General features: G+C 64.0%; 59 protein-coding genes, 1 pseudogene and 1 riboswitch (2 of these 61 running past the window's edge). Of the genes and pseudogenes, 30 read left to right on the top strand and 30 right to left on the bottom strand.

Features of this window, described 5'->3' with window-relative positions:
* Window positions 1–4 carry the final stretch of a CGNR zinc finger domain-containing protein gene (locus B4400_RS19170; protein ID WP_078312156.1) on the top strand. 617 nt of this gene lie to the left of the window's left edge, so only the last 4 of its 621 coding nucleotides appear in the window; its start codon lies off the left edge, out of view; its stop codon occupies window positions 2–4.
* Here B4400_RS19170 and B4400_RS19175 read toward each other — a convergent pair.
* Window positions 1–660 carry a DedA family protein gene (locus B4400_RS19175; protein WP_078312157.1) on the bottom strand — a complete coding sequence of 220 codons (660 nt, stop codon included), beginning with the start codon at window positions 658–660 and terminating at the stop codon, window positions 1–3. The two genes, B4400_RS19170 and B4400_RS19175, sit on opposite strands and share 4 nt — an antisense overlap.
* Before the next feature lie 155 nt (window positions 661–815).
* Between B4400_RS19175 and B4400_RS19180 the strand changes: the two genes are divergently transcribed.
* Complete coding sequence (locus tag B4400_RS19180) at window positions 816–1,853, top strand: endonuclease/exonuclease/phosphatase family protein (RefSeq protein WP_078312158.1); 1,038 nt, start codon at window positions 816–818, stop codon at window positions 1,851–1,853.
* 3 nt (window positions 1,854–1,856) lie between these two features.
* On the opposite strand, the gene B4400_RS19185 is transcribed toward B4400_RS19180, so the two are convergent.
* From B4400_RS19185 to B4400_RS19195, 3 genes are read right to left on the bottom strand one after another with little or no spacing between them, the layout of a single operon-like run.
* Window positions 1,857–2,285 carry a hypothetical protein gene (locus B4400_RS19185; RefSeq protein WP_078312159.1) on the bottom strand — a complete coding sequence of 143 codons (429 nt, stop codon included), beginning with the start codon at window positions 2,283–2,285 and terminating at the stop codon, window positions 1,857–1,859.
* A 26-nt stretch (window positions 2,286–2,311) separates the two neighbouring features.
* On the bottom strand, window positions 2,312–2,944 hold the full coding sequence (locus B4400_RS19190) for a phosphoribosyltransferase (protein WP_078312160.1): 633 nt from the start codon (window positions 2,942–2,944) through the stop codon (window positions 2,312–2,314).
* Window positions 2,934–3,938, bottom strand: coding sequence for a LysR family transcriptional regulator (locus tag B4400_RS19195; RefSeq protein ID WP_078312161.1), 1,005 nt, complete (start codon window positions 3,936–3,938; stop codon window positions 2,934–2,936). Before B4400_RS19195 ends, B4400_RS19190 begins: the two co-directional genes overlap by 11 nt.
* A 149-nt stretch (window positions 3,939–4,087) precedes the next feature.
* Between B4400_RS19195 and B4400_RS19200 the strand changes: the two genes are divergently transcribed.
* Window positions 4,088–4,861, top strand: a complete 774-nt coding sequence (locus B4400_RS19200; protein WP_078312162.1) for an SDR family oxidoreductase — start codon at window positions 4,088–4,090, stop codon at window positions 4,859–4,861.
* On the opposite strand, the gene B4400_RS19205 is transcribed toward B4400_RS19200, so the two are convergent.
* From B4400_RS19205 to B4400_RS19225, 5 genes are all read right to left on the bottom strand, one after another.
* Window positions 4,862–5,275, bottom strand: a complete 414-nt coding sequence (locus B4400_RS19205; RefSeq protein WP_078312163.1) for a hypothetical protein — start codon at window positions 5,273–5,275, stop codon at window positions 4,862–4,864.
* A complete protein-coding gene (locus B4400_RS19210) occupies window positions 5,272–6,204 on the bottom strand; it encodes a metallophosphoesterase family protein (protein WP_078312164.1) in 933 nt (310 codons plus the stop codon). Before B4400_RS19210 ends, B4400_RS19205 begins: the two co-directional genes overlap by 4 nt.
* Complete coding sequence (locus B4400_RS19215; protein ID WP_078312165.1) at window positions 6,201–6,662, bottom strand: cupredoxin domain-containing protein; 462 nt, start codon at window positions 6,660–6,662, stop codon at window positions 6,201–6,203. Before B4400_RS19215 ends, B4400_RS19210 begins: the two co-directional genes overlap by 4 nt.
* A 77-nt stretch (window positions 6,663–6,739) precedes the next feature.
* The gene (locus B4400_RS19220; protein ID WP_078312166.1) at window positions 6,740–7,435 is read right to left on the bottom strand and encodes a Rieske (2Fe-2S) protein; all 696 of its coding nucleotides are present in this window, start codon (window positions 7,433–7,435) and stop codon (window positions 6,740–6,742) included.
* Entirely contained in the window at window positions 7,432–7,986 is a 555-nt protein-coding gene (locus tag B4400_RS19225; RefSeq protein WP_078312167.1) for an RNA polymerase sigma factor, read from the bottom strand. The genes B4400_RS19220 and B4400_RS19225 overlap by 4 nt, the downstream gene beginning before the upstream one ends.
* A gap of 125 nt (window positions 7,987–8,111) precedes the next feature.
* Here B4400_RS19225 and B4400_RS19230 point away from each other — a divergent pair, with 125 nt between their 5' ends.
* Window positions 8,112–9,311, top strand: coding sequence for a CaiB/BaiF CoA transferase family protein (locus B4400_RS19230; protein ID WP_078312168.1), 1,200 nt, complete (start codon window positions 8,112–8,114; stop codon window positions 9,309–9,311).
* A 35-nt stretch (window positions 9,312–9,346) separates the two neighbouring features.
* Complete coding sequence (locus B4400_RS19235; protein ID WP_139360041.1) at window positions 9,347–10,243, top strand: hydroxymethylglutaryl-CoA lyase; 897 nt, start codon at window positions 9,347–9,349, stop codon at window positions 10,241–10,243.
* Here B4400_RS19235 and B4400_RS19240 read toward each other — a convergent pair.
* Window positions 10,240–10,530, bottom strand: coding sequence for a YiaA/YiaB family inner membrane protein (locus B4400_RS19240; RefSeq protein WP_078312169.1), 291 nt, complete (start codon window positions 10,528–10,530; stop codon window positions 10,240–10,242). The genes B4400_RS19235 and B4400_RS19240 overlap by 4 nt on opposite strands.
* A 235-nt stretch (window positions 10,531–10,765) precedes the next feature.
* Here B4400_RS19240 and B4400_RS19245 point away from each other — a divergent pair, with 235 nt between their 5' ends.
* Complete coding sequence (locus B4400_RS19245; protein WP_078312170.1) at window positions 10,766–11,320, top strand: SRPBCC family protein; 555 nt, start codon at window positions 10,766–10,768, stop codon at window positions 11,318–11,320.
* Here the strand turns inward: B4400_RS19245 and B4400_RS19250 are convergent.
* From B4400_RS19250 to B4400_RS19270, 5 genes are all read right to left on the bottom strand, one after another.
* Window positions 11,310–11,930 carry a TetR/AcrR family transcriptional regulator gene (locus B4400_RS19250; protein ID WP_078312171.1) on the bottom strand — a complete coding sequence of 207 codons (621 nt, stop codon included), beginning with the start codon at window positions 11,928–11,930 and terminating at the stop codon, window positions 11,310–11,312. The two genes, B4400_RS19245 and B4400_RS19250, sit on opposite strands and share 11 nt — an antisense overlap.
* Before the next feature lie 68 nt (window positions 11,931–11,998).
* Window positions 11,999–12,598 carry a TetR/AcrR family transcriptional regulator gene (locus B4400_RS19255; protein WP_078312244.1) on the bottom strand — a complete coding sequence of 200 codons (600 nt, stop codon included), beginning with the start codon at window positions 12,596–12,598 and terminating at the stop codon, window positions 11,999–12,001.
* Between the two features lie 8 nt (window positions 12,599–12,606).
* Window positions 12,607–13,554, bottom strand: a complete 948-nt coding sequence (locus tag B4400_RS19260) for an oxygenase MpaB family protein (protein WP_078312245.1) — start codon at window positions 13,552–13,554, stop codon at window positions 12,607–12,609.
* Between the two features lie 52 nt (window positions 13,555–13,606).
* On the bottom strand, window positions 13,607–14,023 hold the full coding sequence (locus B4400_RS19265; protein WP_078312172.1) for a nitroreductase family deazaflavin-dependent oxidoreductase: 417 nt from the start codon (window positions 14,021–14,023) through the stop codon (window positions 13,607–13,609).
* Window positions 14,020–15,273: an NADH:flavin oxidoreductase/NADH oxidase family protein gene (locus B4400_RS19270; protein WP_078312173.1), complete on the bottom strand. Its 1,254-nt coding sequence runs from the start codon at window positions 15,271–15,273 to the stop codon at window positions 14,020–14,022. Before B4400_RS19270 ends, B4400_RS19265 begins: the two co-directional genes overlap by 4 nt.
* Window positions 15,274–15,393: 120 nt before the next feature.
* Between B4400_RS19270 and B4400_RS19275 the strand changes: the two genes are divergently transcribed.
* Entirely contained in the window at window positions 15,394–15,969 is a 576-nt protein-coding gene (locus B4400_RS19275; protein WP_078312174.1) for a TetR/AcrR family transcriptional regulator, read from the top strand.
* Window positions 15,970–16,011: 42 nt separating this feature from the next.
* On the opposite strand, the gene B4400_RS19280 is transcribed toward B4400_RS19275, so the two are convergent.
* Together B4400_RS19280 and B4400_RS19285 are read right to left on the bottom strand one after the other, a co-directional pair.
* A complete protein-coding gene (locus B4400_RS19280; protein ID WP_078312175.1) occupies window positions 16,012–17,085 on the bottom strand; it encodes an NAD(P)H-dependent amine dehydrogenase family protein in 1,074 nt (357 codons plus the stop codon).
* A 21-nt stretch (window positions 17,086–17,106) separates the two neighbouring features.
* Window positions 17,107–17,898, bottom strand: coding sequence for an SDR family oxidoreductase (locus B4400_RS19285; RefSeq protein ID WP_078312176.1), 792 nt, complete (start codon window positions 17,896–17,898; stop codon window positions 17,107–17,109).
* A 92-nt stretch (window positions 17,899–17,990) separates the two neighbouring features.
* Here B4400_RS19285 and B4400_RS19290 point away from each other — a divergent pair, with 92 nt between their 5' ends.
* Entirely contained in the window at window positions 17,991–18,851 is an 861-nt protein-coding gene (locus B4400_RS19290) for a MarR family transcriptional regulator (protein WP_078312177.1), read from the top strand.
* A 4-nt stretch (window positions 18,852–18,855) separates the two neighbouring features.
* On the opposite strand, the gene B4400_RS19295 is transcribed toward B4400_RS19290, so the two are convergent.
* Both B4400_RS19295 and B4400_RS19300 read right to left on the bottom strand, forming a co-directional pair.
* Entirely contained in the window at window positions 18,856–19,740 is an 885-nt protein-coding gene (locus B4400_RS19295; RefSeq protein ID WP_078312178.1) for an AIM24 family protein, read from the bottom strand.
* 21 nt (window positions 19,741–19,761) lie between these two features.
* A complete protein-coding gene (locus B4400_RS19300; RefSeq protein WP_078312179.1) occupies window positions 19,762–20,427 on the bottom strand; it encodes a VOC family protein in 666 nt (221 codons plus the stop codon).
* A 51-nt stretch (window positions 20,428–20,478) separates the two neighbouring features.
* Between B4400_RS19300 and B4400_RS19305 the strand changes: the two genes are divergently transcribed.
* The gene (locus tag B4400_RS19305; protein ID WP_078312246.1) at window positions 20,479–21,576 is read left to right on the top strand and encodes an LLM class flavin-dependent oxidoreductase; all 1,098 of its coding nucleotides are present in this window, start codon (window positions 20,479–20,481) and stop codon (window positions 21,574–21,576) included.
* Between the two features lie 12 nt (window positions 21,577–21,588).
* Here B4400_RS19305 and B4400_RS19310 read toward each other — a convergent pair whose 3' ends face one another.
* Complete coding sequence (locus B4400_RS19310; RefSeq protein ID WP_078312180.1) at window positions 21,589–21,921, bottom strand: hypothetical protein; 333 nt, start codon at window positions 21,919–21,921, stop codon at window positions 21,589–21,591.
* A gap of 150 nt (window positions 21,922–22,071) precedes the next feature.
* Between B4400_RS19310 and fadD8 the strand changes: the two genes are divergently transcribed.
* Entirely contained in the window at window positions 22,072–23,661 is a 1,590-nt protein-coding gene (gene fadD8 / locus B4400_RS19315; protein ID WP_078312181.1) for a fatty-acid--CoA ligase FadD8, read from the top strand.
* Here fadD8 and B4400_RS19320 read toward each other — a convergent pair.
* A complete protein-coding gene (locus B4400_RS19320; RefSeq protein WP_078312182.1) occupies window positions 23,658–24,248 on the bottom strand; it encodes a TetR/AcrR family transcriptional regulator in 591 nt (196 codons plus the stop codon). The two genes, fadD8 and B4400_RS19320, sit on opposite strands and share 4 nt — an antisense overlap.
* Complete coding sequence (locus B4400_RS19325; protein ID WP_078312183.1) at window positions 24,238–24,657, bottom strand: PaaI family thioesterase; 420 nt, start codon at window positions 24,655–24,657, stop codon at window positions 24,238–24,240. The genes B4400_RS19320 and B4400_RS19325 overlap by 11 nt, the downstream gene beginning before the upstream one ends.
* Before the next feature lie 89 nt (window positions 24,658–24,746).
* A riboswitch (cobalamin riboswitch) is annotated at window positions 24,747–24,970 on the top strand.
* 135 nt (window positions 24,971–25,105) lie between these two features.
* Between B4400_RS19325 and metE the strand changes: the two genes are divergently transcribed.
* From metE to B4400_RS19345, 4 genes and pseudogenes are all read left to right on the top strand, one after another.
* Window positions 25,106–27,376 (top strand): 5-methyltetrahydropteroyltriglutamate--homocysteine S-methyltransferase, encoded by a 2,271-nt coding sequence (gene metE, locus B4400_RS19330; protein WP_078312184.1) that lies wholly within the window; start codon window positions 25,106–25,108, stop codon window positions 27,374–27,376.
* Window positions 27,377–27,476: 100 nt separating this feature from the next.
* Window positions 27,477–28,269, top strand: a pseudogene (locus B4400_RS19335) (mycobacterial-type methylenetetrahydrofolate reductase).
* 60 nt (window positions 28,270–28,329) lie between these two features.
* Window positions 28,330–28,860, top strand: a complete 531-nt coding sequence (locus B4400_RS19340; protein WP_078312186.1) for a GNAT family N-acetyltransferase — start codon at window positions 28,330–28,332, stop codon at window positions 28,858–28,860.
* 89 nt (window positions 28,861–28,949) lie between these two features.
* Window positions 28,950–29,804 carry a DUF6578 domain-containing protein gene (locus B4400_RS19345; RefSeq protein ID WP_170915061.1) on the top strand — a complete coding sequence of 285 codons (855 nt, stop codon included), beginning with the start codon at window positions 28,950–28,952 and terminating at the stop codon, window positions 29,802–29,804.
* Here B4400_RS19345 and B4400_RS19350 read toward each other — a convergent pair.
* The 3 genes from B4400_RS19350 to prpD are packed head-to-tail and all read right to left on the bottom strand — an operon-like array spanning window position 29,799 to window position 33,354.
* Window positions 29,799–30,920, bottom strand: a complete 1,122-nt coding sequence (locus tag B4400_RS19350; RefSeq protein WP_078312188.1) for a bifunctional 2-methylcitrate synthase/citrate synthase — start codon at window positions 30,918–30,920, stop codon at window positions 29,799–29,801. The two genes, B4400_RS19345 and B4400_RS19350, sit on opposite strands and share 6 nt — an antisense overlap.
* Complete coding sequence (gene prpB, locus B4400_RS19355) at window positions 30,917–31,837, bottom strand: methylisocitrate lyase (protein WP_078312189.1); 921 nt, start codon at window positions 31,835–31,837, stop codon at window positions 30,917–30,919. Before prpB ends, B4400_RS19350 begins: the two co-directional genes overlap by 4 nt.
* A complete protein-coding gene (gene prpD, locus B4400_RS19360; protein ID WP_078312247.1) occupies window positions 31,834–33,354 on the bottom strand; it encodes a 2-methylcitrate dehydratase PrpD in 1,521 nt (506 codons plus the stop codon). The genes prpB and prpD overlap by 4 nt, the downstream gene beginning before the upstream one ends.
* Window positions 33,355–33,472: 118 nt before the next feature.
* Here prpD and B4400_RS19365 point away from each other — a divergent pair, with 118 nt between their 5' ends.
* Window positions 33,473–34,894, top strand: coding sequence for a short-chain fatty acyl-CoA regulator family protein (locus tag B4400_RS19365; protein ID WP_078312190.1), 1,422 nt, complete (start codon window positions 33,473–33,475; stop codon window positions 34,892–34,894).
* On the opposite strand, the gene B4400_RS19370 is transcribed toward B4400_RS19365, so the two are convergent.
* The 4 genes from B4400_RS19370 to B4400_RS19385 are packed head-to-tail and all read right to left on the bottom strand — an operon-like array spanning window position 34,885 to window position 37,877.
* Complete coding sequence (locus tag B4400_RS19370; RefSeq protein WP_078312191.1) at window positions 34,885–36,072, bottom strand: MFS transporter; 1,188 nt, start codon at window positions 36,070–36,072, stop codon at window positions 34,885–34,887. The two genes, B4400_RS19365 and B4400_RS19370, sit on opposite strands and share 10 nt — an antisense overlap.
* A gap of 11 nt (window positions 36,073–36,083) precedes the next feature.
* Complete coding sequence (locus B4400_RS19375; RefSeq protein ID WP_078312192.1) at window positions 36,084–36,812, bottom strand: alpha/beta fold hydrolase; 729 nt, start codon at window positions 36,810–36,812, stop codon at window positions 36,084–36,086.
* Entirely contained in the window at window positions 36,809–37,453 is a 645-nt protein-coding gene (locus tag B4400_RS19380; RefSeq protein WP_078312193.1) for a class I SAM-dependent methyltransferase, read from the bottom strand. Before B4400_RS19380 ends, B4400_RS19375 begins: the two co-directional genes overlap by 4 nt.
* A 46-nt stretch (window positions 37,454–37,499) precedes the next feature.
* Complete coding sequence (locus B4400_RS19385; RefSeq protein WP_078312194.1) at window positions 37,500–37,877, bottom strand: DUF427 domain-containing protein; 378 nt, start codon at window positions 37,875–37,877, stop codon at window positions 37,500–37,502.
* 98 nt (window positions 37,878–37,975) lie between these two features.
* Between B4400_RS19385 and B4400_RS19390 the strand changes: the two genes are divergently transcribed.
* Entirely contained in the window at window positions 37,976–39,157 is a 1,182-nt protein-coding gene (locus B4400_RS19390) for an acyl-CoA dehydrogenase family protein (RefSeq protein WP_078312195.1), read from the top strand.
* Window positions 39,158–39,245: 88 nt separating this feature from the next.
* On the opposite strand, the gene B4400_RS19395 is transcribed toward B4400_RS19390, so the two are convergent.
* The gene (locus tag B4400_RS19395) at window positions 39,246–40,502 is read right to left on the bottom strand and encodes a KasA/KasB family beta-ketoacyl-ACP synthase (protein ID WP_078312196.1); all 1,257 of its coding nucleotides are present in this window, start codon (window positions 40,500–40,502) and stop codon (window positions 39,246–39,248) included.
* 371 nt (window positions 40,503–40,873) lie between these two features.
* On the opposite strand from B4400_RS19395, the gene B4400_RS19400 reads away from it, so the two are divergent.
* The 14 genes from B4400_RS19400 to B4400_RS19465 form a co-directional block, all read left to right on the top strand.
* A complete protein-coding gene (locus B4400_RS19400) occupies window positions 40,874–41,791 on the top strand; it encodes a class I SAM-dependent methyltransferase (RefSeq protein ID WP_078312197.1) in 918 nt (305 codons plus the stop codon).
* The gene (locus tag B4400_RS19405) at window positions 41,788–42,738 is read left to right on the top strand and encodes an SAM-dependent methyltransferase (protein ID WP_078312198.1); all 951 of its coding nucleotides are present in this window, start codon (window positions 41,788–41,790) and stop codon (window positions 42,736–42,738) included. Before B4400_RS19400 ends, B4400_RS19405 begins: the two co-directional genes overlap by 4 nt.
* A gap of 156 nt (window positions 42,739–42,894) precedes the next feature.
* Window positions 42,895–44,313 (top strand): aldehyde dehydrogenase family protein, encoded by a 1,419-nt coding sequence (locus B4400_RS19410; RefSeq protein WP_078312199.1) that lies wholly within the window; start codon window positions 42,895–42,897, stop codon window positions 44,311–44,313.
* Window positions 44,314–44,378: 65 nt separating this feature from the next.
* Complete coding sequence (locus tag B4400_RS19415; protein ID WP_078312200.1) at window positions 44,379–45,245, top strand: SDR family oxidoreductase; 867 nt, start codon at window positions 44,379–44,381, stop codon at window positions 45,243–45,245.
* Window positions 45,242–46,204: an NADPH:quinone oxidoreductase family protein gene (locus B4400_RS19420; protein WP_078298153.1), complete on the top strand. Its 963-nt coding sequence runs from the start codon at window positions 45,242–45,244 to the stop codon at window positions 46,202–46,204. The genes B4400_RS19415 and B4400_RS19420 overlap by 4 nt, the downstream gene beginning before the upstream one ends.
* Window positions 46,201–46,650, top strand: coding sequence for a MaoC family dehydratase (locus tag B4400_RS19425; protein ID WP_078312201.1), 450 nt, complete (start codon window positions 46,201–46,203; stop codon window positions 46,648–46,650). Before B4400_RS19420 ends, B4400_RS19425 begins: the two co-directional genes overlap by 4 nt.
* Window positions 46,651–47,025: 375 nt before the next feature.
* Window positions 47,026–47,892 carry an MlaE family ABC transporter permease gene (locus B4400_RS19430; RefSeq protein WP_078312202.1) on the top strand — a complete coding sequence of 289 codons (867 nt, stop codon included), beginning with the start codon at window positions 47,026–47,028 and terminating at the stop codon, window positions 47,890–47,892.
* Between the two features lie 9 nt (window positions 47,893–47,901).
* Window positions 47,902–48,762, top strand: coding sequence for an MlaE family ABC transporter permease (locus tag B4400_RS19435; protein WP_078312203.1), 861 nt, complete (start codon window positions 47,902–47,904; stop codon window positions 48,760–48,762).
* Window position 48,763: 1 nt separating this feature from the next.
* Window positions 48,764–50,272, top strand: coding sequence for an MlaD family protein (locus tag B4400_RS19440; protein ID WP_078312248.1), 1,509 nt, complete (start codon window positions 48,764–48,766; stop codon window positions 50,270–50,272).
* The gene (locus B4400_RS19445; RefSeq protein ID WP_078312204.1) at window positions 50,269–51,321 is read left to right on the top strand and encodes an MCE family protein; all 1,053 of its coding nucleotides are present in this window, start codon (window positions 50,269–50,271) and stop codon (window positions 51,319–51,321) included. Before B4400_RS19440 ends, B4400_RS19445 begins: the two co-directional genes overlap by 4 nt.
* Window positions 51,318–52,343: an MCE family protein gene (locus B4400_RS19450; RefSeq protein WP_078312205.1), complete on the top strand. Its 1,026-nt coding sequence runs from the start codon at window positions 51,318–51,320 to the stop codon at window positions 52,341–52,343. The genes B4400_RS19445 and B4400_RS19450 overlap by 4 nt, the downstream gene beginning before the upstream one ends.
* Window positions 52,340–53,479 carry an MCE family protein gene (locus B4400_RS19455; RefSeq protein ID WP_078312206.1) on the top strand — a complete coding sequence of 380 codons (1,140 nt, stop codon included), beginning with the start codon at window positions 52,340–52,342 and terminating at the stop codon, window positions 53,477–53,479. Before B4400_RS19450 ends, B4400_RS19455 begins: the two co-directional genes overlap by 4 nt.
* On the top strand, window positions 53,479–54,666 hold the full coding sequence (locus tag B4400_RS19460; protein WP_078312207.1) for an MlaD family protein: 1,188 nt from the start codon (window positions 53,479–53,481) through the stop codon (window positions 54,664–54,666). Before B4400_RS19455 ends, B4400_RS19460 begins: the two co-directional genes overlap by 1 nt.
* On the top strand, window positions 54,663–55,338 hold the 5' portion of the coding sequence (locus tag B4400_RS19465) for an MlaD family protein (protein WP_078312208.1). It continues 695 nt past the right edge of the window; only the first 676 of its 1,371 coding nucleotides appear in the window; it begins with the start codon at window positions 54,663–54,665; its stop codon lies beyond the right edge, outside the window. Before B4400_RS19460 ends, B4400_RS19465 begins: the two co-directional genes overlap by 4 nt.

A 55,338-nucleotide genomic window follows, 5' to 3' on the forward strand; every position in this document is an offset into this window, starting at 1 on the left:
CTAGCCGCTATCGGTGACCGCGCGCCGCTTCTCCAGGAACACCTTGGCGGCCGTCGCGGCGGCCGGGAGGGTCGACAAGATGGCGACCACCAGGATGATGATGTCCAGGTGTTCGCCGACGAAGGCGACGTTACCCAGGAGGTAGCCGATCGTCGTGAGTCCCACACCCCACGCTGCGCTGCCGATGGCGTTGTACAGCAAGAATTTTGGATAACGCATCCCCGACATGCCAGCGATGACCGGGGTGAAGGTGCGCACCACGCCGATGAACTGAGCAACGAGCAGTGTCTTGGGTCCGTGTTTATCGAAGAACTCGCGGGAGGCGGTCAGATACCGCTGTTTGAAGAAGCGAGCATCTTCCTTCTTGAACAGCGCCGGACCCAGCCGGCGTCCGATGAAGTACCCGCATTGGCTGCCGAGCAGAGCCGCCAGTGCGGCGCATGGCGCCAGCAGTTGGATCGAGACAGGTGAATTCGGCTGGGCGGCAATCAGTCCTGCGGAGAACAACAGCGTGTCGCCGGGGAGAAACGGAAACAGCAGGCCGGTCTCGATGAAGACGATAACCATGACTCCGGCCAGTACGGCGCCGCCGAAAAACCCGCCCGCGCCCAGCCAGTACATCGGATCCATGACGTCAGCGGGCGCCAGACCCATGTCCATGGCTGGAAGTTAGCCACGGAACATTGCGGGATAGGAAACAACACGAGAACCCCACCTGGCGCGCTCACGGTGGGTGGACGTGCCGGCACGACGGACAGGTGGCAACCGGGCGAATACCCTCGACGTACGGAGGTTCGCGGAATACCGTGGCAAGTATGGCTCGCACCACCTTCAGTGTCGCGACGTTCAACATGTACAACCTGCAGGACGCGGACACGCCGCTCTACCCCACCTCCAAGCCATGGACTCCCGAGGAGTTCAAGCGCAAGAGCGAATGGGCAGCATGGCAATTGGGGATCGTCGGGGCGGACATCGTCGGAATGCAGGAAGTGTGGAGCAAGAGCGCACTGGAGTCGGTTCTTGCGGTGGATCCGCAGGGCCTGGCCGACGAATACGACGTCCTGGCCACTCCGGCGATAGGAACCTCCATCACCTGCGCCGCACTGGTTCGTAAAGGCCTATTGACCGGAAAGCCCAGGTGGATAACCGACTTCCCCAAGGCCGTGCGCCTTGAGTCCAGGGACGACCCCGCGGACCCGCAGGCACCCGTTATCGACGTCTCGATCAAGAGCTTTTCCCGGCCCGTGCTGAACTTCCAGGTTCAGCTGCGCGACGACGAACCGGCTACGGAAGTCTTTGTGGTGCATCTCAAGTCCAAGCTGCCCACGCAGATCAGCAGGGAGGCTTGGTACAAGAAGTCCTCGGCGACTTATCGGCCGCATCAACAGGCGCTGGGTGACGGGATCTCAACCATCCGCCGAACCGCCGAGGCAGTGGCTGTGCGGGTGCTACTCAACGGTGTCATGCGCGACACCGAGACTCCGGTCATCGTGCTGGGCGATATGAATGATGGGAAAGAGAGCAACACGGCGAACATCCTGACCAGCCAGCCGCGTTATCTCGTGGGAGATTCTCAGGGTGGCAGCGACTTTGGGCTCTACTCGGCGCAAACGTTGCAGGAATATCGGGACACACGCGACGTGTACTACACCCACGTACATCAAGATCTGCGGGAGTCGCTCGATCACGTGATGGTCAGCGAGCAGTTCTACGACCACAGCCGTAAGCGGGTCTGGCTCTTCGACGGGCTGCTGATCAACAACGACCATCTCAACTTCGAGAATCACCGGGAGACGGGTACCGGCGACCACGGCATCGTCAGGGTGAGCTTCAAGCACGACCCCGTCAAGTGACCGTCACGACGCGCTGAGAACTCGCCTGTCGCCGAGTGGGTTCGCGAGCGGCACGGCAAGAGAGCCCTGCACGGCGATCAGGATGCACGCCTTGCCGACGGACTCCGGTGGCGTGCCACCGTGCAACGCGATCTCGACGGCGTCATCGGTCTCACGGACGGTCGCGTGCACGCCGTGGCACTGCGGTGTGCCGCTGGTGAAGTGCACGATCACAGCGTCGCCGTCCGGGGAGCGACTCCAGGTGTCGAATGTCATTGGGCGGCTGTCGACGATGCGCGGGTCGTCCTCAAATACGACAGATGACGCGGCGGGTGGAACCTCCGTAGGGGTGGCGACCGAGGTATCGGCCGCGGCCCGCGGCGTATCGAGCCCGCGATCGCCACAACCCGCGAGGGCGAGGAGGGACAGGACTGCCATCACAACCATGCGCATGCCCCCACGGTAGGCGCCCGGTCGGGTCATCTAGTGATCGGCGGCGAGAGCAGGGCACGGACCTCGCCGTCGGAGACCTGGTGAAAGTCCTCGTAGGCGTCGCCTACCGCCTGAAATCGGGAGGGGCACGACGCGACCACGAAATCGTCCACAAGGGGACAGAACCGGTGGAATGCCGATCGGGGGGCAACGGGAACCGCCGCCACCACTCGGGCGGGCGATGTTCGCCTGATCGCTCGCAATGCGACGCGCATCGTCGCACCGGTGGCTATGCCGTCATCGACCAGAATGACGGTCCGGTCCGCGAGGTCGATGCTGCGCTGTCGCAGGTACAGCTGTTCGCGTCGGACCAACTCGCGACGCTCACGGGCGGTCACATCCCGGACTTGTTCGAGGCTGACTCCCATCGCGCGCACGATGTCCTCGTCGACGACCACCTCGCCGCCGCTGGCAATGGCTCCCATCGCGTACTCCTCATGTCCCGGAACGCCAAGCTTGCGTACGACCAGCACCTCCAGCGGGGCGCTCAGAGCTGACGCGATCTCCCGCCCCACCGGAATTCCGCCACGTGGCAGCGCGAGCACCACGATGTCCCGCATCTTGTATGGCGCAAGGATGCTCGCCAGTACGCGGCCGGCGTCCTGGCGATCACTGAACATCCGATACGGGGGTGACATGGGCGGGTTTTGGGCTCGTGCTCCGAATGCCTCCATCTTCCAACTGCGACGTCGTGCTGACAACAGCCGCGCGCTGCGCGGCTTCGAACAACCGGTTACGGATGGCCGACACCGAATGCGGGAGCCACACCGCCTGCACGGGAACCAGTGGGGGATTTACGATCTCGATCACTCGCACCTTGCCGCGGTAGACAACGCCTGGGTCGTCGGTGACGAACGCGCAATGATCGGGGTGCGCGAGCACCGCCGTGTACGGCGGGGTGCCCTGCACCGGATTGACCAGTAGTTGTGGCTCGAAACCGCTTCGGCGGCAATGTGAAACCAGCAGGTCTGTGTAGAAGGAGTGGCGGGGCGGGGACCACACCACGATGGGATAGTCCGCGATCGCGGTGATATCGATCCGATCGCCGGCGGCGAGGGGGTGAGATTGCACAACCGCGATGCGCAGCGGCTGGTAGAGCAGAGTGTCGGTGGCCAGGTCAGTGGGCATATCCACCCCGCGGCGGAGCGCCAGATCGAGCGAGCCATCGAGGAGGCCATCGCGCATGGTGCCCGGGAAGACCTGCCGGACGGTGATCGACACCGGGGGGTCCGCGATGACCGCCGGCTCGATGATCCGATAGACCTCCTCACTGGATATCGCGGGAGAGTGTCCGATAACAAAGGCCCGCTGAGGATTCGAGAAGTTACGTGTCGCGTTGGCCAGTACACGTATTCCGGCCAGGAGCGGCCGTGCGCCGGTGTACAGCTCGTGGCCGGCGTCGGTCAGTTGCAGACTGCGTTGCGCGCGTGAGAACAGCTCGACGCCAAGGTCACGCTCCAGTTGACGTATCGCCGACGACAGCGCCTGCTGGGTGATAAACAATTCCGCCGCAGCGGCGGCCAGAGTCGGCGCCTCCGCGGCCACAACGAACTGAAACAATCGCCGGGAATCCAGCAAGTTGGCCAGCGAACTACCTTCGGCTGTCGCGCTCATCTGCAATGACAACTCCTACTTGTGTTTATACAAGAATAATGTGGTTTTTCCTTGTGCTAGCTAAACCTACGATTTTGTAGGGAGATGTGGGTAACCATGAGACCCACTCGCAATGGCGGGTCCACACACGCGTAAAGGGAGATAATCGAGTGACAGATCATTCGCTAAAGGGTAAGACAGTTCTTGTCACCGGTGGAGGTAAGAATCTGGGTGGGCTGATCGCCCGGGATCTCGCCGCCAATGGCGCCGGTGCCGTCGCGATCCATTACAACAGCGCGTCGAGCAAGGATGCGGCCGATGAGACGGTGGCTGCGATCCAAGCGGGCGGGGCGAAGGCGGTGGCGTTCCAGGGTGACCTGACCACCGGAGACGCCGTAAGCAAACTATTCGCGGACACCGTCGAAGCGGTGGGGCGTCCCGACATCGCGATCAACACAGTCGGCAAGGTCATCAAAAAGCCGCTCACCGAAATCACCGAGGAGGAGTACGACTCGGCGAGCGCGGTCAACGCCAAATCCGCATTTCTGTTCCTCAAGGAGGCGGGTAAGCACGTCAACGACAACGGCAAGATCGTCACGCTGGTGACATCGCTGCTGGGCGCGTACACCCCGTTCTACGCGGCGTACGCGGGAACCAAGGCGCCCGTCGAACACTTCACCCGCGCTGCGTCGAAGGAGTTCGGGGAGCGTGGTATTTCGGTGACCGCGGTGGGCCCGGGCCCGATGGACACGCCGTTCTTCTACCCGGCGGAGGGTGAGGATGCGGTGGCGTATCACAAGACCGCCGCCGCGCTCTCGCCGTTCTCGAAGACCGGCCTGACCGATATCGAGGACATCGCTCCGTTCATCCGCTTCCTGGTCAGTGATGGCTGGTGGATTACGGGGCAGACCATCCTGATCAACGGCGGCTACACCACGAAGTAGTCACTGCTGCGATAGCGGCCTCGTCCGGGACGTCGAGGTCGCGGGAACTGGCCGCCGTACGTATTTGGCGAGTAGAACGCTCGCCAAGGCGACGGCGGCCAGTTCTGTCAGCACGCTGATCACCGCATACGGTGCCGGGTCCCAACCGCGTTCGGAAAACCCGAACAGGCCGATGGTGCGGGACAGCGCGAAGGCCACGAGCGCTCCGGCCGAACCCAGACCCGCCGCCGCGATGATCCAGTCGGGCGCGCCCACAGCGATGAGCGCAGCCAACGCGATGAAGACGCTGGCCTGCGCCAGGAACGCGGGCCCGATGGCCGGAATATATTGATAACCATGCATATACAAGAATGCATGGGCATACCCGCTGACGGCCATTGCCACGGCCAAGGTGAGGCGGTATGCGAGGTTCATGTCAGTTTGTCCTCTTTGATGGCAAGAGCCTGACTACCTTTCACGTAGCTGACCTCGCGGATGCCCAGGATGTCGTGCAGCTGACCGGCCGGCAGTGTCACCGGTTTCGGAGTCCGACCGTCGCCCGGCTTGGGTAAGGGATAGGCCGTAGTCGTACCGCTGTAGAAGGTGATGTTTCCTTCGGTCTTGGTGAACAGTTGGTGCACATGTCCGTTGAGGCATGTCACGGACGCGAACCGCTTCATGTAGCTCAGGGCTTGTGCGGAATCATCTGTACCCCAACCCCATTCGGGATACATCGCGAACAGCGGGATATGGCTGAACACGATGATCGGGGTGTCGGCGGACAAGGGGTCGAGATCCTTGCGGATGAATTCGAGTTGGTCACCGCCGAGGTGGCCGAGCTTCTTCAGATTGAGGGTGTTGACCAGCCCGATCACGTGGACACCGGCGATATCGAAGCTGTACCACCCGTCGCCACGGGTACCGCCGCCGAAGACACCGCGGTACTTCTGCCCGGCGTCGTCAACCGAATCATGCTCACCCGGAACGGTAAAGACATGTGGGGTGCTGATCCCGGACATCATCTGCTTCACCTGATCGAACTGCTCATCGGTGGCCAGGTGCGTGAGATCGCCGGTGTGGATGACAAAGTCCGGGGTATAGCCCAGATTGCTGATCTGGTTGATCGCATGGCCGAAGGAATCGGCGACGTTGGTATTGGCGGTGCCGTTGAACCCGATATGGCTGTCGCTGATCTGCGCGAATCGCAGCGTCGGGTGGGCGCCGCTGGCCGCCGTGGCCGAACCCGATACACGCGAAATAACTTCTCCACCAGCGACAGTCAGTGCGACAGCGGCGCCGAACCACGCGGTGTGCCGGATCAGCTGCCGCCGGGACATGCTCTGCGGATCCTGTTCATTGGTCATTGCACTACTACCGTCGCCTTCATGAAGGGGTGGATGCCGCACACGTATTGGTAGGTACCCGCCTTGGCGAACTGATAGGAGAAGGTGCCCTGGGAGTCCAGTCCGGGGGAGCGGAACGTGCCATCCTCGGCCACCACGTTGTGCGGTTCTTCGTCCTTGTTCGTCCAGGTGACGGTGGTGCCCGCGGGCACGGTCAACGCGGGGGGATTGAAGGCGAAGTTCTCGATGTTCACTGCAGGACCTGCCGGGGCCGGCGACGAGGGAGCGGCGCCGGTTGCCGGTATGGAGGACATACCGGGCATGCTGTGCCCGGACATGCCGAGAGTGCCGGTGGCGTCAGAAGCGATCGTGATCGACAGCGGCGCATCGGATGTGGTGCTACTTCCGCCGGAACATGCTGCCAGCGGGATCGCTAGTGCCGCGGCAACTGCGGCACAGCGCGACGAAGACAAATACATGGTGCCCCTTTCCATGGACGAGTCCGCGGCGAGTTGCGGACCACCGCACAGAGATAGGGGCGGGGGTTACAACCGGATCAGGCGGGACGATCGGGTGCGAACACCTCGATGTGACCGTCGGCCTCGCGCACTTCCAACGTGGGTAGCGGCTTGGGTGCGATGGGCAGCTGGTGCGTGATCACCCGCCCATCGGTGGTGAAAGATGTGGTGTGGCATGGGCACTGCAAGCGGTCATGCGCCCCGTCGAACCAGAGCTTGCACCCCTGATGTGTGCACACGCCCGACACCGCCTCTACCCTGCCGCCCACCCGACGCACGAATCCGTTGACGAATCCGAGGTCGAAGGGATGCACTCCGCCATCGGGGACCGCACTGCTGGCGGCGACCCGCTGCCAACTTCCGGTGTTGGGGACGATCTCGCCCGAGTCCTGCTGGGGGTCGGTCTGCGGTTTCTGGGTGATCAGGCGGTCGGCGGTGACAGCCACCGCGGCGGCGGTAGCGGCCGCCGAGGTGCCGACGAGGAGGCTCCGGCGGGTGGGTGCTTGCCATCGCGGCTGGCCGGAAGGCGCTGGGGCATCGCCCATCTGCTCGGCCAGGCGACCCTGCAGGTTCGCGAGGAACTCCTGGCTCGGAGTGTCGTCGCCGGGCTGGCTCGCGCGCAGCTCGATCGCCGTCCGGATCTGCGCCGCTTCGAAATCGTCAGGACGGAACGGCTTGGGCCGGCGGCCCCGGAGCAGGTCGTCGACGTAGCGGCGCAGCCCACGCGGATTCATGACAGGTCCTGTTCGTTGATCTGGGCGGCCAGGCGCAGTGCGCGGTGTTGGAGCACCTTGGCATTGGCGACGGTGACACCCATCGTGGCGGCGGACTCCTTGATCGAACAGCTTTGCAGGAATCGCAGTTCCAAAATCCGACGATAGTTGTCCGGTAATGCGTCCAATACAGCCTTCGCGTGCAGCGGTGCGGTGCTGATGGATTCCTCGGAGTCGGGCGGCCGGTCGGCGATGTCCTGCATGTCGGGGATCGAGGTGATCTCGCGGCCCAATGTCTCGCGCCAGTGTGCGGCGAGCACCGTGCGCGCAACCGTCCGCAGGTAGGCCCGTACCTCGGCCTTAGTCACCGTCAGGCGTAACGGCCTCAACGCAGCCAGGAATACCTCGGCTGTCAGATCCTCGGTATCTGGCCTATTGCCCACCCGTGCGTAGATGGTGCGATAGACCCAGACGGCATTGTCTTGGTACACGGACTGCCAGTCCGGGTAGTGATCGTCACCCGCCGGGACGGCCCGCAAGCCGCGCCGGGCGGTGGGATCACGTTGTGTCATCACCGTCGGTTGTCCCGTCCCCAAAACGTCCCTCGAAAGGCAGCTGGATGTCTGCCTCTGATGAGAAGTAGTGCCGGTGGTTACACGATGCCGGCGGCCAATTGGTTCGGGGTAGCGTCACTGCAATGACGGGTGCTCTCGATGGGATCCGGGTGCTGGAACTGGGCACCCTGATCGCCGGGCCTTTCGCGGGGCGGTTACTCGGTGATATGGGCGCCGAGGTGCTCAAGATCGAGCCGCCCGGTGCACCGGATCCGCTTCGGACCTGGGGCCAGGCCGAGGTCGACGGGCACCACGTGTTCTGGACGGTGCACGCTCGCAACAAGAAGGCCATCACCCTTGATCTGCGCACCGAGGCCGGGCGCGCACTGTTTCTCGATCTCGTCGAGAAGTCGGATGTGATCGTCGAGAACTTCCGGCCAGGGACTCTGGAGAAGTGGGGTCTGGGCTACGACGTCCTGGCGGAACGCAACAACGGCATCATCTTGGTCCGCGTCTCCGGTTACGGACAGACCGGTCCGGACGCGCACAAGGCCGGATACGCCTCAGTGGCCGAAGCCGCCAGCGGCCTGCGGCACCTCAACGGATTCCCCGGTGGTCCGCCGCCACGGATGGCGCTCTCGATTGGTGACACTCTCGCCGGGATGTTCGCGGCCCAGGGCGCACTGGCGGCGCTCTATCGGCGGACCGTCACCGGTCGCGGACAGATCGTCGATGCGGCGTTAACCGAGAGTTGTTTGGCCGTACAGGAATCCACCATTCCGGATTACGACGTGGGTGGGGTGGTGCGGGGTCCGTCGGGTACTCGGTTGGAGGGCATCGCGCCCTCGAACATCTACCAGAGCGCCGATGGCAGTTGGGTGGTCATCGCCGCCAACCAGGACACCGTCTTCCGCAGATTGTGTGTGGCGATGGATCAGCCGGAGCTGAGCACCGATGATCGATTCGTCAATCACGTTGCCCGTGGCCGCAATCAGGATGAGCTCGACACCATCATCGCTGGGTGGGCGGCGCGACGCCTGCCCGCCGACATCATCGATGTGCTCAGCGCGGCCGGGGTGATCGCCGGCCCCATCAACACCGTTGCCGATGTAGTGCAGGACCCACAGCTCAAGGCGCGTGAGATGCTCGTCGAGCATTTCGACGAGCGCCTCGGCCGCTCGGTGCTGGGGCCGGGAGTGGTTCCGGTGCTGTCCGAATCGCCGGGCGGCGTCCGGAATGCGGGCCCGGCCCGACCCGGGCAACACAACGAGGACGTCTTCGTGGGGCTGCTGGGGAAGAGCGCCGCAGATATCGACAAGCTGCGCGCCGAGGGGGTGCTGTGAGTTCGATGAGCCGCGTGCGCGAAGAGCAAGCGCAGATGCCCGCCCACGTCACCATCCGCGAGGTGCTGCTGCGGGATGGCCTTCAGCTTGAGGCACCGATCTCGTTGGCGGACAAGCTGAAACTTCTCGACGCGATCGCCGCGACAGGGGTGCGCGAGGTCGAGGCCACCGCATTTGTGTCCCCCTCCAAGATGCCGGCGCTGGCCGACGCCGCCGAACTGTCCGCGCAGCTGTACAACTATCCGGATATCGAATTCTCCGCACTCGTCGCCAGCCCTAACGGTGCCAAGCGCGCCCTTGCGGCGGGTCTCACCTCGCTGGAGTACGTGGTCTCTGCGTCCGACGGACACAGTCGCGCCAACGTCGGCAGCACTAGTGCCGAGGCCACCGCGCGCATCGAGGAGATCGTGGCGCTCGCGCGTGACACGGGTGCCACCGTGGAGGTCATTGTGGCCTGCTCATGGGACTGCCCCTTCGACGGCCCCACCCCCGAACAGCGGGTCCTCGATATCGTGCGCCGGGCCCGGGAATGGGGCGCGGACCGTTTCGCCCTGGCCGACACCATCGGCACCACAACGCCGCGCCGCGTTACGAATCTCGTTGCGGCCGTTCGACCCATTGTCGGCGACGCGCCGCTGGGCGCGCACTTCCACAACACCCGTGGATCCGGTTTGGCCAGCGCCTATGCCGCCGTGCAATCCGGGGTGACGCGGCTCGATTCTTCGATTGGCGGACTCGGCGGATGCCCGTTCGCGCCCGGAGCGACCGGCAATATCGCCACCGAGGATCTGGTATATCTACTGCGGGACAGCGATATTGACGTCGACGTTGATCTCGAAGCCGCGATCGAGGCGGCCCGAGTGGTGCAATCAGTAGTCGGGCACGCGGTCCCGAGCGCTCTGCTGCGCGCGGGCGACCGCTTGCTGAACTAGACCGCCGACTTCAGCGGGTTGTGTTCGGCGTAGATCTGCTCGATGCGCGCCTCATCGATCCGGTTGCGCACTTGTTGCGATTCGTGGGTGTCACGCACGACCTTCGCCAGCCCGAAGCAGCTGGTCACCAGGAAGAGCGTGCACACCGCGAGGAATGCGCGGGGCCACGGCGATATCGGTAGGTACACGATGCCGCCCAGCGTCGAAGCGAATGCGACCGCGAAGGCGATGGCGGATTGGATGTAATACGCGGTGGACGCGCGGACTGTGGGCTCCGATGTGCTCATACGACCACGGTGGCAGCCGCCGCTTCGTATGGCATGAGTAGAGCTACCCGATATGCGGGCGCAAGTTTGCGTGCAGGTCGCTGGTAGCGATACGGGGGCTGGCCCCAGGAAATGGTGCTGTGGGCTGGCCTCGGTCACTAACTTGCGCGCTTGCCCTTCTTCGGTGCTGGCAAGAGGTCTAGCTTGCTAACTGACTCTCGGGTCAGTTAGCGCCACATCGAATTCAAGGAGGACCATGTCCACTCCGGTGCTGTTGGGGATCGTCGTGGGAGTGCTGGCCCTCGGGGGCTTGCTGGGAGCGGCGGTGCTTTTCGTCCTCGCCTCCGGCGACAGCGGGCCCCGCCGCTTTGGGGTGACCATGCCGGACACGGACTTCTTCGACAAGACGGCATCGTTCGCAGTCACTGCGCAGATCAGCGTGCCGGGGCCCGTTGAACGTGTGTGGACCCAGGTCTCGGAGGGCGGCTATCTGGAGTCGATTCCTTTCGTGTCCGGGCCGGCGAGATCGGGCGACCAGATTGTGACCCGCACGCCGTTGTTCGCGATCACCGAGAAGGTGGTCCACAGCGAGGAGGGCCTCAAGCTGGTCGCGATCGGCACCGGTATTTCAGTTCCACTGGTGCTCAAGGCATTCGGCGAACGCTGGGAGCTGGCCGCTGACGGGAACAAGGTGCTGGTGCGCTGGACGGTGGCAGGCACCCCGAAGTGGGTCGGCTGGTTCCCGTTGCGCTGGACGGCGTTCGCGGTGCGCCCGTTCCTGCGGACGCTGCTGTTCCTGGCTATCCGTTAGCCGCCGCCTTCGAGAGTGGGACATCACCCAGGACGATCCCGCTGAACATCGTGGCGATCGTGTCGGCGACTTCGGTCATCGTTGTTGCGGGATCATCGGATTCGGCGATGATGCTGTTGGCCGTGACGAACATCGTCATGAGCATCCGGGCCGCCATGGGCGTGTGCACGCCGGCCTTCAGCTCGCCACGGGCGGCGAGAGTTTCCATGAGGGTGACCAGTGGCGGTAGCACGATGGTCTCGTCGATGTGGCGGTACGTCTCCTCGCCGAGGACCATAGGCGCCTGACGCATGAGTTCCCGGTAGGTCTTGTCGTTGAGTGATCGCGACAGATAGACCCATGCGGAGGTGGCCGCGACCTGCGGGCCGCTCGGGCCAGGCTTGTCCAGACGGCGGATGGCGGTGGTGACGGTGTCCGCCGTCTCGGTCAGGCACTCGGTGAGCAGTGCGGTGAACATCGCCTGCTTGTCGGAGAAGTGGTAGTAGAACGTGCCCTTGCTGACCTCGATGCTGCTGACGATGTCATCGACGGTGACGCTGTTGTAGCCCGTGGTCGTGAAATGCCGGCGTGCGGAATCCAGAAGATCGGAACGAGTCTGTTCTGCGTACATCTGCCGCCGAGTAGCCATGGAGGCAGTCTAGTCAGATCCCGACTCATGGTCAGTTTCTGAACCGGGACTCACCACACCATGCGTGCGAGATATGTCTGTGCGTAGCGTCGCACTGCGACGGTATCGGTGATATCGAGAACGCCCGCGCGATTGGTGAGCAACGAACCCACAAGGCGCACAAGAATTTCCGATACTGCCAGCACCGCCTCGTCGGGCATGGTGACGCCGCTGTGCCGAAGAGAGGTCGCCACCAGGGCACTGGCCCGCACGATGGCCTTGTCGCCCGAGGGCGTATTCAGTCCGATCACCAACTCGGGCTCGTTCTCGATGATGGTGCACGCCAACCGGTTCTCGGTGATGAGCCGCATGGCCAAGGTGAAGCACTCGACAATGGCCCCCTGCGCATCCTGGCCGTTGGCCGCGACGGCGAGGTGGCCGAAGATGAGCAGGCTCTCGGCCTCGATGAGGTGCTCGAACAACGCTTCCTTGGTGGGGAAGCGGCGGTAGAGGGTGCGTCGGCTCACCCCGGCACGTCGCGCGATGGCGTCCATGTTGGCGCGGCGCATGCCATGGCGCTCGAACTCGGTGCGCGCGGCGTCGAGCACGGCATCGGCGGGCGGGGCGTCGGTCACCCCCTGAGTATTCGCCTCTTGACGCAAGCCGCTCATCGGTGCGGTCATGCTGCCCGGTTGTGCAGCGGGCGGGGGTCGACTCCTTCACGCTTCCAGCCCTCAGAAGCCCACGGCAGATACAGGGCGCGCACCGGCAGCCTGTTGAATACCGGGTTCAGCGTGCGCATGACCTTGGCGAAGCGCTGAAAGTTGCGCTCCTTCTTGTCGTTCCACTCCAGTCGGCAGACGGCCTTCATCTGCGGAGGGAGTGTTCCGACGATGACCGTCCGGATGAAGGCGTTCAGTGGCGCTGATAGCACCCGCCACACCGGCTGGGGAATCTGCTTGGGCCCGGGTACACCCTGACGGATGTAACCCGTGGCGTACAGGATCGTCTTCGTCGGCACGAACCGGTCGAACATCCCCTCCATGTACGTGACGAACTCGTCGTACGTCTGCGGCTGATTGCGCGCGCTGACGCCGTACAGGCTGTACCAGACCTTGCTCTCCTCGAAGATTCGTACCTTCTCCGCGCGGGACAGCCTCCGGATGAAGGTGTCGGTGATGTACAGCACCTGATCGACGAAGGTCGCATGGGCCCAGTAGAAGAGCTCAGGATTGAGCGCGTGGTACCGCGAACCGTCGCTGATGGTTCCGGTGATCGGCTTGTGAAAATCGCGCACCATCCGGCCCCACTTCTGCGGGTCTGCCGAATAGATGGTCTTCATGATGGGCGGGCCGGAGCGGCGTGCGCGGCCGAAGGTGTCGGTGAAGATCACCGAGTGGTCCTCGACCGCCTTGCCCAGCTGCTCGATGCAGTTCTCGGTGCCCGCGAGTCGCTGAAAGCCCAGCACGCCGCGGATATCGCCGTAGAACTTCCACACCAGGGAGTCGGCACCCAGTCTCGGTGTTTCCACGGAGTCGTCGGCGGCGTCGTCCACGGGCATGGGAATTGCTTCGCGCAGCCCTTCGTCCAGGCTGACGGGGCGAGTGATGGCGCTCTGATCGACCATGAGCACCACGCTAGCTCAATGGCACAAAACTGCGCAAGTGTGCCAAGGGCGATTAGTCGGTGAAGTCGATACGCACCGATACGGGGGTGGTCTCCAGTGCCTTGACCACCCGCGCGCCGACGGCCCCGAACTTGCGGCCGCGCGCGACGACGTCATCATCGGGCCGGAACTGGGCGGTGCCGGTGCGCCACCTGTTTCCCTGCTTCAGGCGGACATTCGGGTTCGCGGCAATGTTGCTGCCCCAGCCCGAGCGGGTGCCGTGCTGGCTGATCACCCACGCGCCGGTCGCGTCGAACTGGACGGAGACCGGGACCCGGCGCAGCTGGCCGGTCTTGCGTCCGGTGGTCTCCAGCTCCGAGGCGAGCGCCGTGCGCAGGCCGAGCCTCGTCAGTGCCGCGACGGCTGGATTGAGCAGGTAGCGCCCCATCGCCCGCTCCCTGCGGAACTTGCGCAGTGTCTTGTCCGTCATGAACTTCTCCTTCTCCGAAAGGCGTCGACTCCATTGTTCTTGAGGAGCCGAAGTGCGGTGATCCATGGGCCGATAGTGGGGTCCGGGTCAGTCCCCGCGCCCAGGCGGTGCAGTTGCGTGTTGTGCCACTGGAGTTCCAGTGCGCTGAGGAAAGACTTCGCCCTGCCGGTTGCCGCGAGCCACGCAGGCATGGGAAGAGAGGCGTCCGGAACGGTGAGCTTGTCCTGGCGTGCGGTTAGCAGGCTGTCGGCGGCGACCGGGTTGACGGTGGTTGGGCGCCCGAGTCCCACGACATCGCAATCACCCGATCGGACGGCCTCCGACATCGCGGCTTCGGTGCGGAACCCGCCCGTCACCGCGATCGGTACATCACCGGCCGCCTCGCGGGCGGTGCGGGCGTACTCCAGGAAGTAGGCCTCGCGGGCCTGGGTCGACGCCGATGTCACCAGCGGCCTGCCCTCCATCGCTGGCGATTCGTAAGTACCGCCGCTGATTTCGATGAGGTCGACCTCTTCGGAGGCGAGTGCCGCGATGACTGCCCGCGACTCCTCCTCGGTGAAGCCTCCGCGCTGGAAGTCCGCGGAGTTGAGCTTGATGGCGACCGAGAAACCGGGACTCACGGCAGCCCGAGTACGGCGGACAACTTCGAGGACGAAGCGCATGCGACGTTCGGGGTCACCGCCCCACCGGTCGGTGCGCCGGTTGGTGCGCGGCGACAGGAACTGCGCCACGAGATAGCCGTGTGCGCCGTGGATTTGAACACCGTCGAACCCGGCGGCATCCGCGATCGTCGCCGTGGTGGCGTAGCGGTCGATGATGTTCTCGATCTCGTCGTCGGCGAGCTCGCGCGGGGCCTGCCAGCCGGGGACGTTCATCTTGATTGCCGACGGTGCCACTGGCTGGGATGCCGTGGCGAGTGGGTTGGCTTGCCTGCCGGGATGGTTGACCTGCATCCAAATCAGGCCGCCGCCGTCCTTGGTCGCCTTGGCCCACCGGGACAGTCCATCGAGATGCCTGTCGTCCTCGATGACCACGTTCCCCGGCTCGCCCAGATGACTGCGGTCGACCATCACATTGCCGGTCACGAGGAGGCCGAAGCCACCGGTTCCCCAGCGGCGGTACAGCTCGACGAGTCGGTGGTCAGGGCCCTGGGATGTGTCGCCGAGGCCCTCGCTGAGAGCCGACTTCATGAGCCGATTGCGCAGAACCTGGCCCGAGGCCAGGGGGAGGGGGTCGTGTAGGTCTGCCACGCGGCCGACGCTAGTACACCGATTGGTTTACTGCAATGTTCCGGTAATCGCCCCATGTCGGGGACGCCTCGGTAGACTGAGCGGTATAGTTAACACCCGACAAGTTTGGAGGCAGGCAGGATGTCGGCACGTGACACCTTGATCGCAAGCGTGACGGGTCTGGTGCGGCGCAGGGGCGTCGCGGGAACCGGTCTCAACGCACTGCTCGAGGACAGCGGTGTTTCACGGAGAACCATCTACCTGAACTTCCCTGGCGGCAAGCAGGAGCTGGTCGCCGAGGCAACTCGTCTTGCCGGGCAAGAGCTGACGGACATCATCAAGGCGGCCGGTGACGGGATTGACCCGGCCCGCGGGATCGAACTGTTCATCGAGCTATGGAAGGCGCAGCTCGGCGAAACCGAGATGCAGGCGGGGTGTCCGATCGTCGCTGCCGTGCTCGGACGTACCGAGGCACCTCAGGCCGCTGCGGTGGCGGCCGAGGCCTTCCGGGATTGGCATGAGCTCCTCGCGGGACGCCTCGAGAAGTATGGGGTGGAAGCGGCCACCGCTCGCTCGCTGGCGCGGACAATGATCGCCGCGATCGAAGGTGCGGTCATCATGTCGATCGCCGAGCAGTCGACGGAGACGCTCGATGACGTCGGACAGCGTTTGGCGGAGCTCATCCGGCTGTACATCCCGGCCGAATCCAAGGCGTAACCTCCCACCCACCTGCGCAGTAGGGTCGGCAGATGCACAGCGCTACCCCGCGCGACCCTTCCCCGTGATCAGCGGCAGATCCAGCGTGGTGCGCACGCCGGCATCCGCGGCGACGACGGCAGGTACCGCATTGACCACGCGCATCGCCGTCGCGATCAGATTGGCGTAGTTGTGATCGCCGCGCGCACTGAATGAGCCCAAATCCAGGATGTAGCTGGGCTCCCCGGTGATCTCAACGCGATAGGTGCCACCTTCGTGTGCGGGCTGTGGCCAGTCCGGTGCCAGATCCTCGCGCAGGCGGGTGAAGTGCTCAAGGACCGTCACCACCTTGCCGTCCTTGATGCCGCGCACCTCGAAATGCAGCGCGGCCATGGTGCCTGCGGGAATATGCCCCGATGAGATCTCGAAATCCTCGGGCGCGGGAAGTTTTTCGTATGTCTCAGTGACTTCGTCCAAGTCGATACCGAGGCCGGCGGCGAGCTGTCGTACCACCGAGCCCCAGGCCAGGGACAGCACTCCCGGCTGCAGCAGGATGGGCGTCTCGTCCATCGGCTTACCGAAACCCATGACATCGAACATCACCGTCGCACTGTCGTAGGTGGCGTAGTCCACGATTTCGATACAGCGCACCTGATCGACGCGCTGGCAGGTGCCCATGAGTGCCAGCGGTAGCAGGTCATTGGCAAAACCTGGATCGATTCCGCCAATGAAGATCGACGAGTTGCCCTCGCGCGCAGCAGTTTCGATGGGCTCCAGCATGTTCTCCGGGAGTACGCCCCACGGATACTGCAGGAATACTGGCGCGCTGGCGGCGATGTTGATTCCGGCGGCGAGGATCGAGCGCAGATCCTCGATCGCCTCCATCAGCCGGTTGTCGGTCATGGCGGTGTACACCACGCAGTCGGGCTTGAGCGCCAGAATCTCTGCTGGGTCCGAGGTCGCGGAGACGCCGGTGGTGGGGTCGAGCCCGGCGAGCTCACCCGCGTCCTTACCGGCCTTGTTCGCCCCAGAAACCCACACCCCGACCAGCTCCATGTTGGGGTCGGTGATTACCCCGGCCAGCGCATGCTGGCCGACATTGCCTGTGCCCCAGACGGCTACACGTGTCTTCGTCATATCAGTCCCATCTCGAAGCGGTCAGGAAAGGTCGGGTAGCGGGATGTCGAGGTTGGGCGCGATGAGGCCACCGTCGACTTCGAGTACCTTGCCGGTGAGGAAGCTCCCGGCAGGTGATGCGAGGTATAGGGCTGCTGCCGCGATATCGCTCGGATCACCCAGGCGATGCAGCGGCGTGTTCTTCTCCAGCGTTCCGCGCACCTCGTCGTTACCCGCCACGATTTCCAGCGCCGAGGTGAGGATGGAGCCGGGAGCGATGCCGTTGACTCGGATTCTTGGACTCAAATCCATTGCGGCCGTCCGTGTGTACTGAGCCAGCGCGCCCTTGGCGGTGCAGTAACCCAGGAAGGCCCGGCCCGGCAGTCGGCCCATAGTGGACGTGATGTTGATGACCGACGCGTTGTCGGATTTAAGCAGGTGCGGCACAGCGGCACGCAGCAGTGCGTGCCCGTTGAGGACATTGAAGGAGAAGGCCTCGGCGAGGTCCTCGTTGGTGGTGTCCAAGAACGGTTTCGGCATGGTGCCGCCCACGTTGTTGACGACGATGTCGAGTCGTCCGAATCGGTCTACTGCCTTCTGGGCCAGTGAAGCGGATGCTTCGGTATCGGACAGATCGGCGACCACGATCTCCGCCTGGCGGCCTGTCGCCTCGACCTTCTCCGCGACCTCCCGCAGCTGCGATTCGGTACGCGAGGCGATGAGCACATCGGCACCCGCCTGTGCGAAGGCCTCCGCAATCGCGGCGCCGAGTCCGCGGCCCGCGCCGGTAACGACCGCGACATTGCCGTCGAGCCTGAAACGGTCCAGAATCATCTCTACCTCCGTGTCGAATATTCGACTACCTTGGGGCGAATAGTCGATGCACTGTAGACCCGGACCTTGCCTCGCGCAAGAGGGGAGAACCCATGCCCGCCACTTCGCCGCCGACCGTTCGCGTGGTGCGAATCGTGGAAATGCTTGCTGCTGCAACACAACCCAAATCGATTAGCGAGATCGCCGCATCCACGGGCATTTCCCGCGCCACCGCGACTGCCGTGGTGAACGAGTTGGAGGCTGCAGGGTGGCTAGTGCGCGACGATGAGCTTCGGTACCGCGTCGGGTCTGCCCTGCCCCGTGCCGTCGAGGCCACCCTGCCCCGGGCCATTCAGGACGCACTGGCCCGAGTTGCCGCAGAGGCACACGCTGGGGCGACGGTCAGCCGAATAGGCCCGAAGACGTTGACGATCGTCGCCAAGGCACAGGCGGGACGCCGGGCCGTCGCGGGATTCGCGGTGGGCCAGAGCATCCCGCTTGCCTTTCCCGCCGGTTCGGCGGTCATGCCCTGGCGTTCATTCGACGAACGTGCGCAATGGCTCGGTACGGCGCGTGGCCTGAGTGCGCGTTCTGGTCAGCGGCTCGTGCAGCAGGTTGCCGACTGCGGATATGTGGTCTACCGCCCCGACCACGATGACACGGGGATGGTCGACCTGCTCTCGGACCTGCTTGGTTCGGTGGGCTCGGAGGTAATGGAGGCGGCGCTGCGTGAACGGCTGCTGCGACAGCTGTCCCGGCTCACCTCGCGTCCTTATTCGCGCGATGAGCTGAGCTCCGACGCGGTACTGCCGATTAGCTATCTGGCGGCGCCCATTTTCGAGGGCGCCGATGCCGCGTACGAACTTCAGCTGGGCCCGTTGCTGCCCAGCGCGACCCGTAGCGAGCGAGAAGCGCTGATCGTGACGTTGACGCGCGGGGCGCGGGAGCTATCCGGACTATTCGCGGAGAGGTGACGCCCTAGCCCGCGGTGACGACGGGGACGCCCTCGGACGGTTGCACGATGACGAACCCCTGGCCCTGGAATGCGACTTGGAGCGCCTCTCCGGAGCCGCGGCCAATGAGGGCGCCGGCCTTGAAGCTCGTCTTGAGCTGGGTCTGCAGATTCGCCGACCAGGCCACGACGGCGTTGGTATCGGCGAATGTCGGCGCCTCGGCGGCATTGAGCACCACCGGCGGGCCGTCGGTGGTCAGCGCGACCCAACCGGTTCCGCGCAATGTCGTGTTGAACAGACCGCCTGTCACCATGCTGGCGCCCTTGACCCGCTCGATGTTCCAGTTCAACCCAGCGGAAAAGGCCAGCACATTCTTGCCGCTGATCGAGAGGCCCGCGTTGTTCAGATTCAGCAGATGAACGTCGAAGGCGCGCTCGGCCAGGAACACGTCGCCTTGGCCAGAACACCTCATCAGGGGCAGGCCTTCACCGGTCAGCGCCTTCTTCAGGAACTTGGCCGCGCCGCCGCCCTCGAAGGCGAAGTCGACATTGCCCTGGTAGGCCACCATCGATCCCTGACGTGCGAGGAACGGCTCGCCGAGGCGAACGCGCAACAGCTTTGCGTTCTGATTGGAGATCGGCTTGGCCTCATTCTCGCTGAACCGGCCATCCACCAGATCTCCACTGATACCGGAGAATTGGTCGCCGATGGACTGAGCCTGAGCCGCCGGCTGTGCAGCCGCGGTGGGCGATGTGACCTGTGGTTCGGGCGGTGCGGAGCCTCCGAGCGGTGCCGAGCTGACCCTGCCCTGGTGTGCGACTTGATCCGTCCAGCGCTGGCCGTCGTGCCAGCGGAATTCAAACCGTCCGTCGGGATCAGGCTGCCAGCTTCCGGGGTTCGGAGTCGTCATGGACTCCAACCTAGTAGGCGGCTAGCGCTGTTCGATCAGGATTGTGGGGACTGCCAGCCCGGGATCCTTGACGGTGGCGACCCGTGTTCCCGGCTTGTGGCCGTTGCGGATATCGCTGAGCGTGACGTCGGCGGCAGTCAGGCGCGCATGAGTCGCGTCGATGTCAGCGGTGCGCCAGGCGATTCCCCACAGCGAGTCGGGGCCGGAGGGGTCGTCGTCACGCAACACCACCTCAACCACCAGCCCTGCGCACCGGAAGAACAATTGGTGTACACCCCACGACTGCCTGCGATCCAGGCGCAGGTCGAAGCCGAGCCGTCCGCACAACGTCGCAATGATTCTGTCGCGATTGGGAGAGAACAGCACCAGGTGATCGATCTGACCACTCTCTGAGTCCGACTGTGCGGGCGGGGCGGCTCGCTGGCTCAATCCCAGGGTGAGTCCGTCAACCTGTCCCGCGGCAATGTCTCCGCGAGAAATCAGGGAGAAACCGCGTCGATCGAGCAGCCGAGTCGCGGAGGCCAGGTCCCCGACACGAAACAGCATTCCCGGGTGCGGCGCCCATTCGGGGAGACCGAGATGGAGCTGGGGATGTGGAATTTCGGTGCCGAGCAGCCTCGCGTAGGCGGCCTTTGTATCAGCGAGATTTGGAACGTCCAGAAGCACCGAGTCCAGTTCGGTGATCATCAGAGCATTTTCTCCCTGCCGGACCGGAGTCCGCTTATGCATACTGGTGGTGTGCGCTTTCAGCTTCTCGACATTGTCTTCCATCTGCCACACCCCGCGACGGGGGCGTTGGCGCCCGCCGCCGACCGGCTGAATCGGGTGGTCGAGACCGCAGTGCTGGCGGAGAGTTTGGGTTTTGATTCCTTCGCGGTCGGGGAGCGGCATGCGGGAGACGTGCTGTCGTCGGCTCCGACGGTGCTGTTGGGCGCGGTGGCCGCAGCCACTGACCGGATTCTGTTGTCCACCGGGGTCACGGTGCTGTCGCTCCTGGACCCGGTGCGCGCGGCAGAGGACTTCGCCACCATCGATCAGCTGAGCCGTGGCCGGCTCGAGATCGTCATCGGGAAGGGCAATGAGGACCGCCAGTACCCGTTGATGGGACTGGATATCGCCAGACAGTACGAGTACCTGCAGGAGAACTACGAGTTGCTGCGGAGGCTGCTGCGTGAGGAGCGCGTCGACTGGACGGGCGTACACCGGCATCCACTTGCCGACGCGACCACGTTGCCCAGGCCGTACGACGGACCGTTCCGGATCTGGCACGGCTCAGCGACTTCGACATTCGCGGTCGAACTCGCCGCCAAGTGGGGCGACCCGATAGTCACCGCAAATGCCTTGCAGCCCAAGGAGAATTACAAGGTTCTCATCGACAGGTATCGGGAGCTGTACGCACAGAATGGGCACGACCCGGCCAACCTGCATGTGGGTGCGGGCTCAGGCGGGCTCTACCTGGCAGATACGACCGAACAGGCCATCGCGCAGTACCGGCCTATCTATGAGGCACGCCTGGCGCAGATGGCGAAGCTCAAAGACCATCCGAGGGCCGTCGGCAAGTTTCCGTCCTTTGAATCCATCGAGGACGCGGCAGATCGCGGGCCGGTGTTGGCCGGCTCCCCGGAACGTGTGGCCGAGAAGATTATTCAGTGGCATGGCGCCTTCGGTCACGAGTTCCAGTCGATTTCGTTGAGCCCCGAGGCCGACTTCGAGGAACAGCAGGACACCCTGCGCCGATTCGCCGAGGAGGTTGTCCCGCTGGTGAAGGCGGAGGTCACCTCGACGCTATGGAGCCCCCAGGACACGCAGCGAGCCAAGGGATTCACGGCGGCCTGAGGGGTGCCCGTGTCAGATCTGACCCGGGTGATTCATGGGGTTCAGCGGGCTCGCGGGGTTGGCCGGGTTATTGGGATTCATGGGGCTGGCCGGGTTCGCGGGGTTGTTCGGGTTCATCGGACTGGCCGGGTTCGCAGGGTTGTTTGGGTTGAGCGGGCTGGCGGGGTTCGCCGGATTCGACATGCTGTTCGGGCCGTATGGACCAACGTTGCAGACCGCATTGGCGTTGCCGATGCAATCACCGGGGTTGAACGGATCGGGATCTGCCGGGTCGGCACTCGCGAGAGGGGTGGCAAACAGCGTCAAGGCAATGAATAGCGCGCCGGTGGCCATCGACTGGAGCATTGAGTCAGCCTAGCAAGCCTATTGAGTCTTTCTCGGGGGATCGGACAGGGGGCTGCGTAACGGGTGGACGTGCCTGTCCTTGCCCAAAACTAGAACATGTTCTAACGTCGAGCGAAGTGCCTGATCGGCGACCATTTACTGAGGAGCGCGATGCCTGACCCATTTGACCCACTGCACGGGTCGATCAACTCCGGGCACCTGCTGGTCGCCGCTCTGAAAAAGAATGCGAACGCGCCCGCGCTGGTGCTCGGGAACGTGACGCTCACCGGTGCGCAGATGGCCGACGAGATCAGCAAGTACATCCAGGCCTTTACCGCGCTGGTGCCCGATCCGACCGATGGTCAGGGCATGTTGGCACTCAACCGCCCCGAGGTGCTGTTGGTCATCGGCGCGGGGCAGCTGCTGGGCACCCGGCGTACCGCGCTGCATCCACTCGGGTCACTCGACGATCATGCCTATGTACTGGCCGACGCCCAGATCACCACGCTGGTCATCGACCCCACCCCGCAGTTCGTCGAGCGCGCCGCCGCCCTGGTGGAGAAGGTGCCGACGCTGACCCGCGTGCTGACCCTCGGCCCCGTCCCCGCTGAGCTGGCCGAGGTGGGGCATGATCTGGTCGCCGCGGCCGCAGATTTTGCGGCGAAGCCGCTGGTGCCGGTCAACCTCTCGCCGGACCACATCAATGGCCTTACCTATACGGGCGGGACGACGGGTAAGCCCAAGGGCGTCATCGGGACCTCGCGGTCGATTCTGACCATGACGCAGATCCAGCTGGCCGAGTGGGAATGGCCGGAGCGGCCAAAATTCCTGATGTGTACCCCGCTTTCACACGCCGGTGCCGCGTTCTTCATGCCGACCCTGATGAAGGGCGGGTCCATGGTGGTGTTGCCCAAGTTCGATGCGGGCGCCGTGCTGGCCGCGATCGAGGAGCACAAGATCACTGCCACCATGCTCGTGCCGTCGATGATCTACGCGCTGCTGGACCATGCGGATTCTCAGACCCGCGACCTGTCCTCACTGCAGACCGTCTACTACGGCGCCTCGGCCATCAACCCGGTGCGGCTGGCGGAGGCAATCGAGCGGTTCGGGCCGATTTTCGCGCAGTACTTCGGCCAGTCCGAGGCGCCCATGGTGATCAGTTACCTGGCCAAGGGCGACCACGATGCCCAGCGGCTCTCCAGCTGCGGCCGGCCCTCGGCGTTCCTGCGCACGGCGCTGCTCGACGAGAACGATCAGCCGGTCAAGCAGGGTGAGCCCGGCGAGATCTGTGTGGCCGGACCTTTGGTGGCGGGCGGCTATTGGGGCCTGCCCGAACAGACCGCCGACACGTTCAAGAACGGCTGGCTGCGTACCGGCGATGTCGCGCGCGAGGACGAGGATGGTTTCTGGTTCATCGTCGACCGGACCAAGGACATGATCGTCACCGGTGGCTTCAACGTGTTCCCCCGCGAGGTGGAAGATGTTGTCGCCGAGCATCCGTCGGTCGCACAGGTCGGTGTCATCGGGGTGCCCGACGAGAAGTGGGGCGAGGCGGTGACGGCGATCGTGGTGTTGCGTGCGGACGCCGACAGCAGCGGCGACGCGGTGTCGAAGATGACGTCCGAAATACAGTCCGCGGTCAAGGACCGCAAGGGTTCGGTGCAGTCACCCAAGCATGTGATCGTCGCCGACTCGCTGCCGTTGACCGCGCTGGGCAAGCTGGACAAAAAGGCTCTGCGCCAGAAGTACGCCACGGTTTAGCTCTCTGGCGAGAGCAGATTCCGGGCGCTGGTGTGGATGAAGGTGCGCAGCCACGGTGCCGGCTCACCCTTGTCGGGTAGGTGACGGCGCACCGCCGCGTAGGGCATATCGATCAGTGCGAACATCACCCTGTCGAGCGCCTCGGGAGTGACATCGCCGAACCGCCGCTCGGCGTACTCGCGCAACGCCATTCGCACCCGCGAGTTGAGTGCCGTGAGCTCCGCGGCGAGTGTGTCGGGCCAGTGTGCCACCAGATCGGCCTTCTCGTATTGGAGTAGCAACAGCGCCTCGTTGCGGTGCGCTGCCGTCCAATCGAAGGCGTGATCGATGGTCGCGGCGAGGGCTTCGTGGGGATCGGGTAACGCGAGCGCCGTGAGGATCCCGGCCTGATAGCCGGCGATCGAACGCAGCCAGAGGCGGGCCATGAGCTCGTCGCGGCTGGAGAACCGGTGATAGATCGACCCCGAGGGGGCGCCCAGCGTTCGCCCGATGGCGGTAGCCGTGGCTGCCGACGGTCCGCCCTTGCTCACCAACGCGAGCGCCGCATCGAGGATGTCGTCGGGGGTGTACTGAGGCTTACGCCCCACGGTGTCGGACCATGCTCGTGCCCTGGGCGACGGCGACCAGCTTGGTGTTGCCGTCGTGGTCCTCGACGGATATCTCGCAGCGGCCCAGCGCCTTGGTACGTCCGGCGCTCACCAGAGACGCGTCGGCGAGTAGGCGTACGCCATCACGGGCGGGTGACACATACTCGATGGTGTACCCGCTGGTGACAATGTCGGCGCCAAGGCCGAGCCCGCACGCGTAGGTGATTGCGTTGTCGGCCAGGTAGCTCAGCACTCCGCCGTGAATGAATCCGCTCTGCTGGCGCAGCTCGTCGCGGATGTCGAGCGAGAGTTGTATTCCGGACTCGTCGATCCGGCTGATCGATGTACCTAGGAGGCGACTGAAGGGTTGGGCCTCGAGCACTTGTTGTGCCTGGTCACGTGTGATCACAATATTAGAGAATAGTCGCTAATAACGGCATTGGCGAGCGTGCATATGATGTAAGACGCAGCTGGTTTGTCAGTGTCGGCTTCGGTCGGTATTGGCATCGAGTCGCGGGCCCCACGGGGACTGCGATGAGAGGGAACCCGGTGAGAATCCGGGACTGTCCCGCAGCGGTATGCAGGAACGATCGCCGTCATACGCACTGGGTTAAGCACTCGGTTAACCACCGAGAGCCCCTGGGAAGCGACGGTCCGTAGGAAAACCTGAGCCCGGGTAATGCCTGCAAGTCCGAAGACCTGCCAGCTGTGTCGGGTGCGCCGCGCCCGACGGATCATCGCCTCGCGGAATGGGCGTATGGCCGAATCGGTTTCAACCAGCACCAGTGTGTGTTGGTTATTCGGGCTCGGCTTGCTTGTCCTGGGCGGTGGCCACCACGCCGTAGACAGAGGACAGCATGACCACTCCATCATTCAAGGCAACCACGCTCGGTTCGGCGCGCATCGGCCCGCGTCGTGAGCTCAAACGGGCTACCGAAAGTTACTGGGCAGGGCGCACCAGTCGTACCGAGCTCGAGACCGTCGCAGCCGGGCTTCGGCGCGACAACTGGTCAGCACTGGCGGCCGCCGGGCTGGACTCCGTCCCGGTGAACACCTTCTCGTACTACGACCAGGTACTCGATACCGCGGTGCTGTTGGGAGCGCTCCCACCCCGCGTCGCAGGCATAGGCGACGACCTCGATCGCTACTTCGCTGCCGCCCGCGGCAACGACGAGGTGACGCCGCTGGAAATGACCAAGTGGTTCGACACCAATTATCACTACCTGGTGCCGGAGATCGGGCCGGACACCAAGTTCACGCTCAATCCGGCGAAGTTGTTCGGTGAGCTGAAAGAGGCTGCTGCCCTCGGCATTCCGGCGCGTCCGGTGGTCGTTGGCCCCATCACCTTCCTTGCGTTGAGCAAGTCCGTCGACGGAGCCGGTGCGCCCATCGAGCGTCTCGACGAGGTGGTATCGCTGTACGAGCAACTGCTGGTGCAGCTTTCGGAGGCCGGGGTTGGCTGGGTTCAGATCGATGAGCCCGTGCTGGTCACCGACATCTTGTCGAACGGCCCGGAGTTGGCCGAGCGGGTGTACGGCCGCCTCGGTACCGTTGCCGACCGCCCCGCGATCTTCGTCGCGAGCTATTTCGGGGACTTGGGCGCGGCACTCCCGGCGTTGGCACGTACCCCGGTTGAGGCGATCGGTGTCGACCTGGTCTACGGGTCCGCATCGGGTCTTGACTCGGTGCCGGAGCTGGCCGGTAAGACTGTTGTGGCCGGCGTTGTCGATGGCCGAAACATTTGGCGCACCAACCTGGAGTCTGCGCTGAGCACCCTCGGAACGCTGGTGGGATCGACGGGCGCGGTGGCGGTAGCCACCTCCTGCTCGACGTTGCATGTGCCCTACTCGTTGGAGCCGGAGACCGAACTCGATGACCAGCTGCGCAGCTGGTTGGCTTTCGCCGACGAGAAGGTCAAGGAAGTCGTGGTGCTGGCGCGGGCACTGGGCGAGGGACGCGATGCGGTTGCCGCGGAGTTCGCGGCGTCGAATGCGGCCGTCGAATCTCGCAAGACGGATCCGCGTCTCAACAACGGTCAGATTCGTGAGCGGCTGGATTCGATTCTGGCGGAGGGTGTTTCACGTGGCGATGCCGCAGAGCGCCGTCGCAGCCAGGACGAGCGGCTGAAGCTGCCCGAGCTGCCGACCACGACGATCGGGTCGTTCCCGCAGACTGTCGAGATCCGCAAGGCGCGTCAAGCCCTGACCAAGGGCGAGATCGACGACGCCGAGTACGTGCGGCGGATGCGTGCCGAGGTTGCCGATGTCATTGCGCTGCAGGAGAAGCTGGGCCTGGACGTGCTGGTGCATGGTGAGCCGGAACGCAACGACATGGTGCAGTACTTTGCCGAGCAGCTGGATGGCTTCTTCGCTACCCAGAACGGCTGGGTTCAGTCGTACGGCAGCCGCTGCGTCCGCCCGCCGATCCTGTATGGCGATGTCGCACGGCAGAACCCGATGACTGTCGAGTGGGCCACCTATGCCCAGTCGCTGACGCCGAAGTACGTCAAGGGCATGCTGACCGGGCCGGTGACCATCCTCGCGTGGTCGTTTGTGCGTGACGATCAGCCGTTGGCGGACACCGCCAACCAGATCGCGCTGGCCATTCGGGACGAGACGGTGGATCTACAGGACGCCGGGATCGCCATCATCCAGGTGGACGAGCCCGCGTTGCGTGAGCTGCTGCCGCTGCGCTCGGCGGACAAGCCCGCCTATCTGGACTGGGCAGTCGGCGCATTCCGGCTCTCCACGTCGGGTGTGTCCGATGCGACGCAGATTCACACGCACCTGTGCTACTCGGAATTCGGGGAGGTGATCGGTGCCATCGCCGACCTGGATGCCGACGTCACGTCCATCGAGGCGGCACGCTCGCACATGGAGGTGCTCGACGACCTGAACGCGATCGGCTTCTCCAACAGTGTCGGCCCGGGTGTCTACGACATCCACTCGCCGCGGGTCCCGTCGACGGCCGAGATGGCGAACTCGCTGCGTGAGGCGCTGCAGGCTGTTCCGGCGCAGCGTCTCTGGGTCAATCCCGACTGCGGCTTAAAGACCCGGAAGGCCGACGAGGTAACTGCCTCGCTGGCCAACCTGGTGGCCGCCGCGACCGAGGTGCGTGCGGGCGCCTAGTTCGGCGATGAGCGCGCGAGCAGTCCCCTTCGCGGGGGACTGCTCGCGCGTGAATGTGATTGGTGTATAAACCATTAGCGAGACTAATCGGAGGTCCCTGGTGTCTATGAATACCGTTGCGCTGGAGCTGGTGCCTCCCAATGTCGATGGCGGCCTCGACAGGGCATCCGAAGAACTGCAGAAACTGTCCAGGTTCTCGGCGGAATTCGGCATCGACGGGCGTATCGACCACGTGATGATCCCCTCGATGATTGTCGAGGACGGCGATCGCCCGCTGGAGATGAAGCCGAAGCTGGATGTCGTCGACTATTGGTCGATCATCCGGTCAGAGCTGCCGACCATGCGGGGACTGTGCACGCAGGTCACATCCTTCTCGGATGAGACATCGTTGCGGAGCCGGCTGACCGGCCTGACCGACGCCGGGATGGACGGCGTCATCTTCGTCGGTGTACCGCGCACCATGAGCGATGGCGAAGGGTCTGGCATTCCGCCAACCGACGCGTTGTCGAAGTTCGATGACATCGTCGATAACAGGGGAGTGATCCTGATTCCCACGCGCAGTGGAGAACAGGGCCGCTTCTCCTTCAAATGCGATAAGGGCGCCACCTTCGCCATGACCCAACTGCTGTATTCCGATGCGGTCGTTGGCTTTCTGCAAGAGTTCGCGCGCAATTGCGCGCGAACAGGCCTTCGTCAAGTCGCTGGCCGCCTGTGAACCCGATGCCAGGCGGCCGCAGCTTGTCGATCTCTACAAACGAGTCATCGACGGTGTGGCCGACCTCGGCTTCCCACTGAGCGTGCACTTCGAAGCACCGTATGGTCTTGCCAGACCGGCCTTCGAGACCTTCGCCGAGATGCTGGGGTACTGGTCGCCCGTACGCGAGACCTCCTGACGGAGGAAGGCGCCCGGAATTCCTTTGACCAGGTTGGAATTCGTGGTCAAGACTGCTCGCATGGAACCCATCGAGTTGCACACGGACCGGTTGGTTCTGCACGCCGTCACCGCCGCCGACGAGGCTGCGGTGGTCCAAGCGTGCAACGACCCGGAGATCACGCACTACCTCCCGCTGCCGGTGCCGTACACCCGCGACGACGCCCAGAGTTTCATCGTCAGGTCGGCGCAGGAGTGGGCGGACAACTCCCGGTATGGGTTCGGGTTTTTCCTGGCGGACACAGGTGATCTCGTCGGCACCTGTTCGCTCAAGTCGATCACACCTGGTGTGGTGGAGGTCGGGTATTGGTCGGCCTCGCAGCATCGCCGCAAGGGGCTCACCACTGAGGCTATTCGGAGACTGTGCCAGTGGGGATTTGATGAGCTGGCAGTCCATCGCATCGAGTGGTGGGCCGTTGTCGGCAACGAGGGTTCACGGGCCGTGGCAGAGGCTGTCGGATTTGAGTTGGAGGGGCTGCTGCGCCAGCGCGCCTATCGGCGAGAGGAACCTGCCGATTGGTGGGTAGGCGGGCTGTTATCTCGGCCCGAGTAGCCGAGTATTGACGCTTGGCGTGATGCTGGCTAACCTTGCGATCGGTACACCGGGTCCGGAGCGTTCGTGCTCCGTTCGCCTATCACCCGGTGCTTTCAGTGATCAACAGGGTTCCGGATCGGAATAAATCTCTTGTATACCTGGGTATTTCACAATGGGAATACCAGTGTTGCGGTAGAACTCCCGAGATCGGCCAGGCTGTCGATTGGCAGGTCTGCGCGTATCCCGCAGAGAGTGGCTACCTGCTGGCCTCGGCGGCGGCAGTCAACTGGGACGAGGACCGCGAGATTATTCGGTTTCCCTACGGGTGTGCGAGCTGGGATCCGACACGCGGAGATCCCGCGAACGCACTGGTAATTCTCTGGGCTACGTGGCATGAGAGTCAAAGCTGGCCCCGGTTGCGTGGCGTTGTCGAGGAACTGTACGACGTGTCGGCCACCACGCATCGAGACGAGTCCGGTTGTATGACCCATCAGCCGACATCGTTTCAGTACCGACCCGTCGAGCTTGCGACGCGATGGCCCGAGGAGCCATCGGTGGGTGAGATCGGGCAGCGGGTGATCACGGGATCGGTTGTGGGGCTGCGCGTGACCTCGTCGCTCGAGCCAACCGACGGTGACATTGAGGCGCTGCGCGACGAGCGGGACCGAGGCCGACGAACGCTGTTTGTTTACGGGCCGCCGGAAGTGTTTGGCGCGGCGATTCCGTCACGGGGAGATCGAGTGACAGTCGATCTCGCAGACCCTCGGCTGAGGGTGGACGATATGCGCGGCTATGCGGGTGTTGTCGCGGGCATTGCCGGCCAAGTTAGTCGTACGGTGCACTCACCAGATGGGCTCTACACCGGCTTCCTCAACATCGACCCGGAGGCGTCTCCGCCGGATGAGTTGTTCATCCAATTGCTGTGCGACAGAATGCCGCACACTCGGCGATCAAACCTATGACGCGAGCGACCGCTGAGGCTTTCCGGAGTACTCGCTCAGTGGTCGGATCAGGGCGTTCGCCGCGGCCTGCTCCATGATGTGTGCGGTCCAGCCGGTGATCCGGCTCATCACGAAAATTGGTGTGAAACAGGGGATGTCGAATCCCATGAGGTAGTAGGCGGGCCCGGTGGGGAAATCCAGATTGGGCTTGATGCCGGTGGCCGCGTCCATCTCGGATTCCAGCACCTTGTAGATCTCGAGCCACTGACGACCGTCACGAACCCGTGCTACGTCCTCCAGTGCGGCACGCATCGTCGGTACCCGGGAATCGCCGTTCTTGTACACGCGATGCCCGAATCCCATGACCTTCTCTTTACGGGTCCGCTTGCCCTGCAACCATTCTGCCGCCTTGGTGGCGTCACCGATCTCGATCATGTCGTGCATGACGGCCTCGTTGGCGCCGCCGTGCAGGGAGCCCTTGAGTGCGCCGATGGCGGCGGTGACCGCGCTGTAGATGTCGGATTGTGTCGAAGTCACCACGCGGGCGGCGAAGGTTGAGGCGTTGAAGCTGTGCTCGGCGTACAGGATCATCGACTGCTCGAACGCCGTGACGATCACCGGATCGGGCACCTCGCCAAAGCACATCCGCAGGAAGTTGGCCGAGTAGCCGAGGTGACTATGGGGCTGAATGGGGTCCAGCCCACGGCGGCGGCGCATGTCGGCCGCGACGATCGTTGGCAGCACCGCGAACATGCGAAGTGACTTGGCGTAGTTGGCTTCCGGTGTGCTGTCGTCCTCGGAGGGGTCCTCGGCTCCTAGGACGCTGATCGCGGTGCGCACCACGTCCATCGGGTGGCAGGTCTCTGGCAACTTGGCCAGCAGCGCCATGAGGGAGCGGTCCAGACGGCGCTGCGCGCGCTCACGTTGGTTGAACAGCGCGAGCTCGCCCTCATTGGGCAGCTCGCCGTGCCACAGCAGGTACGCGACCTGCTCGAAGCTGCATCGGGCGGCCAGATCCTGCACCGGATATCCGCGGTAGGTGAGGGAATTGGTCTCGGGCACCACCTTGGAGATGGCGGTGGTGTCCACCACGACGCCGGCAAGTCCCTTGTGAATGGTCGGGGTCGCGGTGGTCATCGGGCTCCTCCTCCATTGAGGCTGAAATTGAAAATCTCGGTGTCGAACTGGTTGTATTCGGAATAGCGGAGCAGCTCGTACAGGCGGCTGCGGTGCTGCATCTGGTTCAGCAGGCCAGACTGCGTTCCCGCTGAGTCGATTTCGCGAAGGCCCTGCTCTACGGCGAACATCGCCAGGCGCAGGGTTGTGACGGGGTAGATGACGACGTTGTAGCCGACGTCGCGGAGCTGATCTGCCGTCACGAGTTCGGACTTCCCGAATTCGGTCATGTTGGCGAGCAGGGGAACATTGACCGCGGCGCGGAACTTCTCGAACTCGCCGATGTCGCTGAGCGCCTCGGTGAAGATGAGATCCGCGCCCGCATCGGCATAGGCCTTTGCGCGGTCGATTGCCGCGGGCAACCCCTCGATACCCGCCGCGTCGGTGCGGGCGCAGATCACGAAATTGGGGTCGCGCCGGGCGGAAACCGCCGCACGGAGCCGCCGAACCATTTCCGCGGTCTCGACGACGGCCTTGCCGTCAAGATGCCCACACCGCTTGGGATTCACCTGATCCTCCAGATGAAGCCCGGCGACTCCACTGTCTTCGAGGACCGTCACCGTGCGGGCGGCACTCATCGGCTCGCCGAAGCCGGTGTCGGCATCGATCAGCGTCGGCAGGTCGGTGACCGAGGCGATCTGCCGACCTCGAGCCGACACCTCGGTGAGTGTCGTCAACCCGATGTCGGGCAGAGCCAGATCGGCGGACAGTACGGCGCCCGACACGTAAACACCCTCGAACCCGATTTCCTGAATTAGCTTGGCCACCAGGGGCGAAAACGCTCCAGGTAGGCGCAGCAGGTCGCCCGAGGCCAAGCCGTCCCGGAATGCGGCGCGCTTGGCGGCCGCATCCGTGGCGGAGGCAAGAAGTGAGGTCACTTAAAGATCCCCTCGGGAGTCGTGGGCGCCTTATCGAGGACGACGGCATCCACGAGCGGATTGAGCGCACCCAGCGAGCCTGCCTTCAGGTCGGCCAATCCCTGCGCCACGGAAAGGAATCGATCCTGCTCACGCTGTTCGATGACGCCGTCGGACAAGACCGTGAACTTGTTGACGTAGTTTTCCCGGGCGAAGGGGCGTGCTCCCAACGGATGGGCGTCGGCGATCGCCAGCTCGTCGGTGATCACCTCGCCGTTCTTGAGAGTGACGACGGCCTTGCAGCCGAAGGCCTTCTCGTCGGGGTTGGCGGAGTGATAACGGCGAGTCCACTCCGGATCCTCGACGGTGCTGATCTTGTTCCAGAGCTCGATGGTCTCGGAACGATGCGCGCGCTCGGGGGCGTATGAGCGCTCGTGGTGCCAGGTGCCGTCTTCGAGTGCGACGGCGAAGATGTACATCACCGAGTGATCGAGCGTCTCGCGCGAGGCGTCGGGGTCGAACTTCTGCGGATCGTTTGATCCAGTCCCGATCACCACGTGCGTGTGGTGGCTGGTGTGCAGCACGATCGTCGCGATCTGCGAAAGGTCGCCGATGCGCTCACGCATTCTGCGGGCCAGGTCAATGGGAGCCTGGCTCTGGTACTCGGCCGAATGCTCCTTGGTGTAGCTGTCCAGGATGGCGCGCTTTTCCTCGCCGGGGCCCGGCAGCGGAACTTCGTAGACCTTCTCGGGACCGCCGAGCAGCCAGGCGATTACGCCGTCCTCGCCCTCCCAGATCGGGGACGGCGCACCCTCGCCGCGCATCGCGCGGTCGACGGCTTCGATCGCGACCTTGCCGGCCCAGGCCGGTGCGTACGCCTTCCAGCTGGAAATGAGCCCCTTGCGGGACTGCCGGGTCGCAGTCGTCAGGTGCAGGGCCTGACCAATGGCCTGGTAGATCGTCTCGGTGTCGAGCTTCAGCATGGTGCCCAGGCCGGCGGCCACTGAGGGGCCGAGGTGTGCGACGTGGTCAATCTTGTGCTCGTGCAGACAGATTCCACGCGTGAGGTTGATCTGAGTTTCGTATGCGGTGGCCAGACCGCGGATGAGATCGGCTCCGCCGATGCCGATGCCGAGCTGCTGGGCCACGGCCACCAACGGCGGAATGTTGTCGCCGGGGTGCGAGTAGTCGGCGGCCAGGAAGGTGTCGTGAAAGTCCAGCTCGCGTACGGCGACGCCGTTGGCCCATGCTGCCCACTCGGCCGAGTAGCCACCGCTGACACCGAAGACGTTGGCACCGCGTCCACCGGAAGACACCGCGTGTGCCTGCGCCTGGCGGCGTGCGACGGTGACGGGACGGCGGATGACCGAGGCGGCGCTGACGGCGGCGTTGTCGATGATCCGGTTGATGACCATCGCTTCGGTGTCGGCGGGAACGGCAACGGGGTCCGAAGCGACCTCAGCGATCTTCCAGGCGAGGTGTTGGTCGCGGGGGAAGTCGTCGGCGCTGCGGCGGGTGTGTACGGAGTGAACGTGCATGATCCGCACATTACGCACGTGGTTAGTGGATAAAAAGACCATGTAAATGCGTATTTCTGTATCCTTAGTTGGCATATCTTGCAAACATTGCAAATAGATGTGGAGTTATCCTGACGACATGTCCAGACCGTTCGCCGGAGCGCGGTTGCGGAGGTTGCGCGAGGAGCGTGGCCTGACGCAAGCGGCGCTCGCGCGTGTTCTGGATTTGTCGACGAGCTACGTCAATCAGCTGGAGAACGATGCGCGTCCCGTGACGGTTGCGGTACTGCTGCGGCTTACCGAACGGTTCGACCTCTCGCCGCACTACTTCTCCCCGGACTCCGATGCCCGGCTTGTCGCGGATCTTGGCGAGATATTCACCGAGGCGTCCGTGGGTGAGGTGAGTGATCTGCAGCTCGAGGAGCTGGTCGCCCGAATGCCATCGGTGGGTCAGACCCTGGTGGGCATGCACCGCAGGCTGCGGGATGTCACTGCGGAGCTGGAGAGCTACCGCGCGACCGAGAACGCGGCAACAATCGGTGACTCGATACGAGAGCCGCTGCGTCCCATGCCGTTCGAGGAGGTCCGCGACTTCTTCTACGATCACAAGAACTATCTCGGTGAGCTCGACACTGCCGCTGAAGATCTATTCGAGCATTACGGTTTGCACATCGGTGGGCTTGACGCGCAGCTGGCTACGGTGTTGAAGCAAGATCATGGCATCGCGGTGACCGTGACCAAGGGTGGGGCACTTTCGGATTCGTCCAAACGCCGGTTCGACACGGATGCTGGGGTTTTGCGTATCGCGCATTGGCTCACGCCCGGTCAGCGTGCATTCCAGATGGCCACCCAACTGGCTCTGTTGACGCAGACCGAGACCATGGCGGCCATCCTCTCCGGTGCCGAGCAGCTCAGCCCGGAGGCCATTGGCGTCGCCCGGATCGGCCTGGCCAACTACTTCGCCGGTGCATTCCTCTTGCCCTACAAACAATTTCACCATGCTGCGGAATTCAGTCGGTACGACGTCGACATTCTGGCACGCCAATTCGAGGTCGGACACGAGACCGTCTGTCACCGGCTGTCCACGCTGCAACGTCCCTCCATGCGTGGGGTTCCGTTCATCCTGGTGCGCACCGACCGCGCGGGGAATATTTCGAAACGTCAATCCGCCACGGCATTTCACTTCTCCAGAGTGGGTGGAAACTGCCCGCTGTGGGTCGTGCACGAGGCGTTTTCAAACCCTGGGCAGTTTGTGACCCAGGTCGCCGAGATGCCCGATGGCCGCACGTACTTCTGGGTCGCACGCACGAGCAGCACGTCAACCGGTGGATTTCTGAGCACGCCGAAGTCGTTCGCGATCGGGCTGGGATGCGATATCGCCCACGCCCATCGTCTGGTGTATTCGACAGGAATCGCGATCGACGATCCGGCAACCGCCGTGCCGATTGGCCCGGGCTGCAAGGTGTGCGTGCGCGAATCCTGCGCACAACGTGCGTTTCCCTACATTGGCCGCAGCGTCCACGTCGACGAGGACGCCAGCAGCCGCCTGCCCTATACCTGATCGGCGTGCCGCAGCACGGTGGGCGCGGCGGCGATCAGGGCGATCAACTGAATCACGCCGACCACCGCGATGAGCATGGGAATGGATACCTCGTAGAGGTAACCCGTGAGCGTCCCGCCGATCGCGGTCGCCGTGCCGAGTACGGCCGCATAGACCCCGTATGCGGTGGCCCGGCGCGGCGACGGGACGAGGTCTGCGACCACAGCGCGCAGGGTGGATTCCTGAATCCCGGCGGCGGTACCCCACAGCAGCGCGCCGAGCACGATACCTACCAACGAGTCCGTGAATGCCAGCATGGGTACGGCGGCGCCGACGATGGGCAGAACCACGAGGGTTTTCGGTCCTATGCGGTCATATGCCCAGCCGGAGAACAGGGCGGCGACAGCCGCAGCGGCCATTGCGACGGCGTATACCAACGGCACCGCGGCGGGTGCGAGGACGCCGCGATCGACCATGTGAAACGACAGCACGCCAAAGGTCGCGAATCCGGATACGGTGATCCCGGAGAATCCCGCGTACAGCCAAAACTTCAACGGCAGTTGGAGTTTGTGGCGTACGGCCGATGTGCTGTGGGTATCCGCGGCGTCCTCATACCGTTCGGGGTGAGGCACTCGCCGGCGAAGCCAGAACAGCAGGGCCAATGCCGCCGCTCCAGGAATCGCCAGCACGGCGAATGTCGGCAGGTAATTCCCCTGGGTGAGGGCGAGCATGCCGGCGACCACCAGCGGGCCGGTGATCGCGCCGACCTGGTCCATGGCTTCATGTACCGCGAAACCCTTGCCGCGGCCGGTGACTGAGGTGGCGTGCGAGAGCAAGGTGTCCTTGGCTGGGCTGCGTACCGCCTTACCCACCCGTTCGGCGATCACCAAAGTGGCGGCAACCCAGAGCACGCTGGCCATCCCCAGGAACGGGACCGTGACCACCGTGAGCGCATATCCGGCGATGGTCCAGCTCCAGAACATGCGGCTGCGGTCGGTGAGGGGGCCTGACACCAGACGCAGCGCCAGTGCCGCGGCCTCGCCGATTCCGGTCACCACACCCACGACGAGAGCAGTTGCCCCGAGCGATGCCAGGAGCGGGCCGGTGATCGAGCGTGCGCCCTCGTAGACGATGTCGGCGAACATGCTGATGACGCCAAAGGTGGTGACGAATCGCCAAGCCGAAAGGCGTTGTGGCACAGCTGGGTAATTTATTCTATCCACCGTCTTACCTGCTCGGCGATCCACGCGCCGTCGTCGAGGGGAAGGTCGTGTCCGGCGGAAGTATGTACCGCCAGGGGGGCACCGAATGCGTTGGCGATCGTGCTTGATGCGGAGGAACTCACAAGCCGATCGTGTGCGGAGGTCAGAACCAGCAGCGGAGTGTCGATGCGTTTCGGCATCCGGAAGCCGATGGCCGCGGTGATCTGGCGGGCGATGCTGGCGCTCGAGGGACGCTGAGTCTGCAGGTAGTCCGCCCACCGCTGGGACAGTGCGTCGAGATCGAGGTCGGGGCTATTGGCGGTCTGCTCCAGGATCGCGCGTTCGCGCGGCACGTCGGCACGGAACCGTCCCAGCACCAGGTTGGGAATCGACGACGGCAAGAACCGCTGCCACACCGGCGTCGCGGCGGTGCTCGAATTGATGATGACGGCGCGCTCGAAATCCCCGGGATAGCGCGCGCACCAATCGAGTCCGATCATGCCGCCCAGAGATATGGAGAGCAGCGACCATGTATCGCTGCCACGGTCCAGCCGGGACCGGATGTCGTCCGTGATCGCCGAGATGTTCGCGGGCGAGGTGCGGTGGAACTCGGTGCCGAATCCGGGCGCATCCAGGCATTCCACCTGAACACCAAGTGATTCGGCGAAGACGTGCGGGAACTGCTCCCAGTGGCGCTTCTCGCGGCTCAGGCCACGCAGCAGCAGCCACCGTGTCATCGCTTGATGCCCACCGTGAGCCGATCGAACTCCACGAAGGGAAGGGTGAAGGGATGACGCACCGGTCGCTGCACCGCAACCTCGAATCCGGCGGTTTCGAACATCTGACGCATCTCGGCCTTCGACGGAACGCTTGCGGGCACGCGGTCGCCGAAAATCCGGCGCAGGAGCGGCGCGGAGGCACGATCGGGCGTGAAAGTGGTGATCGCGGTGAATCCGCCGGGCGCCAGCACGCGATGGAACTCGGCGAGTGCAGCGGGCTGATCAAAGAAATGGAACGCCGAGGTGGACACCACCGCGTCCAACGCACCGTCGTCGAACGGCAGCTTCTCGGCAGGCGCGAACTGCCAGTCGACAAGCGCCGAACGGGCCTTCGCCTGGGCGAGCATTCCTTCGGACATATCGACCCCGTGCACCTGCTCGGGTTCGAGTTCCTCCTGGATGCGGGTGGCCAGAATGCCGGTACCGCAGGCGATATCAACGACTCGCTGAGACTCGTGGTGACGCAGCAGGGCAAGCATCTCGTCCTGTGCGGGTCGGTACACCCATTGTTGTAGCGGTGCCCAGTCGTACGCCTTGGCGGCGCGCCCCCAGAACCGCGTCACCTGGTCATTGAAAGCTCGCCGTTGAACCGTCGTCATGCGCACAAGGTACGCCAGCAACCAGGGGGTCGCCAGACGGGTGCGGTCACCGCGCGGTGACGTTGACCCGGTCGGTGTAGAAGGCCAGATGACGGGCGATCTGGGACACCGCCGGGTACGGGTCTTCGTACGTCCAGACGGCGTCTTCGATCGTTCCCTCGGGTGTGTGTACCGAGTAATACGACGCCTCGCCCTTGTACGGGCAATAGGTGTGGGTATCGGTGCGCTGTAGTACCGCCCAGTTCACCGCGTCGGGTGGGAGGTAGTACACGGGCGGGTAGGTGGCCTCCTGCAGCCGCAGCGCATTGGTGGTGTCGGCGATGGTGAGATCGCCGGACGTGACCACGACGCGGGTGTTGGAGGGCACGATATCGATGGGGTGGTCCGGGCCGGGAACCAGATGCGGCCTGTCGGTGGTGGACATATTTCCGAGGGTAGGCTTCCCTGGCTCTGCAGGTTTGAGCGGCTGTACCGCTTCAGTTCCTGGCCGGGGCAAGGCCCCCGGGCGCTAGGGTCTGCGACATGGCTGCGGATGCTGACCGAAGTGACCCAGACGAGCTGTTCGGTATCGACGCGCTGCTCAGCGACGAGGAACGTGCGATTCGCAATAGCGTGCGTGCGCTGGTTCAGGCGCGCGTAGTTCCGAACGTCCAGCGCTGGTATGAACATGGTGATCTACCCGTGCGCAAGCTTGCACTGGAGCTGGGCAAGATCGGTGTGCTCGGCATGCACCTGCAGGGTTATGGGTGCTCCGGAACATCCTCTCTGGCATACGGACTGGCGTGCATGGAGCTCGAGGCTGGCGACTCGGGGATCCGTTCACTGGTCAGTGTGCAGGGATCACTGGCGATGTATGCCATCTATGCCTACGGCAGCGATGCGCAGAAACAGAAATGGCTGCCCCGGATGGCGACGGGGGAGGAGCTGGGATGCTTCGGACTGACCGAACCGGATTTCGGGTCCAATCCCGGTGGAATGCGCACGCATGCCCGGCGCGATGGCAGCGACTGGATCATCAACGGCACCAAGATGTGGATCACCAACGGGTCGATCGCCGACGTCGCCGTCATCTGGGCGCAGACTGACGACGGAGTACGCGGCTTCCTGGTATCAACCGATTCTGCGGGATTCAACGCCGAGACCATCCGGTCCAAGATGTCCTTGCGCGCGTCGGTGACCGCTGAACTCAGTCTCAGCGATGTGCGGGTGCCGGAGAAGAACCGGCTACCGCTGGCGATCGGGCTCAAGGCGCCACTGTCCTGTCTCAACGAAGCTCGCTTTGGCATCATCTTCGGCTCGATGGGCGCAGCGCGTGAATGTCTGCGCACGGCACTCGAATACGCGCAGACCCGAGAACAGTTCGATCGCCCGATCGCCGGATTCCAGTTGACCCAGGAGAAGCTGGCCAACATGACGCTGGAATACGGCAAGGGGCTGCTGCTGGCATTGCATCTGGGGCGTCGTAAGGACGCGGATACGTTGACCACCCCACAGGTCAGCCTGGGCAAGCTCAACAATGTGCGCGAGGCCATCGAGATCGCCAGAACGGCCAGGACAATCCTTGGCGCGAACGGCATTTCGGGGGAGTACCCGGTGATGCGACATGCCAACAACCTGGAGTCGGTGTTGACCTACGAGGGCACCAGCGAGATGCACACGCTGGTCATCGGCCAGGCACTCACCGGTATCCCGGCGTTCCGGTAGGTCAACGCCCGAACGCAGACACGCCGCCTAGCTGCGGAATCGTGCGATACGAATCCGCCGCAGACGGCGTGTCAGGGAAAGAAGTGGATCAGTACTTGCCGAGGGCGATCGCCACGTTGTGGCCACCGAACCCGAACGAGTTGTTGATCGCGTACTTGTAGTCGCCCTTGCGGGGTTCCTTGCTGACGATGTCCAGTTCGATCTCCGGATCGGGCGTCTCGTAATTCAGGGTGGGCGGAATGATGCCCTCCTGCAATGACTTCACCGTGATGACGGCTTCGACGGCACCGACCGCACCCACCGAGTGCCCGAGGGCACCCTTGGGTGCGTAGACCGCGGCGTGGTGCAGGTTGGAGTTGTGGATGGCCTTGCCCTCGGCGACATCGCCCACGCTTGTCGCGGTGGCATGGGCGTTGACATGATCGATGTCCTTGGCATCCAGCCCGGCGGTCTCCAGGGCGCGGTTCATTGCCTTGGCGGCGCCAATTCCGTCCGGATGCGGTGCCACCACGTGGAAACCGTCCGACGTGATGCCGGCACCGAGAAGACGAGCGTAAATTCGCGCTCCCCGCGCCTTGGCGTGCTCCTCGGTCTCGATGACCATGAGCGCAGCGCCCTCGCCGAAGACGAAGCCGGTGCGATTCTTGTCGAACGGACGCGACGCACCCGCGGGGTTGTCGTTGTCGGTGGACATCACGATGCGCATGTTGGCGAACGCCGCGATCGGGACCGCCTCGATAGCTGCCTCGACCCCGCCGCAGATGGCGATATCGGCATCGCCGTAAGCGATCTGACGCCACGCGTGCGCAATGCCCTCATTGCCCGACGCGCACGCCGACACCGGCGTGATGACACCGCCGCGGGCCTTGCGCTCCAGCCCGATGACCGCAGCCGCTCCGTTAGGCATGAACATCTGAACGGCCAGGGGCGAAACGACTTTCGTGCCCTTGGCACGCATCTCGTCGTAGGCCTCGACCATCTTCTCGGCGCCGCCGAGACCGGTGCCGACCGATACCGCGAGGCGTTCCAGGTCGACGTCGGGAGCTCCGGCGTCCTCCCAGACCTGGCGGCCCAGGATCGCCGCCAAGCGCTGGACATAGGACAGTCGACGGTGCTCGATCTTCGTCATGTCTTTGTCGAAGTCGCGGACCTTAAGGTGTCCGCCGATCTTCACGGGCAAGTTGTAGTGGGCGACGAAGTCGTCTTCGAGGGTGCGGATGCCGCTCTCGCCGGCGAGCAGTCCCTTCCAGGTGCCCTCGACATCCGGTGCGATCGACGTCGTCATGGCCATGCCGGTCACGACGATGTTCGGAAAGCCGCCGTTTGCGGTAGATGGTTTGGTCATTATTGACATCCCCCCGTGGACATGCACGTGGCAAGCACGTTCTATCCCCTTTCGAACTTCATCTGAGCTATCTCTTGGAGCGGATTTTAGTAAGCCCACTGCCAGCGAACTTCGCCAGGGTGGGTCGTCAAACGGATTCGATGATGAACCCTATGCCAGATCTGTGTAGGAACTGCATAAATTGACCAAGTGTGTCTGGGCGGTTGACGTTCCACAGCACAGCCTATCCAAAGTGACCGGCAAATGAATGAATGATGCAGCTACCTGGGCGCAAGCAGGGCAAATGTGACCCGCGCGGCACAATGTCGGCCACCGTTTGAGATCTGTAGCATTGCTCACTATTGGGTCTAGTTTGCCTTGAGAGGAGCCGCATGCGGGTCGACGGGGACACCTGGGACATCACCTCCAGTGTGGGCGCGACCGCTCTCGGGGTGGCGGCCGCACGCGCTACCGAGACGCTGCGCGCCGACGCGCTCATCAGCGATCCGTTCGCGCAGATACTGGTCGACGCGACCGGTAGATCGACGGGCTGGGAGCGGTTGGCGACCGGCGACATCGAGTGGCCCGATCCCGAGGCGGGCCGGATCTACGGCCGGATGGTCGACTACCAGGCCACGCGCACCAGTTTCTTCGACGCCTACTTCCTGGCCGCGACCGCAGCGGGTGTCCGGCAGATCGTGATCCTGGCTTCGGGGCTGGACTCCCGCGCATACCGTCTCGACTGGCCGGCCGGCACCACGGTGTTCGAGATCGACCAACCCCAGGTTCTGGAGTTCAAGGCCTCCGCCCTCGCCGCCCATCAACCGAAGGCGCAGCGACGTGGCGTGGCTATCGATCTCCGCGAGGACTGGCCGGCCGCGCTGCGTGCGGCCGGGTTCGATTCCGGGCAACCCACCGCGTGGCTTGCCGAAGGTCTGTTGCCGTATCTGCCCGCCGACGCTCAAGACAGCCTTTTCGTGAATATCGGTGTGTTGAGCGCCCCGGGTAGCCGCATTGCGGTGGAGGGATACGAGGGGAAACTGGTTCTGGACGAGAGCGAGGAGGAGGCGGCCCGCCGGGAGCAGGTGCGTGCCGCATTCAAGACCGCCGTCGATGTCGATGTCACGATCGAGAACTTGATTTACGAAGACGAGAACCGGGCCGACCCCGCGGAATGGCTTGGGGCACACGGATGGTCGGTGACCAAGACCGATGCGCACGACGAGATGGCGCGACTGGGCAGACCGGTGCCCGAGGATATCGAGCAGGGGACGTTCCGCGGCCAGCTGATCCAGGGAGAGCTCCGGTGACCGACACGACCACCGCCCGTTCGGATGATGACAGCTGGGACATCGCGAGCAGTGTGGGAGCCACCGCGGTCATGGTGGCCGCGGCGCGAGCGGCTGAAACCCGCAGTGAGACGCCGCTTATCAAGGATCCGTTTGCGCAGCTCCTCGTCGAGCGTGCGGGTGCCGGGTCCTGGTCGGTGATCGCGAGCGATGAGCTGCGCCAGCAGCTCGCCAAGCTGGATCCGGAAGCCGACCGCCTCATGCAGTACGCGGTGGACTACCAGGCTGTCCGCACACGTTTCTTCGACGGATTCTTCGAACGGGCGTCACGCGCGGGGATAACCCAGGTGGTGATCCTGGCCGCCGGCCTGGATTCTCGTGCGTATCGCCTGGACTGGCCTGTCGGCACCACCGTGTACGAGATCGACCAGCCGCTCGTGCTGCAGTACAAGCGCCAAACGCTCGATGAGCACGATGTGCGTTCTGCCTGTCTTCGCCGGGAGGTGCCAGTCGATCTTCGGCAGGACTGGCCGGCGGCGTTGCAACAGGAGGGATTCGACGTCGCATCGCCGACGGCATGGCTGGCGGAAGGCCTGCTCATGTATCTGCCGACCGAGGCGCAGGACCGACTGTTCGAACTGATCGTGGATCAGAGTGCACCGGGCAGCAGGATCGCCGTCGAGGCCGTCGGGCCCGACAACGCCAAGCGGCATGAGTTCCGCAGCAAGATGCGCGAACACTTCGACCGGGCCCGCAAGTTGGCGGGAATGGACGGCGAGTCCCTTGACGTCGGATCGCTGATGTACCACGACGAGAACCGCACCGATGTCCCTCAGTGGCTCGCTGGGCGTGGGTGGACGGTTCGGGCGATTCCGGCCGAGGTGGAGATGTCCGATGCGGGCCGCCTGGCCTACAGCGAAGAGGACTTGCGCGGGAACACCCTGATAGAAGCCGAGCTCAAGGGCTGACGGAGCTCGGCCCTCAGGGGTGCGGGGTTCTCAGGTCCCAACTGGTTGGTTACCATCGGTGATACAGCTCACTTAGCTGCCATCGCTCGTCCGTGTACGCGTGCGTGACCTGCGGAGATGTGCTCATTGATGAGCGTGCCATCGAGAGGAACGGATATGACCACCGAGATCTCTACGCCCGCCGACCAGGACGCCGCGTCCGAGCCCTCGCGCATTCCGGGGATTGTCCGGGGCCTGCGCGAGACCTTCGCGACGGGTAGGACTCGCGAATACGATTGGCGCAAGGCGCAGCTCGTCGGCCTGGAGCGACTCTTCACCGAGAACGAGGCCGCGATTGCCGCCGCGTTGCACGAGGACTTGGGGCGCTCCTCGGCCGAAGCCTGGATCGCCGATGTTGTCGGGTCGGTCGTCGAGGTCGTCTACGCCCGCAAGAACCTCCGGCGCTGGATGCGACGCAAGCGGGTCAGAGGTCTTCCGCTGGCCCAGCAGCCGGCCAAGGCGTGGTCGGTACCTGAGCCGTACGGCACAGTCCTCGTCATCGGTGCGTGGAACTTCCCCCTGTACCTGACGCTCGGCCCTGTGGTCGGCGCACTGGCGGCGGGCAACACCGTGGCCATCAAGCCCTCGGAGATCGCGCCCGCTTCATCGGCGTTGATGGCCAAGCTCATTCCGCAGTACCTCGACCCGCACGCGGTGGCCGTCGTCGAGGGCGACGGCTCGGTGACGCAAGAACTGCTGGCGCAGGGTTTTGACAAGGCCCTGTTTACCGGTGGCACCGAGATTGGCAAGCGCATCCTGGAAGGCGCTGCACAACACCTGACACCAGTCGCACTGGAATTGGGTGGCAAGTCGCCCGTCTACGTGGCTGCCGATGCCAACATCGAGGTCGCCGCGCGCCGCATCGGATACATGAAGGGCCTCAACTCAGGCCAGGTGTGTTTGGCGCCCGACTATGTCCTCGTCGACCCGGCGGTTCGCGATGAGCTGGTCGAAAAGATCACGGCGGCCTGGGCGGAGTTCCAGGCCGACAAGGAGTCCAAGGGACTGCGCGTTGTCAATCAGCGCCAGTTCGATCGCTTGGTGGGTTACCTGGCCGCGACCGAAGGAGAGGTTGCCACCGGCGGCGCCTCTGATGCTTCCGCGCTCACCATCGAGCCGACAATCGTGGTGGATCCGAGCGCGGACGAGCCGCTTATGCAGAACGAGATCTTTGGTCCCATCCTGCCGGTGCTGACCGCCGAGTCTCTTGACGACGCCATCGACTTCATCAATTCTCGGCCAAAGCCGTTGGCGGCCTACGCCTTCACGGAGTCAAAGCGGATTGGCAACCGATTCATCGATGATGTACCTGCCGGTGGCACGGTGATCAATCATCTGCTCTACCACGCTGTTATCCCGAACCTGCCCTTTGGCGGTGTCGGTGCCAGCGGTATGGGCGCCTACCACGGCAAGGCCGGCTTCGACGAGTTCAGTCACCTCAAGTCGACGCTGTACAAGAGCACCAAGATGGACCTCAAGCTGCCGTACCCGCCGTATCTGGAGAAGAACCTTAAGTTGATGAAAAGACTTATGTAGTTAAAGGTTTCGTCGTCCGCATTATTCAGCAACCCAACGAAGTGCCAAGTGAATAGGAGTTCTGCATGCCGGGAGTGCAAGACCGGGTAATTGTCGTGACCGGAGCCGGCGGGGGGCTGGGCCGCGAGTACGCGCTCACCCTCGCCAGCGAGGGCGCCTCGGTTGTCGTCAACGACTTGGGTGGTGCCCGCGACGGATCCGGCGCCGGGTCTGCGATGGCCGACAGCGTGGTTGACGAAATCAAGGCTGCTGGGGGCCGTGCTGTCGCCAACTATGACAGCGTCGCCACCGAAGAAGGCGCGGCCAACATCGTCAAGACCGCTCTGGACGAGTTCGGTGCCATTCACGGTGTGGTGAGCAACGCCGGCATCCTTCGGGACGGCACGTTCCACAAGATGACCTACGACAGTTGGCATGCGGTGCAACAGGTTCACCTGTACGGCGGGTACAACATCACCCGTGCCGCCTGGCAGCATTTCCGGGATCAGGGTTACGGCCGCATCGTGGTCGCTACCTCGACCAGCGGTTTGTTCGGCAACTTCGGGCAGGCCAACTACAGCGCGGCCAAGCTCGGCCTGGTCGGGCTCATCAACACCCTCGCGCTGGAGGGTGCCAAGTACAACATCCACTCCAACGCGATAGCGCCTATCGCGGCCACCCGCATGACCGCCGATATCGCCCCCGAGGCCGTGTTGGACAAGCTGCCACCGTCCTTCGTCGCGCCCGTCGTCGGATACCTGTGCACTGAGGAAAGTACTGACAACGGTTCGGTTTTCGTGGTCGGCGGCGGCAAGGTGCAACGTGTCGCGCTGTTCGAGAACGCTGGTGCGGACTTCGATGCGCCGCCCACCGTGGACGAGGTTGCCGAGAAGTGGTCGCAGATCGCGGATCTTTCCAACGCCGTCAAGGCCGGCCCTCCCTCGCTCGCATGAAAGCGATACAGGCACAGTCGTTATCGGGCCCGGAAGGGCTGGTCTACACCGACGTCGAAGAGCCGCGCGGTGACAACGTCGTTGTCGTCGACGTCAAGGCCGCGGGGGTCTGCTTTCCCGACTACCTGATGACCAAGGGCGAGTACCAGCTGAAAATGGAGCCGCCCTTCGTTCCGGGCATCGAGACCGCCGGGGTGGTGCGCTCGGCCCCGGAGGGGTCCGGCATCAATCCCGGCGACCGGGTGATGGCCTTCAATTTCATTGGCGGGTATGCCGAACGGGTGGCGGTGGCACCGTCCAACATCCTGCCGACCCCGCCCCAGCTGGACGATGCCGAGGCCGTCGCCCTCATTGCCAACTACCACACCATGTACTTCGCCTACGCCCGCCGAGGGCAGCTGCGCGCGGGGGAGACAGTGCTGGTACTCGGTGCTGCGGGCGGTATCGGTACCGCGGCGATCCAGATTGCCAAGGGCATGGGCGCCAAGGTCATTGCCGTGGTTAATCGGACTGCCGCAACGGAATTCGTCAAGAGTGTCGGCGCCGATATCGTCCTGCCGTTAGAAGAGGGCTGGGCCAAGGCGGTACGCGAGGCAACCGGCGGGGTCGGTGTCGACATGGTGGTGGACCCCATCGGTGGGCCCGCCTTTGACGACGCGGTGCGCACGCTGGCCTCCGAGGGACGGCTGCTCGTCGTCGGATTCGCAGCTGGTGCGATACCGACGATCAAGGTGAATCGCCTGCTGCTGCGCAACGCCTCGCTGATCGGGGTGGCCTGGGGTGAATTCCTGCGCACCCATACGGACTACCTGTACGAGACGCAGGCAGGGCTGGAAAAGCTGGTGGCTGAGGGTATGCGGCCGCCGGTGAGCGCGCGGATTCCGCTGTCGGAAGGCCGCCAGGCACTCCAGGACTTCGCCGACGGCAAGGTGTACGGAAAGATGGTGCTCGTACCGTGAGTACCAAGGTATTCAACGGAATTGACCAGGTCGCCGTCGGCGACCTGGGGGTCACCGATTGGCTCTTGGTCGATCAGGAGCGCGTCAACACCTTCGCCGATGCCACCGGCGATCACCAGTGGATACACGTCGACACCGAACGGGCCGCCGATGGCCCGTTCGGTGGCCCCATCGCGCACGGGTTGCTCACCTTGTCGTTGCTTCCACAGTTTCAGTTCCAGCTGATCCGGGTCGACAACATCGCGATGGGGATCAACTATGGGTACAACAAGATTCGGTTTCTGAACCCGGTCCGGGTGGGATCGAGGTTGCGGGCCCGTGCTGAGGTGACCAATGTCGAGCAGAAGCCCGGCGCCGTCGACGTGACGATCGTGACCACTGTCGAGATCGAGGGTGCCGACAAGCCAGCTTGTGTGGCCGAATCGATTTCGCGCTACATCGCGTAGCCATTCTGGAGACCGCGTTAGAGATCTGGGGACACAGGCCATTTCAGCCAGTCTGCGGAAAAGGCAAAGGTCAGCGAGGGTATGGGCGTGATACCCATTCTCGCCCAATGGAATCGCGAGCCGTCGGTTTGTCGTCCGTTGTCAAGAAGTTGGACACCGCATATCGCAGAGTGTCGAAAATCTCACCGTGATCTACGACGATGTGTAGATCACGTCAGTCAGGTGTTATGTTACTGCTCAGTTCGGGCCTTGCTTTCTCTGTGACCAGCGAAGATGGTGGGCCCGAGAGGTTTGGATGAGAGGGCATCACGTGGGTCAGCCAGCACACGGACGTGTTGCCCTGGGGTATTCGGTGCAGTCGATCGTGAGCGCGTGATGACCACCTTCGACACGGCCAGTGCAGGCCGGCCCGCCACACCGTCTCGTGATGCCGTATCCGGCGCTCTCAAGGAGTACGTCCGCAAGCATCCGGTGCAGGCGGTGGAAACCGCAGGCAGTCAGATCGTCCTCGGTGTACGGGCGATGCAGTACATGTTCTCGGACCTCGTCCACCGCGCGTTCCCGTGGAAGGAGTTCATCCACCAGGGCGCATTCATGGCGGGCAGTGCCGTGGTCCCGACGCTGCTGGTGGCCATTCCGATCGGTGTCACCTTGTCCATCCAGTTCGCCCTGCTGGCGGGCCAGGTTGGCGCGTCCTCGTTGGCAGGTGCCGCCAGTGGTGTCGCAATCGTGCGCCAGGGCGCCTCTCTGGTCGCCGCGGTGCTGATGGCCTCCGCGGTAGGTTCGGCCATCACCGCGGACCTGGGGTCACGAACCATGCGTGAAGAGATAGACGCCATGGAAGTGATGGGTGTGTCGGTGATCCGGCGGCTCGTCGTCCCGCGCGTCGCCGCCGCCGTCCTAGTCGGTGTCGGTCTCACGGGTACGACCTGCTTTGTCGGCTTCTTGGCGAGTTACCTGTTCAACGTCTACTTCCAACACGGTGCACCGGGAAGCTTCGTCGCGACCTTCGCCTCGTTCACTCGGGTCGACGATCTGATCTTGGCCCTGCTCAAGGCGATTCTCTACGGCCTAATCGTCGCCATCGTCGCGTGCGACAAGGGGCTGACGACCAAGGGCGGTCCGGCCGGCGTCGCCAACTCGGTGAATGCCGCGGTCGTCGAGTCCATCCTGGTGCTGATGCTGATCAACGTGCTCGTCAGCCAGGTGTACGTCATGGTCTTCCCACGGCATGGGATATAGGGACGCGCCGTGACTATCTCCACATACCGTCCTAAGGGCGTCCAGCCGATCATCGACGCCGGGCATCGGGTCGCCCAGTCGATTCGGCGGCTCGGTCATATGCTGGCGTTCTTCGTGGAGGCCATCGCCTCCATCCCGAACTCCCTGCGCTTCTACTCCAAGGAGTTCTTCCGGCTGCTGGCGGACGTCACCTGGGGTAACGGCTCGCTGGTCACCGGTGGCGGCACGGTCGGCGTGGCCGCCGTGCTGGGCGCCACGATCGGCGCTCTCATCGGCATCGAGGCCTACAACCTGCTGAACATCATCGGCCTGGGCCCGGCCACCGGATTCATCTCCTCTCTGGTGTCGACGCGCGAGTTGGCGCCGGTGATGGCCGCGCTCGCCTTTGCGATGCAGGCCGGTTGCCGGTTTACCGCGCAGCTCGGAGCCCAGCGCATCAACGAGGAGATCGACGCGCTGGACGCGCTGGCGATCCGGCCCATCCCCTACCTGGTGACCACCCGCCTGATGGCCTCGACCGTCGCGGTAGTTCCGCTGTACCTGCTGTGCCTGGTCATCAGCTACATCACCTGCCGCCTGCTTGTCGGGATCTCCAGCGGCGGCTCGATCGGCGGTGCCTACAACCACTACTTCACGATGATGTTGAGCGGTACCGACATCGTCTATTCGGTGATCAAGGCCGTCATCTTCGTCTGGATCGCGTCAACTATCCAGTGCTACTTCGGATTCAACGCCTCGGGTGGACCCGAGGGCGTGGGTGTGGCTGCCGGGCACGCGATGCGCGCCGCCATCACCGTCGTGATCATCGTGAACATGCTTCTCACCATGGCGCTGTGGGGAGTCGATGCCGGCGCAAGGTTCGGTGGTTGACGTGAGTGGTGGCTCATTCTCTGGAAACGGGCGCGGCTGGTCGGATCGGGCGCTGCTCCTCTCCGGTATCGCCGTGCTGGCCATCTTGGGATTGGTGACCGGGCTGCTGCTCGCCAAGTCCAAGGGCCTGCTGGAAGACACCGTCAAGGTCAACGCACAGCTCGTGAATGTCGGGGACGGTCTGCCCGAGCGTGCCGATGTGAAGTTCCGTGGCATGCTCGTTGGCGCTGTCACGTCGGTGACACCGGCCGAGGACGGCAAGCCAAACATCGTGCACATCGACCTGAAGTCCGAGCACGCCAGCGGAATTCCGAGCACGGTCACCGCCCGCGTGGTGCCGAGCAATGTGTTCGCGGTGTCATCTGTGCAGCTGGTCGACAATGGTGATGGTGCCGCGTTACGCGACGGCGCCGTCATCACCGAGGACACCAAGCTGCCGACGGTGCTGTTCCAGACCACCACGAACAAGCTGCGCCAGGTGCTGGCCGCCACTGAACGGCAACGGGGCGACGCACCGATCGGTTTGATCGGCGTATTCGGCGAGGCAACTCAGGGCCGTGGCGACAAGCTGCTGACCTCTGGTGCCCGGCTGCAGTCCATCCTCACCGAGTTCAATGCCATCGTGACCGCCAGCCCCAACGACCCCTCGACGATCGCGGCGCTGGAGAAGGTGTCGGCAGCACTCAGCACCACCTCGCCGCGGCTGTTGGACAACCTGGAGAACGCCCTGGTGCCGCTGCGCACCTTGGCCCAAAAGCAATCGGATGTGCGCGGGCTGCTTTCGGCAGGTTTGCACACCACCGGAACCGCCGCCACCGCCATCGATAACCACATCGATCAGATGATCGGCATCGGTACTCATCTGACACCGGTTGTCGGTGTCCTGGCACAGCACACAGACCAGTTCGTGCCGATCGCATCGCGCATCAAGGTGCTCTCGGACGCGATCTTCGAAAACGGATGGGATCCGGGCCGCCAGGTGCTGGGCCTGAACCTGATCCTGTCGTTCAGTCCGGCCTGGACCTATGTCCGCGACGACTGCCCGCGGTACGGAGAGCTGGCCGGGCCCAGCTGCACCACCGCACCCGAGACCCGCCAGTGGATCGACATTCCCGAGGTGCTGCAGCCTGGTAGCTACAAGCCGCCGCCGGATATCGCTCCGCCTCCGGGAACCATCTTCCCGCCGACCGCGGCCGACATCATGCTGCACGGTTCGGGTCCCAACCCGCAGGAAGTCGACCGCGCCGCGAACCCGGTGCTGCCGCCATTCGGTCCGCCGCCCAACCCGGCACCTGCCGGAGTGGCACCGGCCTCGTTCGGCGGAAACGTCGGACCGGTCGGAAGTGCGACCGAGCGCGCACAACTCGGCAAGGCACTCGGCGGGGATCCGAGTGCTTCACAGCAGCTGCTCCTGGGCCCGGTGGCCCGTGGCACAACGATCTCGGTCAGTCGTGAGGGGTCGGACACCGATTCCGGCCACGCCAATTCGGCCCAGGGAGGCGGACGATGAAGAACTTCCGGGCCGCGGTGGTCGGACTGTCATTGTTTGTCGTGTTCGCCATCGGCGTGACGACCCTGGTCTACGGAACCCTGCTCCGCGATACCACGGGCTCGACCAAGAGCTACAGCGCGATTTTCACCGATGTCACCGGTGTGCGAGTCGGCGACGATGTGCGCATCGCGGGTGTGCGCGTGGGCCGCGTTGACTCGATCGAGCTGGATGGCTCGCTCGCCAAGCTCAAGTTCCGGGTCAAGAGCAACCAGAATCTGTACGGCAACTCGATCGCCTCGGTGACCTACCAGAACATCATCGGCCAGCGGTACATCTCGCTGTCCCGGGGGCTGGATGGCAGCCCAGAGCGTTTGCCTGAAGGCAGCGTGATTCCGGTGGAGCGCACGGAGCCGTCCTTCGACGTCGGTGCGCTGCTCAATGGATTCGAGCCGTTGTTCACCCTGTTGGACCCGAAGCAGGTCGACAATCTGTCCAACGGGCTCATCGACGCCTTCGCCGGTGACAGGGGCGCGCTGGCCCATGTCGTCGCGCAGACCACCGAGATCACGAAATCCTTTGCCGGACGTGACCAGTCGCTGGGTGGGCTCATCGAGAACCTCAACACCGTGCTGGCGAACGTCGCCAAGCAGAACGACAACCTGGACCAACTGGTGGTCCAGAGTCAGAATGTCGTCGGCGAACTGGACAACCGCCGCCAGAACCTGGTCTCGTCCATCGGTTCGGCCACGCATGTGGTCAGCCGGATCCAGACCATCGGCGACAACGTGTACCCGCAGCTGCAGGAGCTCGTCTATCGCGAGCCGGGTACCGCCGCGCACATTCTTGCCAACAAGGACCAATTCGCCTTCCTGGGTTCCAATCTGCCGCTGCTCCTGAAGGGGCTGGCCCGCACCATGCAGGACGGTGCCTACGGCAATTCGTATGCCTGCCAGCTGAACATCAACGGGTTCTTCCCGGGTCTCAATGATCTGGTGCCCGCGATCGTCCGGCACGCCACGCACGGTGGCGTCGCCAAGTACACACCGAAATGCCGAGGGACCGAATGAGCCCCCGTGAACGCAGGTTAGAAGACCGGAGCAAGTTCTGGATCGGCATGATCGCCGTCGGTGTCGTCACCGCGATCATCGCGTCGATGCTGCTGTACCGCCAGATCGGTTTCGGATACACCCGGTACAAGGCCGAATTCGCGCAGGCGGCCCAGCTCAAGAAGGGCGACTACGTCAGCGTCGCTGGAGTGGATGTCGGCGAAGTCAAAAGCGTTGTGCTCGATGGCACCAAGGTGCTTGTCGACATGCGGGTGCGCGACGAGGTGAAGTTGGGTGCTGAGACGCAGGCCGCGATCAAGACCACCACGCTGCTCGGTTCGCGCTATGTCGAGTTGCGGCCTCGCGGTGCGGGCGTCATCCCGAACAAGCGAATCGCGTTGTCGCACACGGAGGTGCCATACGACCTGCAGGCGCTGCTCGCGGACACCGCTGCCACCTATGAGCAGGTGGACACGACCAAGCTGGCTCAGTCCATCGACATCTTGGCCAAGCAGCTCGACGGGCTGCCTGAGGCGCTGCCCGACGCCATGAAGAATCTGAAGGAGCTGTCGGGGATCGTCTCCACCCGGCGGACGCAGATCGGCGAGCTGCTCAAGAGTGCGTCCACCGTCACCGCCACGCTGCATCGGCAGCAGGCCAACCTCGGTCATCTGGTCTTTCAGGGGCGGGACCTGTTGGGAGAGTTCGTATCCCGTAAAGCATCGTTCCAGCGTCTGATGGCCTCGATCACCAAGGTGGTCGACCTGCTGAGCAAGGTGGTCATCAAGGACCGGCCCGCCTTCGAGAAGCTGTTGCAGCAGCTGCGGGATGTCACGGCGCTGGCCAGCGATCATGACGACTACCTACGAAACCTGTTGCAGATCCTGCCCGTGCCGCTGCGGAACCTGACCAACGCCACCGGCTCGGCATACTCCATGAACATCAACCTGACCAACGGTCTGGTCGTGGACAACTGGATGTGCGCGATCAGCAGCCGCGCCGAACAGTGGGGTCTGCTCGAGTACTTCAAGGACTGCGCATGAGCGTGAACGTGACACAGCAGGGGTCCACCGCGCGCCGAGTCTTCATGATCGGCGTGGTTTCGGTGCTGGTGGTGGCCGCCGCGATCGGCGGCTACCTGGGTCTGCGCAAGGCCGGCGTAGTAGACGACAAGATCACCGTTACTGCCCAATTCGATGAAGGCTCAGGTCTTTTCGTGGGCAATGTGGTCGAGGTGCTGGGCCTGCCGGTGGGTGCCATCGAATCGGTGGAGGCCAAGGGCACGTATGTCCAGGTCAAGTTCAACGTCGACAAGGACGTCAAGGTCCCTGCGAACGTCATCGCCGCCGCCTTCACCAGCTCGGTCCTTACCGACCGGCACGTCGCATTGAGCCCGCCGTACACCGAGGGCCCGGTGCTCAAAGATGGCGATGTCATCCCGCTGGACCGCACCCGCACCCCTGTCGGATTCGACCGGGTGCTGGCGACCGTCGACAAGCTCGCGTCGGCGATGAAGGGTGACGGCAAGGGCGGCGGTCCGGCCGCCGACTTGGTCAGCATCGGAGCGCAGGCCGCCGCGGGTAACGGGGAGCAGGTCAAGACCGCCCTCGATGAGCTGTCGAAGGCACTGAAGATGACCACCGATGGCGCCGAGACCAAGGATCAGCTCACCACGATCATCAAGAGCGTGAGCTCGCTGGTGAACGCGATGGGGGAGAACGACAAGGCGATTCGTCAGTTCGGCTCGGCGGTGCACGGCACTGCCGATGTCCTGGCCGCCGAACGGCTGGGCACCGGCGACACCGGCCGCAAGACCAACGAGGTGCTGAAGAACACCGCCGAACTCCTCGAGAAGAACCGCGACGTCATCAAGGGTCTCATCGGAAACGGCAACGTCACCTTGCAGGCATTGACCGATAACCAGCGTGAGCTCAAGGAAACTCTGGATCTGCTGCCCCTGACGCTCGATAACGTGGACCGCGTTATCGACCCGGTGAACGGGTCGATCCGCCTGCACCCGCTGTTGGACAAACTGCTGTTCGAAAGCCAGTTCTCCAAGGAAATCTGCAACTTGATGGGCCTGCGGCAGCTCGGGTGCAGCACCGGCACGCTGGCCGACTATGGCCCCGATTTCGGGCTGACCTACATGCTCGACGGCATGGCCAGGATGGGGCAGTGATGAGCCGCTTGAAGGTTTCCAAGACGAGGGTTGCCGCATTGGCTGCGGTCGGGGCTCTCGCCGTATCCGCCTGCACGCCACCGGGACTCGATAGTCTGCCGCTTCCGGCTCCGAACATGGGCTCGCAGTCCTACCAGCTGACCGCGCGGTTCGCCAACGCGCTCAACCTTCCCGCGAAGGCCAAGGTTCGTCTCGGTGGCGCCGATGTCGGCGAGGTCGAGTCGATGGACGCCGTCGACTACGTGGCCGTGGTTCAGCTGCGTATCCGTGAAGGTGTGCGGTTGCCCGTCGGAACCACGGCACAGCTGCGCACGGCCACCCCGCTGGGCGATGTGTTCGTCGCCGTCACCCCACCCACCAAAGGCACGGGCCAGCTCCTCAAAAACGGGGGCACTCTGGACCTGGACAACACCTCATCGGCGGCCACGGTGGAAGGTGTGCTCGCGTCCGCGGCCGTGCTCGTCAACGGTGGCGTCATTCGCAATCTGACGCACGTGGTGAACGGGCTCGGCAAGTCCTCCGGCGGTAATGGCAGTAACGGCATCGTGTTCGGTGAGATCGTGAAGCAGTCCGATCAGTTGATGGGCACGCTGAATGGCCGGTCGGCGCAGATCCAGAACTCGTTGGACAAGACCTCTCAGCTGGCCTCGACACTGTCGGCGCGGGAGAAGACGATCAACGATCTGCTGGAGGCAGGCGCACCGGCGCTGAAGGCGATCGATCCCGATCAGGTCGGCGATCTTGCCGATACCGCGGGCCGCATCTCCGATCAGCTGGCGAAGTTCCCGTCCATCCAGGGCACCGACACGCGCAGCATGATCGCCGATTTCAACTCGCTCGCACGGGGCTTCAACGACATCACGGTGAGCCCGGACACCAGCTTGGTCGCGCTGAATCGGTTGATCCCGATGTTGATCAAGGCGAATGCCGGTAGCGGCCTTGCCGTTGACGTCAACATGGCCAAGCTCGCGCTGGGCAACTGGCCCGATGCCGGGTACAAGGGTGACCCGACCTTCCACGGCCCCAAGCAGGCCGACTGGGGTTACCTCGTCGGTAGCTTCAAGTACTCGCTGTACCGGTTGCAGGAACGGGTTGTGGGGCAAGGGCCGAACCCGCCTGCCCCGGCACCCGCGCCGGAAGCTCCGCCCGCGCCCGCCCCGGCGCCTGAACCAGGACCGGGCCGATGACCGCGCCCGCGACTGGCCCCGCACAGTCCAATGGTCTGCTGGAATCGATTTCCCGTGGACTGCTGGCGGTATCCGACGTCTTCAAGCGCAGCTGGAAATGGCTGTCCGTGGTCGGGTTGGTGGCCATCCTCGTCATCTGCGTCGGGTACGTGATGTTCGGGACGTTGAAGGTCAATCCGATCGAGTCCAAGTACCGGGTAAAGGTGCAGCTGCACGAATCCGGTGGGCTGCTGCCGAATCAGGAAGTCACGCTGCGCGGAGTGCCGATCGGCCGCGTGCAGTCCGTCAACCTGGAGAAGGGCGGCGTCGTCGCGACCGCTGCGATCGACGGCGCGGTAAAGCTGCCGGTCAACAGCGAGGTGCGCGTCTCCGGGCTGTCGCCCGCCGGTGAGCAATACCTCGACTTCCGCCCAACGACGAATGACGGTCCGTTCCTGGGGAACAACAGCGTTGTTGCGCTGGGCCAGGCCACCACTCCGATTTCCCTCGCGCAGGTGCTGGCGGATTCCGATGGGCTGCTGGCACAGCTTGATACCGAGAAGCTGAGCACCATCCGCAAGGAACTCGGGGTCAGTACGCAGGGCCCGGAAAAACTTGCCGATATCTTCGATGGCGGCACGTTCCTCATCACGACCCTCGATGGTGTGCTGCCGGAAACGGTGACCCTGTTGA

Origin of the sequence: Mycobacterium sp. D16Q13 (assembly GCF_002013375.1) — a bacterium.
Taxonomy (GTDB): domain Bacteria; phylum Actinomycetota; class Actinomycetes; order Mycobacteriales; family Mycobacteriaceae; genus Mycobacterium.

Bases quoted from the DNA above. Each gene is read 5' to 3' on its own strand.
- B4400_RS19175 (WP_078312157.1), bottom strand. From the start codon at position 660: ATGGACATGGGTCTGGCGCCCGCTGACGTCATGGATCCGATGTACTGG.
- B4400_RS19180 (WP_078312158.1), top strand. From the start codon at position 816: ATGGCTCGCACCACCTTCAGTGTCGCGACGTTCAACATGTACAACCTG.
- B4400_RS19185 (WP_078312159.1), bottom strand. From the start codon at position 2,285: ATGCGCATGGTTGTGATGGCAGTCCTGTCCCTCCTCGCCCTCGCGGGT.
- B4400_RS19190 (WP_078312160.1), bottom strand. From the start codon at position 2,944: ATGTTCAGTGATCGCCAGGACGCCGGCCGCGTACTGGCGAGCATCCTT.
- B4400_RS19195 (WP_078312161.1), bottom strand. From the start codon at position 3,938: ATGAGCGCGACAGCCGAAGGTAGTTCGCTGGCCAACTTGCTGGATTCC.
- B4400_RS19205 (WP_078312163.1), bottom strand. From the start codon at position 5,275: ATGAACCTCGCATACCGCCTCACCTTGGCCGTGGCAATGGCCGTCAGC.
- B4400_RS19210 (WP_078312164.1), bottom strand. From the start codon at position 6,204: ATGACCAATGAACAGGATCCGCAGAGCATGTCCCGGCGGCAGCTGATC.
- B4400_RS19215 (WP_078312165.1), bottom strand. From the start codon at position 6,662: ATGTATTTGTCTTCGTCGCGCTGTGCCGCAGTTGCCGCGGCACTAGCG.
- B4400_RS19220 (WP_078312166.1), bottom strand. From the start codon at position 7,435: ATGAATCCGCGTGGGCTGCGCCGCTACGTCGACGACCTGCTCCGGGGC.
- B4400_RS19225 (WP_078312167.1), bottom strand. From the start codon at position 7,986: ATGACACAACGTGATCCCACCGCCCGGCGCGGCTTGCGGGCCGTCCCG.
- B4400_RS19230 (WP_078312168.1), top strand. From the start codon at position 8,112: ATGACGGGTGCTCTCGATGGGATCCGGGTGCTGGAACTGGGCACCCTG.
- B4400_RS19235 (WP_139360041.1), top strand. From the start codon at position 9,347: ATGCCCGCCCACGTCACCATCCGCGAGGTGCTGCTGCGGGATGGCCTT.
- B4400_RS19240 (WP_078312169.1), bottom strand. From the start codon at position 10,530: ATGAGCACATCGGAGCCCACAGTCCGCGCGTCCACCGCGTATTACATC.
- B4400_RS19245 (WP_078312170.1), top strand. From the start codon at position 10,766: ATGTCCACTCCGGTGCTGTTGGGGATCGTCGTGGGAGTGCTGGCCCTC.
- B4400_RS19250 (WP_078312171.1), bottom strand. From the start codon at position 11,930: ATGTACGCAGAACAGACTCGTTCCGATCTTCTGGATTCCGCACGCCGG.
- B4400_RS19255 (WP_078312244.1), bottom strand. From the start codon at position 12,598: ATGAGCGGCTTGCGTCAAGAGGCGAATACTCAGGGGGTGACCGACGCC.
- B4400_RS19260 (WP_078312245.1), bottom strand. From the start codon at position 13,554: ATGGTCGATCAGAGCGCCATCACTCGCCCCGTCAGCCTGGACGAAGGG.
- B4400_RS19265 (WP_078312172.1), bottom strand. From the start codon at position 14,023: ATGACGGACAAGACACTGCGCAAGTTCCGCAGGGAGCGGGCGATGGGG.
- B4400_RS19275 (WP_078312174.1), top strand. From the start codon at position 15,394: ATGTCGGCACGTGACACCTTGATCGCAAGCGTGACGGGTCTGGTGCGG.
- B4400_RS19280 (WP_078312175.1), bottom strand. From the start codon at position 17,085: ATGACGAAGACACGTGTAGCCGTCTGGGGCACAGGCAATGTCGGCCAG.
- B4400_RS19285 (WP_078312176.1), bottom strand. From the start codon at position 17,898: ATGATTCTGGACCGTTTCAGGCTCGACGGCAATGTCGCGGTCGTTACC.
- B4400_RS19290 (WP_078312177.1), top strand. From the start codon at position 17,991: ATGCCCGCCACTTCGCCGCCGACCGTTCGCGTGGTGCGAATCGTGGAA.
- B4400_RS19295 (WP_078312178.1), bottom strand. From the start codon at position 19,740: ATGACGACTCCGAACCCCGGAAGCTGGCAGCCTGATCCCGACGGACGG.
- B4400_RS19300 (WP_078312179.1), bottom strand. From the start codon at position 20,427: ATGATCACCGAACTGGACTCGGTGCTTCTGGACGTTCCAAATCTCGCT.
- B4400_RS19310 (WP_078312180.1), bottom strand. From the start codon at position 21,921: ATGCTCCAGTCGATGGCCACCGGCGCGCTATTCATTGCCTTGACGCTG.
- fadD8 (WP_078312181.1), top strand. From the start codon at position 22,072: ATGCCTGACCCATTTGACCCACTGCACGGGTCGATCAACTCCGGGCAC.
- metE (WP_078312184.1), top strand. From the start codon at position 25,106: ATGACCACTCCATCATTCAAGGCAACCACGCTCGGTTCGGCGCGCATC.
- B4400_RS19340 (WP_078312186.1), top strand. From the start codon at position 28,330: ATGGAACCCATCGAGTTGCACACGGACCGGTTGGTTCTGCACGCCGTC.
- B4400_RS19350 (WP_078312188.1), bottom strand. From the start codon at position 30,920: ATGACCACCGCGACCCCGACCATTCACAAGGGACTTGCCGGCGTCGTG.
- prpD (WP_078312247.1), bottom strand. From the start codon at position 33,354: ATGCACGTTCACTCCGTACACACCCGCCGCAGCGCCGACGACTTCCCC.
- B4400_RS19365 (WP_078312190.1), top strand. From the start codon at position 33,473: ATGTCCAGACCGTTCGCCGGAGCGCGGTTGCGGAGGTTGCGCGAGGAG.
- B4400_RS19375 (WP_078312192.1), bottom strand. From the start codon at position 36,812: ATGACACGGTGGCTGCTGCTGCGTGGCCTGAGCCGCGAGAAGCGCCAC.
- B4400_RS19380 (WP_078312193.1), bottom strand. From the start codon at position 37,453: ATGACGACGGTTCAACGGCGAGCTTTCAATGACCAGGTGACGCGGTTC.
- B4400_RS19385 (WP_078312194.1), bottom strand. From the start codon at position 37,877: ATGTCCACCACCGACAGGCCGCATCTGGTTCCCGGCCCGGACCACCCC.
- B4400_RS19390 (WP_078312195.1), top strand. From the start codon at position 37,976: ATGGCTGCGGATGCTGACCGAAGTGACCCAGACGAGCTGTTCGGTATC.
- B4400_RS19395 (WP_078312196.1), bottom strand. From the start codon at position 40,502: ATGACCAAACCATCTACCGCAAACGGCGGCTTTCCGAACATCGTCGTG.
- B4400_RS19400 (WP_078312197.1), top strand. From the start codon at position 40,874: ATGCGGGTCGACGGGGACACCTGGGACATCACCTCCAGTGTGGGCGCG.
- B4400_RS19410 (WP_078312199.1), top strand. From the start codon at position 42,895: ATGACCACCGAGATCTCTACGCCCGCCGACCAGGACGCCGCGTCCGAG.
- B4400_RS19415 (WP_078312200.1), top strand. From the start codon at position 44,379: ATGCCGGGAGTGCAAGACCGGGTAATTGTCGTGACCGGAGCCGGCGGG.
- B4400_RS19420 (WP_078298153.1), top strand. From the start codon at position 45,242: ATGAAAGCGATACAGGCACAGTCGTTATCGGGCCCGGAAGGGCTGGTC.
- B4400_RS19430 (WP_078312202.1), top strand. From the start codon at position 47,026: ATGACCACCTTCGACACGGCCAGTGCAGGCCGGCCCGCCACACCGTCT.
- B4400_RS19445 (WP_078312204.1), top strand. From the start codon at position 50,269: ATGAAGAACTTCCGGGCCGCGGTGGTCGGACTGTCATTGTTTGTCGTG.
- B4400_RS19450 (WP_078312205.1), top strand. From the start codon at position 51,318: ATGAGCCCCCGTGAACGCAGGTTAGAAGACCGGAGCAAGTTCTGGATC.
- B4400_RS19455 (WP_078312206.1), top strand. From the start codon at position 52,340: ATGAGCGTGAACGTGACACAGCAGGGGTCCACCGCGCGCCGAGTCTTC.
- B4400_RS19460 (WP_078312207.1), top strand. From the start codon at position 53,479: ATGAGCCGCTTGAAGGTTTCCAAGACGAGGGTTGCCGCATTGGCTGCG.